The following is a 57138-nucleotide window of genomic DNA, read 5'->3' as shown; positions in this document are numbered from 1 at the left end:
AGGTGCCCGACCCGATCTGGTTGCCCTCGTTCCACGCGGATGCCCCGGCCGTGGCGTGCGTGGCGGTGAGCACCATCGCGCCGGACGCCAGCACACCCACTGGCAGCGCCGCCAGCTTCGACCACCGCTTGGCCCGGCCGGCGCGCATTGCCTTACCCATGAATTACCTCCGATGAAGAAAGGGCCGCGCCGATTTGGCGTGAAATACCCCGTGAAAAGTTCACCGTTCTTACGTAGTCCGGAAGTTGATCGGGCGGCGGCGGAAGGCGACGACCGTGCGGCTGAAAGTCATCGCCTTGCGGTGCGGCTCGGCTCACCCCTCTTCGAGGAGCCCCGCCCGGTGGGCCAGGATCGCGGCCTGGGTGCGGTTGTCGACCTTCAGGGTGGCAAGGAGGCGCGACACGTACGCCTTGACCGTGCCCTCCGTCAGATACATCCGCCGGGCGATCTCCGCGTTGGACATGCCGCTCCCGAGGTGGCACAGGATTTCGCGCTGCTGGTCGTCGAGTGCGTCCACGCGGCGGCGCTGCTCCAGCGGGATCCGTGACTCCGCGGTGTCCCGCGCACGGGACGCCTCCAGGAGGCGGGCGGCCGACGCCGAGGCGAGCACCGTGCCGCCGGAAGCGACCAGCCGCACGGCGCCGACGACCTGCTCGGGCGGGGCGTCCTTGAGCAGATAGCCGGCGGCGCCCGCCTGCAGGGCCTCGACCACGCCCTCCTCGGTGTCGAAGGTGGTCAGCACCAGGACGGCGGGAGGGTTCGGGAGGGCAAGCAGCAGCTTGGTCGCGGTGATGCCGTCCATGCCCGGCATCCGCAGATCCGTCAGGACGAGGTCGGGCGCCAGTTCGCGGGTGAGGGTGAGGGCCGCCGTGCCGTCGCACGCCTCCCCGACGACAACGATGTCATCCGTCGCGTCGAGCAGCATGCGCAGCCCGAATCGTACGAGTGGCTCGTCGTCCGTCACGAGCACACGGATCATGACTTACTCCCTTGATCTGCACCCGGCCGGAGCGTGGGTCCGCTGCCGCTCGGCCTTACCGGAGGATCGCATGAAGCCTGTTGACGAAAGTGAACGGGCGAATTGCCCGAAGTCGGTCGCAGTCCCAGTCGCGGCCGTGCCCGCCGAGTCGGCGTCATGGCTGCGGGCAAGGAACGTTGAGCGGAACCGAGATCGACACCTGCCACCCGCCGTCCCGCGTCTGCCCGGCGTGGAAGTCCCCGCTGAGCAGGGACACCCGCTCGCGCAGCCCCATCATGCCGAAGCCGCCGCCCCCGACCGCGGCGCCACGCACCTTGGAAGGGTGTACGGGTGCGTTGCGTACGCGTACTTCGAGCGCTCCGTCGGTCACCGCGACCCGCACCTCGGCCTCCGCCCCGGGCGCGTGCTTCACGGCGTTCGTGAGGGCCTCCTGGACGGTGCGGTAGGCCGTGAGCGCGATCTCCGGTGGCACGGGTCCGGCCGCCTCGCAGGCGAAGGCGACGTCCAGGCCCGAGGTCCGGGCCTCCGTCACCAGCGCGTCCAGGTCCGCCAGGCAGTGCCCGGCGATCACCGAGTCGCCGCCGTCCCGCAGTGCGCCGAGGACTTGGCGCAGGTCGCGCATGGCAGCGCGTGCGGTGTCGCCGACAGCCCTGGCCAGCTGCCTGCTCTCGGGCTTCACCCCTGGGACGAATTCGATCGCCCCGGCGTGCATGGCGATGATCGCGATGCGGTGGCCCAGGACGTCGTGCATCTCGCGGGCGAGGCGGACCCGTTCCTCCGCCCGGGTCTGGGCGACCCGGCGCTCGCGCTCATCGCGCAGGGCCGTGATGCTCCGCTCGTACGCCGTCGCCACCAGGCCGAAGACCACCGGGAGCAGCACGTAGACGACCGCGATCAGGAAGTCTTCGAGCAAGGAGTCGCCGAGGTGGCCGGGCAGCAGCACCATCAGCGGCACGAAGGCCGCACAGCAGAACGCGATGACGGCCGGGCGGTGGCGGCGCTGGTAGCGGGCCAGGCCGTAGAGCGCGAAGAAGACGGGGAGGCGGGCGCCGGTGAGGGCCAGGCCCGCCATGGTCAGCAGGGCGACCGGCAGCGGCGCCTGCCGCCGCCACAGGAACCCCGCCGTGATCACGGCCGCGATCGCCAGGCTCGGCAGCACGCCGGGCACCAGGCCCGCCGTCGTCTTGAAGGCGCTGTGCACCGCCCCGACGGCGACGAGCCCGACGATCAGCAGGTCGGCGCGCATCCACCGGGTCCGTCCCGCCGGCGCCATGAGCGTGAAGTACCAGCGCTCGAAGGCGTCCGGATGGGAGGAAACGGTCACTGAGATCCTTGATCAAAACTGAATATTCGCCCTAATAGCGACATACCTTATGCGAGTGCCCCATATCTGGCAGTGACCGGAGTCTCAGGCACATAGCACCCCCCCGTCACGAGAACAGCAGCCGCCAGGTGTGCGCGCCCGGGTATCCGTCCGCCTCGGAACCGCTCCACCCCTGGGCCCGCTGGAACGCCTCCACCGCGCTGCGGTCGGCCTCGCTCCAGGTCGGCCCCGGACCCTCGGTGTACGACTGGCCGAAGCCCTTCTTCACCAGCCGCTCCCCGAGCAGCGTCACGTGGCGGTTGCTCGCGCCCGGAGCGAAGTACCGGGCGCCGGGGAAGTCCGCGGCAGCGGCGCCGCCGGTGCCGACGTCCTGGCCGCCGCCCTCGACGAGCAGCCGCCAGGTCCCGGACCCGGGGATGCCGTCGGCGTCCGCCCCCGACCAGCCCTGCGCCTGCTGGAAGGCGCGGGTCGCGGCGGCATCGGCCGCGCCCCAGCGCGAGTCGGGACCCTGCGTGTAGAACCGGCCGGCCCCGCGGCCCACGAGCATGGTGCCAAGCCGGGTGACGTGCGCGTTGTCCGCGCCGGGACCAAAGCGGCCCGCGCCCGGGAAGGCGTCGCCGGTCTGGTCCTGGGATCCGCCGCCCGTCTCGTCCTGGGAACCGCCGCCGCTCTGAAGCCCCTTGTAGCGGTAGGGCACGTACGAGGAGCCGTTCGAGCTGTACGCGTACGGGATCGTCCGCTTGACCGCACCGTAGCTCGGGGTCTCCTCCATCACCTCGTACCGCGTGTGCTCGGCGTTGGCCCAGCCCGCGAAGAGCACCACGTGCGAACCCCGCTCCGGGTTGTCGTCGTTGTGGCGCAGCAGCATGTCGCCGGGCTGCAACTCCTCCTTGGTGATGCGCACCCCGTACTCGTGCAGGTCGCCGGTCCAGTGGCTGTCGCCGAGCGCCCAGGCCATCGAGACGAAGCCGGAGCAGTCGGTGCGGTAGCCCTGGTGGAACGCGTTCATGCTGTACGGGATCCCGGCGTCGACCCACGCCTGGGCCCGAGCGAGGATCTGGGCCCGGGTCACGTCCTGCTGGGCGCGGGCGGGGGCCCAGGATTCCTCGGACCCGGCCGCGCCGCCGCGCGCGTCGGCGGCCACCGGGCGGGCCTCGGCGGCCTGGGCGTGAGCCGCCCCCGCGCCCGCGAACGCGACACCCGCAAGCACGGTCACCGTCGCCAAGCGGGTCGTACGGGAACGGGCGGAACGGCGGCCGGTCGGCCGCGGCAGCGGCTGTCTGCGGGCGGCTGCTGTGCAGCCGGAGCAGTCGCAGTCGGCGGGGGCGGACAGTTCACGGAACGCGGGCAGTGACATGGGTGGTCACCCTCTTCTCAGGATCGACAACCCTGTCGATCCTGAGTCCGGGGACCGGGCCGAACGTCGACTCGGACGCCGCCGAAGGTGAACTCCCTTTGCCTCAGCCCCTTCTGATCAGGGCGGGCTCGGCGGCTCCTTGGCCAGGAGCGGCGCGGAGCCCCGGGCCGCGTAGAACGCCACCGCCAGGTCGCAGACCAACTTGCCGCGCTGGCGGTCGTCGAGGTGCACCATGTTCCGGTCCGCCAAGCGCTCGACGGTGTCGTGGACGGTGTCCACCAGGTTGTCCGCCACGGCCTCCCGCAGGCGCGCATCCAGCGAGAAGATCTGCTGGCGTCGCATGGCGGCGGCCATGTCGGGCGCGTAGTCGATCCGCGACGGCTGTACGGAGTAGACGTCGAGTCCCACCGCGCGGCAGTCGGCGGCCACCGCCGTGGTGAGCCGGGCGGAGAGCCACTCGCTGTCGCGCAGCGACGGCTCGCCGGCGCCGAACGCGTGGCACGGCATGGTCGCCAGGACCTTGACGACGGCCGCCTCCACCACAGCGGTGAGGTACGTCTCGTGGTCCGCCACACCGAAGACCGCACGCGCGGTGTCCCGGACCTGCCAGACGACCAGGATCGCCGCGCTCAGCTCGATGCCGTCGCCGTCCACGGCCCGGATCCCCTCGGTGCGCCAGTGCCGCAGGCGTACGTCGACCCGGCGACGGCGCAGCCACGGCGGCACCCAGACGAGCCCCGTCCCGCGGTACGTACCCCGGTAGCCGCGGCGTCGTCTGAGAACCGTGGCCGTACCGTCCCCACCCCAGGTCAGCCCCAGGGTGGCGAAGCAGGCGAAGGCCAGGCAGAGCGAGGCTCCGGCCCGCAGCGCCGAGGTCGCGGCCGATGAACTCGCCGCGCCCGTACGGCTGTTGAGCCCCGGCACGTACCACTCCGAGGACAGCACGCCCAGCCAGAGGCAGCCGAGCGTCGCCAGCACCGCCGAGGCGACCGCGAGCCACCCGGGGGCCACCCGGGCCGCGCGCTCGCGCAGGTGCGGAGGGCGGGGCGAACGGACCCCCGGCCGGGCATCGTCGCGGGGCGGGGAAGCCACCGCGCCGGGGACTCCCGAACCGGCGGCAGGGCGGCGGCCGATCACGGGTATCTCCTGCGTCCGGTCCGCCCCGAGGTCCGGACCACGCTCACCCCCGACGTTCTGCTCGGGGCGTTCGTGCATCGCGTCCCGTTCCGGAAACCCATGGCTCTGTTGTCTCATCTCTCCTGCAATCTCCGACGGACGGACAACCATTCGGCAATTACCGAGCGGTCGCCGCCGTTTCACGAAAGTTCACTCTTGCCCGGAAAAGGAAGCCAATGTGCACTGATCGCGCAGCAGCGACAGGAATTCGATCTAGCCTTCTCGCAGTTGAATTCCATCCGCATCGCACAGCAGCCGGAGAAACCCGAAGTGCAATCAATCATCGCGAGCAGAGTATTCATGCTACTGGAGAGCGGCCGGGAAAAGGAGCCCGTGATCGCCCTGCTGTATTATCGGCGCAGCCGCCCTTTCGAAATCACCATCACATTCCGCCCGCTCGACGGAACCACCGTCACCTGGACCTTCGCCCGCGATCTACTCATGGAGGGCCGCTACACATTTACCGGTGAGGGCGATGTGCAGATATGGACGCTGAGCCACAGTGACGGCCCCCGTACCTACATCAGCCTCTTCTCGGACTCGGGCCACGCACTGCTCTCGGCGTGCGTCGACGACATCGACAGCTGGTGCCAGGAGATGAGGGCACTCGTTCCGGTCGGCTCCGAGCACGAGCAATTCGACATCGACGCCGAACTCAAACCCCTGTTGTGGTAAACGCAGGGCGCCCGGCCCGTCACGGATACGGCCACGGATTCGGCAGGCAGGTGGCCGTGCCGGTGGTCAGGGTCTTGGTCTGCTGCATCATCACGGGTGCGGGCGCCCCGTCGCGGTCACAGGTTTCGTGCGCATGGCCGATCCGGTGCCCGACCTCGTGGTTCACCAGCATCTGCCGGTAGGCGAGCATGTCGTCCCGGTACGTCGGCGCCCCCTGCGCCCACCGGTAGGCGTTGATCATCACCCGCTCCGTGCCGTACGCGTCGCAGGAAACCATCTGCTCCGCCGTGTCGAGGCCCGCCTTGGCACACCACTCGTTGACCGTCCCGGGACTTGCGAGGGTGACGACGAAATCGGCGTCCCCGCTCGGTATTCGCTCGAAGGACAGGACACCTTCATGGGCCCAGCCGCGCGGGTCGTTGAGGGTCTGCTGGACGAATGACGCGAAGAGGGCCGGGGCAAAGCCCAGCTCCGCGAGTCCGTTCTCGACATCCACGCGGTAGCGCAGCGTCCGCCCCGCCCCGTCCTTCCTCTCCGGCACCTCGTGGCCGTCCACCGTCGTCAACGCGGCCCGCAGGGCCAGCTGCGGATCTGCCGGGAACCGGAGCGCCAGGCCGTCGTCCGGAGGACTGGAAGCGGGCGCGGCGGACTCCTGCGGGGCGGCCGGTGGGCTGGAAGCGGGCGCGGCGGACTCCTGCGGGGCGGGCGGTGGGCTGGAAGCGGGCGCGGCCGACGGCTGCGGGGCGGCCGGTGGCGCCTGGAGGGCGGGCGGACCGTTGCGTACGGACTCCTCGGCCTGGTGCCACGGCCCCCACGCGGCCCACGCAAGCAGCACCGCCGAGACCGCCGCCGCGCCGAGCTGCTGCAACCCGGTCGACCGGCGCCGCATCCGGGACCATCCGGACCTTCGCCCGCCACCACGCGAACTCCGGCCCCAGGACCGGCTATTCCTGTTCATCGCCCCACCCGGAACCCGCAGTCCGCGTCGGCAGGGCGGCCACCGGCCCGGTGACCGCGTCGATGAGGCGCCGATAGCCGAGGTGGCTCTGGCGTACCTGGATCAGTGCCGTGCGGTACGCCTCGGTCACCCGATCGTCCCGCGCAACCAGCTTGCGCACTTCGTCCCCGACCCGGTCGAGGGGACGCAGCGCCACCATCTGTGCGTCGGACAGATGCCGCCGCGGCCGCTGCCCGTACCACGCGCCCCCGCCGATCGACGGGATCCCCAGCAGTGCGTCCACCCCCTGCTGGCCCGGGGTGAAGAGACGGGGTGGAATGCCGTACGGGGCGAGGGGCGCGTCCGCGGCCAGAGTCCGCGCGGCTTGCTGGCTCGCAGCCGAGGCCGGCCGGTAGGGAAAGGCCGCCAGCCGGCCGGCAAGCAGATCCTGCACAGCTGTCTGTATCTGGGTGATGCGGTTGAGGGCACGCACCACCGGCCACGGCTTCAGGACCGACTGGGCCAGCAGGTGGCTCTCCCACAGGATCGGGGCGGTGAGCCCGTCGATCCGGGCCGCCGTCGCAAGCAGCAGGTCGAGGCGGCTGGGCTGCTCCACATCCGACCACCGCAGCACCGGCCGCCAGCCGTCCTCCGGTACGACCTCGGGGCTGTGATTGCCGCCGGCCAGCAGCGAGACCGCGCCGAACTCACCCGTCCCCAGCCGGTTCGCCACCGCCCTCCAGACGAGGGCGAAACGATCCGGTACCGAAGTCGCGGGTCCGCCTCCCCCCGACAGGACCTCGCACCAGCCGCATGTGACGCTGATCGCCGCGAGCCGGAGCCCCACGGCGTCCGCCTGGCGGCCGGTGAGCAGGAAGGCGCTCGGCACCCATCCGGCGAGCGGCACGTTCCAGCCCTTCTCGACGACCGCGCGCGCCTCCTCGACACTCCCCGCCCGCATCGTTTCCCGCGCGATGCAGTCGAGCGGCCGCCATGCGGCACTCAGATGGCGAGGGGGAACCGTCGGAGGCAACAAGGGGCGCAGCGACGAGAGGCTGAGGGAATGAGGCGATGACATGTGTCCTCCGGGAATGGACGGCCCGGCCCGAGTTCCCACTCCCACCCGACGGCCGTCACCTTGCTTGCTGCCCGGCGATGCTATGGACGCGCATCGGCCCGTTCGGCAAGAAATGCCCGTCAATTCGTCGGCAGATCAACAACGTTGGTCTCGCACACAACTGCCGATCGCGAATTGTGCCGTGTACGCGGTTCCCGAAGGCGTCCCGTCGAGCACGCGGTCCGCGGTGCGGCTTCGCCGCGTCCCGACCGGTCAACGTTCGGCGGGGCGGGAATCCCCGAAGGGAAGTGGCATCGCCCCGTACTCTCCGTCGGGCCGCAGGGTGCGACTCCAATCGCCCCGCCAAAGCGCCGGACCACTGCCTCCTCTGCCCCTTCTCTCCGTCTCCCCGATCGAGCCGGAATGCGAGGGCGCCCTTGCTCACACAGGAAAGCGAACTGTCATGACCGTCATCTCCCTCGCCGAAGACGCCCGTACCGATCAGGGCTGCGACTTCGGCACCTATCCGTATGCCCTGGAGTCACTGGTGCTGCCGTACCCCGGCACCAGGACGCGGGGCAGGGCCAAGCGTGCCCGGGCGCCCCACGCCGACGTCCTGCGCGAGACCGCGTTCAGCCGCCCGCTTCCGCCGCCGGTGACCCCGGAGGAGTTGTACTGGTTCCGCTGGATCACCGGCCACCAAGCCGTGTTCGCCCTGTGGCAGTTGATCGACGACGAACTCGAACTCGTCCTCAAAGACGGCGTGGAGAGTGCGGCGGCCCGGGCGACGAGCCTGATCCACGCCTACTCCGTGCTGCTCGTCTACACCGGCTCGCCCACCCGCGAGCTCTACGAGCGGCTCATCCGGCCCGCGATGATGCTCCAGCACCGTTCGTTCAGCGGGCGCTGGGCACGCGACTACGCCGCGATCCCGCCACAGCTGCGCTCACTGCGCGCACGGTATCGGCAGGCCGAAGCGCCCGAGGCCATAGCGGAGTTGAACCGCGCCGGAAAGTTCAACCATCAGGTGCACATGGCCATCGCGGCCAAGCTGATCCCGGACGGCGACTCCCTGCTGCGCGCCGGCGACGGGGCGGCCGCGCTCGGCGCCCCCACGGAGGAGACCTCGCGGCTCTACGACGCGTTCTTCGCCACACACCGCGCGCTCAGGACCCGCCCGGAGGTGATCGCCCAGCTGATACGCAGGCTCCGGGTCATCCTCCTCGACCTGCACAGCAACGGCCTGTACCCCGCGGTGTCCTCCAGCGCCGCCGAGTGCCCCGTGGAACTGCGCGAGGGTGACCTCGCGTGCTTCACGAACGGAGCGGCCCCACTCCTGGTCGAGGCCGGCCGAACCCTCGACTCCCTTTGCCATTGATCCGGTGCCGCCGGATCACCTCCAGCCGTGATCGCGGCCATACCCGCGGTCTGGAACGTGTTCCGGCCGGTGGAGGCGGGCTCGTACTCCGTGCCGCGGCTGTCGAAGAGGCGCGCCAGTCGGCGCCTTCCGGTGACGTCACCACAGGACCGGAAGCCTTTCGGGGACCCGCTTGATGTTGCCCGTGCGCCAGACCAACTGGTCGACGGGCAGGGCGAGACGCAGCCGCTGGAGGCGTTCGAGGAGGACGGTGAGGCTTCCGCGGCATGGACGCGGGAGATGGCGGAGGCAGGGCAGAAGTGGCGGCCCGCCCCGAACGACAGGTGCGCGTTGGGCGAGCGGTCGAGGTCGAACCGCTCGGGATCCGGGAACTGTTCGGGGTCGAAGTTCGCACCCTCGACGCAGACCAGCACCAGCTCTCCGGCCCGCACCAGGACCTCACCGACCCGCACGTCGGCGCGGGCGATCCGGGGCAGTCCGTCGCCGATCGACAGCGTGCACCGCATCAGCTCCTCCACCGCGCGCGGCATCGCCTCGGGCCGCTTCCGCAGGTGGTCCGTGACTCCTCCCCCTCCTGAAGGAGGGGGCTTCTCGCTATGCCTGGGCTTTGCGACGGACCAGCCCGGCCCGTAGAACGTTGAGTGCGCCCACTGTGTCCGCGTGTGCGGTGTGGCCGCACGAGACGCAGTGGAACTTCTCCTGTGTGGGCCGGCTCTCCCCCGAGACGTGCCCGCATTCCGGGCAGGTCCGGGAGGTGTTGCGGGGGTCCACGGCGATCACTTCCCTACCGGCGCTTTCAGCCTTGCTGGTGAGGATCGTGAGGAACACCCCCATCCGGCATCGTTGATCGACTTGTTCAGCCCGGCCTTCGCCGCCGCGCCGTTGGGAAGAAACGCGCCTGGCGTCTCGGGGTCCGGCTTCGCGGCGGGGGCCTTGTTCATGTTGCGGATCTTGAGGTCTTCGTGCGCGATGACGTCGTGCTGGCGCACGAGGTCAAGAGCGGTCTTGTGCGCGTGGTCCAGGCGCTGGCGGCGCACCTTGCGGTGCAGGTCGGCAACCCTGTCAACGGCCCGCCGGTGGTTGGCGGTGCGCTTGTCCCGACGCACGCGGGGGAACCGGGCGAGGTCCTGCTGTGCGGCTGCGAGCTTCGCGGCGGCCCTCCGGCCGTGGCGGGGGTTGGGCACGAAGGCGCCGTTGGAGTCGGCGAGGAAGTTGGCTATGCCCACGTCGACGCCGACCACACTGCCGGTCGGCGGCAGCGGCTCGGGCTGTTCCTGCTCGGCGGTGACGACGACGTACCAGCGCTTGCCCTTCGCGCTTGACGGAGACGGTCTTGACCTTTCCGACCACCGGCTGGTGCTGGTTGACCTTGACGTGCCCGACACCCTGGAAGCGGACACGGGTCACGGGGTCGTGCGGGGTGGCATCCCACCGGCAGCCGTCCCCGTCCTTCGGGAAGTCCACCGTGTCGAACCACATCGCACCCCGAAAACGCGGATAGCCGGGCGTCTCCCCGGACTTGACCCGCCGGAAGAACGCGGCGAACGCCTTGTCCAACCGGCGCAAGGTCGCCTGCTGAGAGGAGAACAACCAGCGGCCCTGCCGCTCCGGATCGAACGCCCGGATCTCCTTGAGCTGCGCCGACTGCACCCCGTACGTGACGCTGGTCTTCGAGACGTGCCGGTAGGCGTCCCGTCGTTCCTGCAACGCCCCGTTGTAGAGCGAGCAGTGATCCCGCAACATCTCGCCCAGCGCGACCTGCTGGCCCACGGTGGGCCGCATGAGGAACGTGTACGCACGGATCACCCGGCCCACCCCCCTTCGGTCAAGGTGCGATCAACATAGCGGAGGCCACTGACAACGCAGCGAACTCCGGCACTTCGCGCCTTAGGGCCAAGGATGCATCTCCCTCCCCGGCTGAAGCCGGGGATACCCACGCAAGATCAAGAATGGCGCCGGCGCCGAAGAGTGAGGTGGAAAAGCCGTCCCATCCAGCCACTCCTCGGCTCCGGCTTCGGCTCGCCCCGGGCGGGCCTCCGCTTCCGGTCGTCCCGGCCGTGGGCCCTGCGCCACTCCCGTAGGAACTCGTCGATGTCGATCTCTTTGCGGCCCAGCGGCGGCCCCGGCGGCGGCATCCGCAGATTGGCCGCGATCTTCTCGTTGACCGGCTCCAGGATCTCCCGCACCACCCGCTCGGACGGCGCCCCGGCCGCCTCCGCCAGCGCGTCCTCGGCCTCTTTCCGCAGCCCCACGGATCCGGACGGAACCACAGAGAGACCCTCGCGGGCCATCTTCTGCTTCATCCACCACATCTCGTCGTACGGCGCCTGCTCATCGGGCAGCGGCTCACCGATGCCAGGAAGGTCGGTGAACTCACCGCGTTCCTGAGCCTCCCGGATCTGCCGGTCGATCCAGGACTCAAAGCTCATCCCCGAAGGCTTCCGCCGAGTCATGAGCCCATTTTCCCATGCCACGTACTTCAGGGCCCGAGGGCAGCACGGCCGCCCGGCCCCGACGGCACCACGGTCGCCCGCCCCGCCACGGGTGCGGCCGTTCAGGGACGCGGCCACGGATTCGGCAGGCAGGTGTCCGTGCCGGTGGTCAGGGACTTGGTCTGCTGCATCATCACGGGTGCGGGCGCGCCGTTCTCCTCACAGTCGACGTGGTCGTGGCCGAGCCGGTGCCCGACCTCGTGGTTCACCAGCATCTGCCGGTAGCCGAGCATGTCGTCCCCGTAGGTGGGCGCCCCCTGAGCCCAGCGGTACGCGTTGATCATCACGCGCTCCGTGCCGTACGCGTCGCAGGACACCGTCTCCCTTGAGGTATCAAGGCCGGACTTCGCACACCACGCGTTCACCGTCCCCGTACTGGCAAGGGTGATGACGAAATCGGCGTCCCCGCCCGGGACCCGCTCGAAGGGCAGGGCACCTTCATGGGGCCAGCCGCGCGGGTCGTTCAGGGTCCGCTGGACGAACGTCGCGAAGAGAAGCGGGTCGAAGCCCAGCTCGGCGAGCCCGTTCTCGACGTCCACCCGGTACCGCAGCGTCCCGCCCGCCCCACTCCCCTCCGGGGGAGCCTCGTGCCCGTCCACCGCCGTGAATTCGCCGCCCAGGAGGAGCTGTTGCTCCGCCGGGAACCTGCGGGCCAGCACCTCCTCAGCAGAGCTGGACGCGGAACCGGACGCGGCGGCCGACTCAGGCGACGACCGGGAGGCCGGTGGGCCATGGAGGGCATGAGGGGCGTTGTGGACGGGCTCATGCGCGGGGCGTCCCACCCCCCACACGACCAGCCCCAGCAGAACCGCGGAGACCGCCACCGTGGCGAGTAGCAGGAGCCCCCTCCAGCGCTGCCGCAGCCACGACCAACGGGAACTCCGCGGGGCGCCACCCGAAGGGCAACTCCCGTACTGACTAGGCCTGTTCATCGCACCACCCAACGCCGGCCGGCCGCTTGGGCAGCGCGGCCGCGGACCCCGTGACCGCGTCGATGAGGCGCCGGCAGGCGAGGGGCCGGTCGCGGCGACGAGAGGCTGAGGGACTGAGCCGATGACATAGATCCTCCGGGACGCGACGGCCCGGCCCGGGTTCCCACTCCCGCCCGCTGGCCGTCTCCTTGCTTGCTGACCGACTCCTTGCTTGCTGCCCGGCGATGCTATGGACGTGAATCGGTACATCCAGCAATAAAACGCCGTCAACTGGGCGGCGGATCCCCAACCTTGGTCACCGGACGGGTATCCGGACGTCGATGGGAGCCCGTGCGGCACTCAGCCGCAGGCCCAGGAGCGGCCTGCCGGGCGGGGCCGCAGGGAGGCCTCGCCGCCCATATCTGTGGTCGCGAAGAGAGAAATCGGCATAAGGCGCCGTGAGGGTTTTTCATGTGACGGGCACGTGACGGGCGGAGTGGAATTATTTACCGGGCCCCGGCGACCATGGCATGCTACTGTCGATATCAGTTGCAGTTGTGGTTCCCAAAACTTCAAGTGCCCTCGCCCGCCATCCGTGCCGGTGAGCGCACTTTTGTATGTCCGGGCATGCTCCGGCGGGGTAATCATCGCAGTGACGCGGAGTTCGCACGGTGCGGGCTCCGGGAAATGCCCCGAAGGAGATTGACATGGCTGCTGGTACCGTGAAGTGGTTCAACGCGGAAAAGGGCTTCGGCTTCATCGAGCAGGACGGTGGCGGTCCTGACGTGTTCGCCCACTACTCGAACATCGCCGCCCAGGGCTTCCGCGAGCTGCAGGAAGGCCAGAAGGTGAACTTCGACATCGCGCAGGGCCAGAAGGGCCCGACGGCCGAGAACATCGTTCCCGCCTGACGCGGACACGCACTTCGCAGCTGACGCGTACGTCATACCTGACGCACGTCACAGCTGACACGCACGTCGCAGCTGGGGCCCGCACCGTGGGGTGCGGGCCCCAGCTCGTTGCGTTTCAGGGCATACGCTTTTCAGCGACTCAGCGACGCGCCCCCCGAACGTTTCAGCGACGCGCCCCGAACATTTCATCGCGGCCCAGTTCGCTTTCGCGGCCCGATCCGCTTTCGCATCCGCTCGGCTCGTTCTCGCGATTCCCTGTGCCATTCGCTTTCCGGGAATTCCTTGATACGTGCCGCATCAAGGAAGGTTCCCCGTGAACCGCACCCGTACGAACGACCGCTTCTCCCGTAGCCGTGCTGGAAGTACCGGAAGTTCCGGCGCCCCCAGGGGCGGCGGCCGCTTCGGCGGACCGGCCTCCTCCGGCCGCTCCGGCTCCGCGGGCCGCTCCGGTGGCTACGGCCGGCGGCCCTCGGCGCCGCAGGGGGAGTTCGCGCTGCCGGTGACGACCACCCCCGCGCTCCCCGCCGTCGAGGCGTTCGCCGATCTCGCCCTGCCCGACCAGCTGCTGGCCGCGCTCGGCCGGGAGGGCGTGACCGTGCCGTTCCCGATCCAGGGCGCGACACTGCCGAACTCCCTCGCGGGCCGGGACGTCCTGGGCCGCGGCCGTACCGGCTCCGGCAAGACCCTCGCCTTCGGCCTCGCGCTGCTCGCCCGCACGGCCGGACAGCGGGCCGAGCCCCGCCAGCCCCTGGCGCTGGTGCTCGTCCCCACCCGCGAGCTCGCCCAGCAGGTCACCGCCGCGCTCATGCCGTACGCCCGCTCCGTGCGGCTGCGCCTGGCCACGGTGGTCGGCGGCATGTCGATCGGCAAGCAGTCCGGTGCGCTGCGCGCCGGCGTGGAGATCGTCGTCGCGACCCCGGGCCGCCTCAAGGACCTCATCGACCGGGGCGACTGCCGCCTTGACGAGGTCGGCATCACCGTCCTGGACGAGGCCGACCAGATGGCCGACATGGGGTTCATGCCGCAGGTGACCGCGCTGCTCGACCAGGTGCGTCCCGAGGGGCAGCGGATGCTGTTCTCGGCGACCCTGGACCGCAATGTCGACCTGCTTGTCCGCCGCTATCTGGCCGATCCGGTGGTGCACTCCGTCGACCCGTCGGCGGGCGCGGTCACCACGATGGAGCACCACGTGCTCCACGTGCACGGCGCCGACAAGAACCGGGCGACCACCGAGATCGCGGCCCGCGACGGCCGGGTGATCATGTTCCTGGACACCAAGCACGCCGTCGACCGGCTGACCGAGCACCTGCTCAACAGCGGCGTCCGGGCCGCCGCGCTGCACGGCGGCAAGTCCCAGCCGCAGCGCACCCGGACCCTGGCCCAGTTCAAGACCGGTCATGTGACGGTCCTCGTCGCCACCAACGTCGCCGCCCGCGGCATCCACGTCGACAACCTCGACCTGGTCGTCAACGTGGACCCGCCCAGCGACCACAAGGACTACCTGCACCGCGGCGGCCGCACCGCCCGCGCCGGCGAGTCCGGCAGCGTCGTCACCCTGGTCCTGCCCAACCAGCGCCGCGAGATGAGCCGCCTGATGGCCACCGCCGGCATCGTCCCGCAGACCACCCAAGTACGGTCCGGTGACGCCGAGTTGAACCGCATCACGGGCGCCCAGGCGCCGTCCGGTATCCCGGTCACCATCAGCGTGCCGGTGGTGGAACGCCCCCGGCGCACCGCCTCCGCCGCGTCCCGCGGGCGCCGCGGCCGTACGGACCGGGACCGGCGCACCGGCCAGTCGCCGCGCGGCACCGCCCAGCGGCCGTCCGGCACCGACAACGCCGCGGCGTAGGGCGGTTCGCGTACGCTCAGCAGTTCGCGTACTCGGTCGGACGCCGACCCGTCGCCCCCCATCAGGCCGTTCTCCCTCCTCTCCTTGTGAGGCAACCATGCGCTGTGTCATCGCCCGCTTCCCGTTCGACCTCACCAAGAACGGGGTGATCGAGTCCATGAAGGGCGTCAAGCCCGAGCCCATCGTGGGTGAGTCCGTACTCATCGGCCGCCGCCGCTACCCCGTCAAGCAGGTGGGCTCGGTCATCACCCGGCAGGACCGGCGCGACTTCAGCGCCCAGGAAGTCGTCCGGGCCATGACGCTGCTCGGCTTCACGTGCGGCACCGTCGAAGAGGCGGCACCCGCCCCCGCCCTGACCGCGGTCGAGACCGCCTCGGCGCTGCTCGGCGCGCCCGCGGTCGCGTAACCAAGAAGGCGGGCCGCAGCCCGCACACACCGCAGTGACGAGGGCCTTTCCGGCGCACACCGGAAGGGCCCTCGTCGTGTGTCGTGGCCGGGTACGGAAGGTCGGCGCAGCGCCGAGGCGGGCCCATGGTGTTGAATTTCCCGCGGGGCCCTGGTGCCGTACGGCGCCGGGGCCCCTCGACGCGCTGCACAACGAGGTGACATGACAGCAGATACTCCGCTCAGTGGCCGTCTGGACGACGACGACTACCCCGCCTACACGATGGGCCGGGCCGCCGAAATGCTCGGCACCACCCCCGGCTTCCTGCGGGCCATCGGTGAGGCCCGGCTGATCACGCCGCTGCGCTCCGAGGGCGGGCACCGCCGCTACTCCCGCTACCAGCTGCGGATCGCCGCCCGCGCCCGTGAGCTCGTCGACCAGGGAACACCCGTCGAGGCCGCGTGCCGCATCGTGATCCTGGAGGACCAGCTCGAAGAGGCCCAGCGCATCAACGCCGAGTACCGCCGCGCCGCCGAAGCCCAGAAGGACGACTCCGCGCGCTGAGCCCATCCCGGCGGAACCACCCCCCGGACCCGTGAACGTCAGGGGTATGAGCGGTGAACCACCTGTTCCGGGGATAGCTGGGCCCGGTCGGCGGACGGAAGGATCAACCGGGCGGGTGCCGCCCTACGGCAGGGCGCCGCGGTTGTCCTACGAGCCCCGCGCCCGGCCAGCCCCTCAAGGAGCAGACCATGTCCGCCTCCCCAGACACGATCCGCCGGACCCGCCCCGGCCCGCTCGCCGGGATCGCCGGGTCCGATACGCGCCCGGCCGGACGGCGGGCGGCGGGCGGCCCCGGATGCGGCGCGGCGGCCGCCGCATGACCCGCGAAGGCGCCATCGCCACAGTCACCGGCCTGGCCTGGCTGGTCTCGATCCTCCTCTCCGCGCTGTCCACCGGCGCCGCACCCCCGCAGAAGGCGGCCCCCGCCCCGGCGGAGCCGGAGCCCGGTCTCTTCGCCGAGGCCTACCTGCACGAACTCGACCACTTACACGCGGCGATCTCCGCCGCCCACCTCGAAACCCGGCCCGGCGCCGCCTCGTCCGACCTGGAGGAGTGCTGGTCCATCTGGAACACCGGCCCGCACGACCGCCGGGACTGAAGGGGATCCGCCCCCGGACGGTTGGATCAGTCCGCGCAGTACGTGTCGTGCCGCGGCCGCTCGCCCGTCGCAAGGAACGCGGTGACCGTACGGTCACCGCAAGCGTTGCCGTTGCCCAGGTAGACGCCGTGGCCGCCGTGGTCGACGGTGACCAGGCGGGCCCGGTCGCCGAGGGCGCGGCGCATCTTGAGGGCACCGAAGTACGGCGTCGCCGGGTCCCGCAGGTTCTGGATCATCAGGATGTCGGAGGGGCCGTCCGAGGTGATCCGGGCGGGCTGCTCGGCGGGCGCGTCCTTCCAGAAGGAGCAGGGCGTGATGTTCGCCGGCATCCCGGCGGTCAGCGGGTGCCGGGCCCGGTCGGCGGCCACCGCGCGCTCGTACGCCGGGACCGAGGCCGGCCAGGCCACGTCGTTGCAGATGACGGCGACCGTGACCGCCGCGTCCTGGTCCGGCAGCGGGGCGGCCAGCGCCCCGGGCAGCACCGGCTTCCCCGCGGGGTCCTGGGCCTGCTTGACGAGCTGCGCCAGCTGCGGGAAGGCGCCGTCGGAGTACAGCGCGCTCTGGAGCGCCTGGCGCAGCAGATTGCCGGTGAGCGGCACGCCCGGCGTGGTCGACTCCTTGGGCGTACGGTCGAGCCGGGACGCCAGATCCAGCATCAACGGCCTTACGTCATTGGCCTGTTGGGCCAGCCGCAGATCGCCCCGCGCCGGGTCGGCGGCCCAGGACGCGAAGTCGGGGAAGCGGTCGTCGGTGGCCTGCGCCATGTTCTCCAGCCAGCCCCGCGCGACGCGCGACGGGTCGGGGTCGCCGTTGCTGTCGAGCACCCAGCGGTCGGTGCGGTCCGGGTACTTCTGCGCGTACTGGGCCCCCACGTACGTCCCGTACGACACTCCCCAGGCGGACAGTTTCCGCTCGCCGAGCGCCTCGCGGAAGCGGTCGATGTCGCGTACCTCGTTGGCGGTGGTGAAGCTGCGCAGCACCGCGCCGCCGTTGTGCGCGCACGCCTCGGCGGTGCGGCGGGCCCGCGCGACGTTGTCGGCGATCGCACCGTCCGCGTCCGGCCAGCCCCGCAGATTCACCAACCGGCGGTCATCGGCGGGGAGTTGACAGCTCGCCGTGGTGCTGCCGCCCACGCCGCGCGGGTCGAGCGAGACGATGTCGTACGCGCCCTTCAGCTGCCCCCGCAGCGCATCGCCCTTCTGCGTCAGACGCTGCACCCCGGAGCCGCCGGGGCCGCCCGGGATCACCAGGAGGGTGCCGCGCCTCGCCTCGGGCCGGTCGCTGCGCAGCCGGGACACCGCGAGGGTGAGCCGCGGACCCCGCGGATCGCGGTAGTCGACCGGTACCGACAGGTCGGCGCACTCCTGCCCGGCGGGGCCGTTGGGCTGTGCGCAGGACCGCCAGTCGAGGGCACCGGCCGCGGGGGCCGCCGCGGCCGGTGTCACGAGGCTCGCGGCGACGGCCGCGGCGGAGAGGGCGAGGAGTACGGCCCGCTGGGAGTAGTGGGGGTAAGTCGTCATGCGGGCAAGCCTGGTCGTCCCGAACGATCAGGCCCATCCGGCTGCCCTGTGGCACCGTGCGGGGGCTAACCCCCGTACGTCCCTCAGGAGTTGAGCAGTTCGCCGAACTCCCGGTACATCTCTGTCACCGCGGCGTCGACCGCCGCCGACTTGGTGTCGAAGTTGAGGAAGCCGTGGATGAGGCCCGGGTAGCGGTGCTTCTTGACCGGGACGCCCGCGGCGCTCAGCGCGTCCGCGTAGGCGAGGCCCTCGTCGCGCAGCGGGTCGCACTCGCCGCAGCCGATGACCGCCGGGGCCAGGCCCGCGAAGTTCCCGGCGAGGAGCGGGGAGGCGGGGGCGCGGCCGCCCGCGGCGGGGTCGTCGCCGAGGTAGAGCAGGGTGTCGTTCTCGACCTCGGCGGTGGTCAGCAGGTACCCGGTGGCGTTCTCGGTGCGGGACGGGTGTGCGCCGTCGCCGCTGAGGTCGGTGCACGGGTAGGCGAGCAACTGGGCGGCCAGCGGCCTGCCTTCGTCGCGGAAGGCGAGTGCCACCCCGGCGGCAAGGCCCGCTCCGGCGCTGTCGCCCGCCACGGCGAGCTGTCCGCCGCCGTAGTCGGCGATGCTGTCGGACACATGGCTCGTGACGGCCACGCAGTCGTCGAACGCGGCGGGGAAGGGGAACTCGGGGGCGAGCCGGTAGGCCACGCTCACCACCACCGCGCCGAGGTCGCGGCAGAGCCTTCGGCACACCCCGTCGTGCGTGTCGAGGTCGCCGACGACGAAGCCCCCGCCGTGGAAGAACACGACGGTCGCCGCCGTGCCCCCGCCCTGCGGCCGGTAGACCCGCACCGGCACCCCGGCCACCCGGTCGTCCCCGACCGAGGCGACCTCGATGGGCGGGTCGGGCGCCACGGCGAGCGAGAGAGCGCGGTTGCCCGCCCGCATCTCGGCGACGGAGGGCGGGGTGTCGGGTCCCGGCCCGTCGACACCGAACTGTTTCAGCAGGGCGGCGATCTCCGGGTCCATGGGCATGGGATCGGGCCTTTCCGACGTAGCGGCCTCCAGCGGCCCACCCAACATAGGCAGCACCTGCCCCGGCGGGCTCGTTCGGGGACCCGATCGGGGCGGGCACAGAATGTCGGGTCGGGCAGGGCAGGCGGCTCCTAGCGTGGAGCGCGTAAGGAAGAAGGAAGGGGGCCGGGAATGCTCAAGCGGCTCAATCAGGCCATGGGCCACATCGAGGAGCGTCTCGACCAGGAGATCGACGTGGGCGAGCTCGCCCGCATCGCGGTGACGTCGGAGTACCACTTGCGACGGCTGTTCTCCGCACTGGCCGGGATGCCGCTGTCGGAGTACGTACGGCGCAGGCGGCTGACCGTCGCGGGCGCCGAGGTGCTGGCCGGGGAGCGCACGCTGCTCGATATCGCGGTGCGCTACGGCTACACGTCGGGGGAGGCGTTCGCGCGGGCTTTCAAGTCCGTGCACGGCGTCGGCCCCGGCGCGGCCCGGCGGACCGGCGCGGCCCTGCGGTCCCAGCCCCGGATGTCCTTCCGACTCGTCATCGAAGGGAGCAGCAGCATGCGGTACCGGGTTGTGGAGAAGGAAGAGTTCCAGCTGGTGGGGAAGAAGGCACGGGTGCCGCTGGTGCACGAGGGGGTGAATCCGGCGATCGCCGCCTTCATCCAGGGCATCGGGCCGGAGACGTCCCAGCGCATCCACCAGTTGTCCGACCAGTTGCCGCAGGGCATCGTCTCGGTCTGCGACGATCTCGACCCGAGCCGGGCCGAGGGCACCGAACTGGACTACTGGCACGCCTCGTTGACGCGGGCGGACGCGGCGGCGCCCGACGGCCTCGACTCGATGGTGGTGCCCGCGGGCACCTGGGCCGTCTTCGAGAGCACCGGGCCGTTCCCGCGGGCGCTCCAGGAAATGTGGCGCGACGTGTACACGGAGTGGTTCCCGTCGAATCCGTACCAGAACCGGCCGGGGCCCGAGATCCTGCGCACCCGCCCGGCGACCGGCGCCGAGGAGACGGACGCCGAGCTGTGGATCCCGATCGAGCGGACCCCGGCGCGGAGCTGATTCTCGGGCTGGGCCCTGGCACGCCGTTACGGAAGCCGAGTCCGAACCGTACGGCTCAGCGGCCCGCGCCCAGCCGCCGCTTCGGCTTCGGGTCGGCGGCCTCGCTCCGCGCCCACAGGGAGCGGACGTGGCCCAGGTGGCGGGTCATGCACTTCTCGGCGGCCTTCGCGTCTCCGGCCAGCATCAGGTCGAGGAGTTCGAGGTGCTCCTCGGCCGAGGGGATCAGCTCGTCGCGCTGGTCCAGGGCGGTCAGACCGTACAGGCGGGAGCGCTTGCGCAGCTCGCCGACGGTCTCGACCAGGCGCTCGTTGCCGGACAGCGCGAGCAGCGAGAGGTGGAAGCGGCGGTCCGCCTCCAGGTAGCCGATGAGGTCGTGCTCGCGGGCGGCGCGCACGATCTCCTCGGCGACCGGCCGCAGCGCCTCCAGGTCGGCGCGGTCGGCGGTGCGGGTGACCCGGCCGATCATGGGGACCTCGATCAGTGCCCGGATCTCGGTGTACTGGTCGAGGTCCCGCTCGTTGACCTCGGTGACCCGGAACCCCTTGTTGCGGACCGGTTCCACCAGGCCCTCCCTGGCGAGGTCGAGCATCGCTTCGCGCACGGGGGTCGCGGAGATGCCGAAGTCCTCGGCGAGGCCGGGCGCCGAGTAGACCTGGCCGGGGCGGAGCTCACCGGAGATCAGCGCGGCGCGCAGGGCGTGCGCGACCTGGTCGCGCAGCCGCTCGGTGGTGGTGATGACCTTGTTCTGCTTCAGGTGAGCCATGCTGTTCCTCCGTACCGAGCGGAGACCCAGAGTACAATGTCACGTTTCTTCGGGCCTCGGGATCCCCTCTCTGTCAGATTTCCGCCGGGCCCCCGCCACCCCTCCTCCGCCAACTCCCCTACGGGCAAGTCCAGATAAAAGGCTCCCCCGATTCCTCCCGATCCCTTGCCAGTACAATTTCACATTACTATGTTACTGGTCACATTCCAGCCAGCCCTGGCTGTCCGAACTGTTCGCGGAGTGACCACTGATGAACAAGCGCACTTCCACCGCCGTCGCCGTCACCCTCGCGGCGACGCTCGCCCTCGGCACGGCCGGCTGCTCCGGGGGACACCACGCGGGCGGCGGCGAGGGCGGCGGCAAGAACCCCGCCGCCGCCAACGTGGGCAACGTCATCGGCGGCACACCGGTCAAGGGCGGCACCCTCACCGTCCTGTCCAACCAGGACTTCACCCACCTCGACCCGGCCCGCAACTGGGTCATGGACGACATGGACTTCGGCACCCGGCTGCTCTACCGCACCCTGGTGACCTACAAGGCGGCCCCCGGGACCGGCGGCGGCGAGCTGGTGCCCGACCTCGCGACCGACCTCGGCACCCCGAGCAACGGGACCAAGACCTGGACGTTCCACCTGAAGCAGGGCGTCAAGTACGAGGACGGGACGCCGGTCACCGCGCAGGACGTCAAGTACAACGTGGAGCGGTCCTTCTCGCCCGACCTGCCCGGCGGCGCCGACTACGCGGCCCGCTACCTCACGGGCGCCGAGGGCTACCGGGGCCCCGCCGACGGCAAGCACCTCGACTCCATCAAGACGCCGGACGACCACACGATCGTCTTCGAACTCCGCAAGCCCTTCGCCGAGTTCCCCAACGCCACCGTCATGCCGACGTTCGCGCCCGTACCCAAGGCGCGGGACAACGGGCCCAAGTACGACAACAGACCGTTCTCGTCCGGCCCGTACAAGGTCGAGTCGTACGAGCGGAACAAGCAGCTGGTCCTGGTGCGCAACACCGACTGGGACCCGTCGACCGACACGGTGCGCAAGGCGTACCCGGACCGGATCGTCGTGACGATGGGGCTCAAGGCCACCCAGATCGACGACCGGATGATCGCCAGCCAGGGCGCGGACGCCTCCGCCGTCTCCTGGGAGGCGCTGCGCCCTGAGAGCGGGGCCAAGGTGCTGCCGAGCGCCGAGGTGCGCTCGCGGCTGCTCGCGGAGTCCACCAACTGCACGGACATGGTGCAGATGGACACCGGACGGGCCCCGTTCAACGATGTGAAGCTGCGCCAGGCGCTGGAGTACGCGCTCGACAAGGACGCGGTGCTCACCTCCTCCGGCGGGCCCGCCTTCAACGACCCGTCCACCGCGTACATGCCGGCCACGCTCTTCGACGGCAAGCAGCCCGACACCCTCAAGATCCCCGTCACCGGTGATGTCGCCAAGGCGAAGGAACTGCTCAAGGAGGCGGGCAAGCCCGACGGGTTCACGACGAAGATGACCGTCTCCACCGGCGACAAGGGGCGCGCCGAGGCGGTCCAGCAGGCGCTCGGCAAGGCCGGCATCAAGCTCACCATCGAGACCGTCGACCCGTCGGCGTTCTACGCCACCATCGGCGACACCAAGAACCGCACCGACATCGTGTACTCGGGCTGGTGCCCGGACTATCCGTCCGGCTCCACGTTCCTGCCGTTCGTCTTCGACGGGCGCTTCATCAAGGACCAGGGCAACACCGGCAACCACTCGCTCTTCCGCGACGAGGCGACCATGAAGCGGATGGACGAGATAGCGGCGATGACCGACGCCAAGGCGGCCGCCGCGGCCTGGCAGCAGCTCGACGGCGAGATCCTCGCCAAGGCCCCGGCCGTGCCGGTCCTGGTCCGGCGCTGGCCGCTGGTGCTCGGCACCAACATCGCGGGCGCCTACGGCCAGACGTCCTTCGGCGGACAGCTCGACTACGCCACCGTCGGGCTCAAGAACCCGTCCACGAGCGGGAATTGAGGGTTCGTCAGCCATGACCACTCTGGTGAAGACACCGGTGGATGCACCGGTGGCGGCGGCCGGGCGCGGCCCGTGGGGGCTGGCCCGCGCGGAACTGCGCCGCCGCACCTCCGTCAAGATCTCCCTCGCCGTCGTCGCGCTGTTCCTCCTCATGGCGGCGGGCGCCCCGCTGCTCGGCGCGCTCGGCGGCTGGTCCCCCGACACCTTCGACAAGAGCGCCGTCGACCCCTACCTGGGCGGCCAGCCGCTCGGCCCGCTCGGCGGGATCTCCGCCGACCACTGGCTCGGCGTCGAACCCGTCACCGGGCGCGACCTGTTCGCCCGCGTCGTGTACGGCGCCCAGGTCTCCCTGCTCATCGCCCTCACCGCCACCGCGATCGTCGTGGTCGCGGGCACCGCGGCCGGGATCGCGGCAGGCTACTTCGGCGGCCGCACCGACACCGTGCTCTCCCGGCTCATGGACCTCACCATGTCCTTCCCCTCCCTCATCTTCATGATCGCGATGATGTCGGTGGCCAAGGACGTCAACCGGATCCTCCTTATGACCGCCGTCATCGGCCTGTTCGGCTGGCCCGGCATCGCCCGCGTGGTGCGCGGCCAGACCCTCTCGCTCAAACACCGCGAGTACGTCGACGCCGCCCGCGTCGGCGGCTCGGGCCCCTGGCGCATCCTGAGCCGGGACATCCTGCCCGGGGTCGCCGGGCCCGTCATCGCCTACACCACGCTCATCGTCCCCGGCATGATCGCCACCGAGGCGGCGCTCAGCTACCTCGGCGTCGGCGTGCGCCCGCCCACCCCGTCCTGGGGCCAGATGATCGCCGAGAGCGTGTCCTTCTACGACACCGACCCGATGTACTTCATCATCCCGAGCAGCTGCCTGTTCCTCACCGTGCTCGCGTTCACGCTGCTCGGCGACGCGCTGCGCGACGTCCTCGACCCGAGGGGGAGCCGCACGTGATCCGCTACCTCGGCCGCAGGATCCTCGGGGTGATCGGGGTGCTCATCGCGATCGCCGCCGTCACCTTCACCATCTTCTACGTCCTGCCCTCCGACCCGGCCGCCGCAGCCTGCGGCAAGTCGTGCAGCGCCGACCGGCTCGAAGCGATCCGCGCCCACATGGGCCTGGACCAGCCGATCTGGCGGCAGTTCTGGGACTTCGCCTCCGGCATCTTCACCGGCCGCACCATGGGCACCGGCCAGTACGCGCTGCACTGCGCCTTCCCGTGCCTGGGCTACTCCTACGAGAACAGCGAGTCCGTCTGGTCGCTGCTCATGAACCGCCTGCCGGTCTCGGCCTCGCTGGCCTTCGGCTCGGCCGTGCTCTGGCTGCTGCTCGGCCTGTCCGCCGGGGTCGTCGCGGCCCTGCGCAAGGACACCTTCACCGACCGGGCCCTGATGGTCGGCGCGGTCGCCGCCGCCTCGCTGCCGGTCTACTTCACCTCGATCATGCTGATCTACGGACTGATCCGGGTGGCCGGGCTGCTCCCCTACCCGCAGTACGTCTCCCTCGCCTCCGACCCCGTGCACTGGGCGTCGAACCTGCTGCTCCCCTGGATCGCCCTCGCCATCCTGTACGCAGCCATGTACGCACGCCAGAGCCGCAGTTCGATGATCGAGACGATGGCGGAGCCGTACATCCGCACCGCCCGCGCCAAGGGCCTGCCGCGCCGCACGGTCGTCGTCAAACACGGGCTGCGCTCCGCGATGACACCGATCCTCACCCTGTTCGGCATGGACCTGGGCGGGCTGCTCGCGGGCGCCGTCATCACCGAGTCCATCTTCGGGCTGCCCGGCATCGGCCGGCTCTTCTACAACGCCCTGTCCACCGGCGACCAGCCCGTCATCCTCGGCGTGACCCTGCTCGCCGCCGCCTTCATCGTCGTCGCCAACCTGGCCGTCGACCTCCTTTACGCCGTCGTCGACCCGCGAGTGAGGTTCTGATGGCCGAGCCCCAACCCCTTTTGTCCGTACGGGACTTGAGCGTCACCTTCCCGACCGGACGCGGTCCGGTACGGGCCGTCGACGCGCTCAGTTTCGACGTCCACCGGGGCCGCACCCTCGGCATCGTCGGCGAGTCCGGCTCCGGCAAGTCCGTCACCTCGATGGCCGTCCTCGGCCTGCACACCGGCGCCGAGGTCACCGGCTCCATCGCCCTGGACGGGCAGGAACTGGTGGGCCTGCCCGAACGCGAGCTGAACCGGCTGCGCGGCCGCCGCATGGCGATGATCTTCCAGGACCCGCTGTCCAGCCTCCACCCGTACTACACGGTCGGCGAGCAGATCGCCGAACACCACCGCGTCCACTTCAACTCCCGCCGCGCCGAGGCCCGCAGGCGCGCCGTGGAGATGCTCGCCGAAGTCGGCATTCCCGAGCCGGGACGGCGGGCGGGCGAGTACCCGCACCAGTTCTCCGGCGGCATGCGCCAGCGCGTGATGATCGCCATGGCGCTCGCCTGCGAGCCCGAACTGCTCATCGCCGACGAGCCCACCACCGCGCTCGACGTCACCGTGCAGGCCCAGATCCTGGAACTGCTCGCCCGGCTCCAGGAGGAGCGCGGACTCGCCGTCGTCATGATCACCCACGATCTGGGGGTGGTCGCCCGGGTCGCCCACGAGGTCCTGGTGATGTACGGCGGCCGGGCGGCCGAACAGGCCCCGGTGGACGAGCTGTTCGCCGTACCCGCCCATCCCTACACCAGCGGCCTGCTCGACTCGCTTCCCCGCCTCGACGACAGCGACGAGGAACCGCTGCGGGCGATCCCCGGCAGCCCGCCGTCGCTGCTCACCCCCGCCCCCGGCTGCGCGTTCGCACCACGCTGCCCCCGGGCGGCCACCGCGTCCGAGGCCGTACGAGAACGCTGCACGAGCGAACGGCCGCTGCTCGGCGGCCCGTCCGGCCACCCGGTCGCCTGCCACCTCCCCGCATACGAAGGCGTCCCCTCATGACCACGAACCTCTCCACGAGGCCCGCAGCAAGGAGGGTCCATCAGTGACCACCGCTGCCCAACCCCTGCTCTCGGTACGGGACTTGACGATGTCCTTCCCCGGCCGCCGCAGCCGCTCCGCACCCGTGCGGGCCGTCGGCGGCGTCAGCTTCGACGTGGCGGCGGGCGAGACCCTCGGCCTGGTCGGCGAGTCCGGCTGCGGCAAGTCCACCACCGGCCGCATGATCGTGCGGCTCCTGGAGCCGACCTCGGGGACCATCGCCTACGACGGCCGCGACATCAGCCGCCTCAACCGGCGCGAGCTCAAGCCGGTCCGCAAGGACCTCCAGATGGTCTTCCAGGACCCGCACTCCTCCCTCAACCCGCGCCAGACGGTGGCCAGGATCATCTCCGATCCCCTGCTGGCACACGGGAGTTCGGCCACCGACGCGCGCGCTCGCGCGGTCGAGCTGATGGACCTCGTGGGGCTCATCCCCGAGCACATCGACCGCTATCCGCACGAGTTCTCCGGCGGCCAGGCCCAGCGCATCGGCATCGCCCGCGCCCTCGCGCTCAACCCGAGGCTCGTCGTCGCGGACGAGCCGGTGTCCGCCCTCGACGTCTCCGTACAGGCCCAGATCGTCAACCTGATGGAACGCCTCCAGAAAGAACTCGGCCTTGCCTACCTCTTCATCGCGCACGACCTGTCCGTGGTGAAACGGGTCTGCGACCGGGTCGCCGTGATGTACCTGGGCCGCATCGTGGAGATCGGCACCAAGGAGCGCGTCTACGCGGCCCCGGCCCACCCCTACACCCGGGCGCTGCTCTCCGCCGTACCGCTGCCGGACCCGGCGGCGGAGCGGAGCCGGGAGCGGATCACCCTGCTCGGCGACCCCCCGAGCCCGGCCGCACCCCCGCCCGGCTGCGCCTTCCACCCGCGCTGCCCCAAGGCCGAGGCGATCTGCCGCACCGAGGCCCCGCTGCTGCGGACCGCGGTGCCGGGCGAGCCGAGGGAGGTGGCTTGCCACTTCCCGGGGGAAGGGTCGATGGCCTAGGGGCGCGGGGAACTGCGCGACCAGCCTCCCCCAAGCTCTCAACTTCGTTCGAGCAGGGGGGACCCCCATCGGCCCGCAGCCTACGAACGCCACTCCCCGCGGAGCGCTACAGCACGGTGCTGCCGAGCGGGAACCCCGGGCGGGCGCCCGGCAGCACGTAGAACAGAGCCGAACCGTAGTGCTCCGCAAAGGGGTTGAGGGCATCGCCCGCCGATAGGCGCTCCTGTACGCGAACGAAGAGCGCGGGATCCTTCAGGTACGCCAGGAAGAGCAGCCCCCGGTCGAGGGGGCTGTTCGCGTAGGAGTAGCCGCGCCGCAGCATCCGTGCACCGTCGTCGAGCCGGGGGTGCGCGAGCCGTACGTGCGCGTCGGCGGGCAGCACGTCAGCGCCGTCCGGCGACTTGGCGTGCAGGTCGGCCTCGTCGTACTCCGTGCCGCCGCCGAGCGGCTCGCCGCCGTTCTTGCGCCGCCCGATGATCTGCTCCTGCCGGAACACCGGCAGCCGCCCGAACTCCTCGGTACGCAGCCGCACCCGGCGTACGACGAGGAACGTGCCGTCCGCGTACGGGTTCTGGCCGCCCAGCCACACCCAGCGCTCGCTCTCCACCGGGGTGGGGTTGGACGTGCCGTTCTTGAAGCCGAGGAGGTCGCGCGGGGTCTCGCCGTCCCGTACGGAGGTGAAGAGGCTCGACTGCGGGCCGGGGCGCTGCGGCGGCAGGAAGCCCGGCTGGCGCCAGCGGGGCCGCAGCACTCCCGCGCCCGCGCCCGCGAGCAGCGCGGCCATCCGCTCGCACTCCCCCGGGTCCTGCGCGCAGATCTGTACCGCGATTTCACCGCCGCCCGCCCCCGCGTCCAGGTACTCGCCCGGAAAGGCGGGCAGTTCACGCAGCCCCTCGGGAGCCCCAGCGCCGAGCCGCGGAGGCAGGGCGGGACCGATGCCGACGGTCACAGTGAGGCCGGGCCCGGCTCCAGGCCCGGCTCCGGCTCCGGCTCCGGCTCCAGTACCGGCTCCGGCTCCGGCTCCAGGCCCGGGTCCAGTACCGGCTCCGGGTCCGGCACCAGGCCCGGGTCCGGGTCCGGGTCCGGGACCAGGTCCGGCTCCGGCTCCGGCTCCGGCTCCGGCTCCAAGTCCGGCTCCGGCACCGGCGAGGAGCTCGGTCCAGCGGGCGAGGAGCCGGCGCACCGCGTCCCGGCCCGCGGCGCCGCGGGTGCCCGGCGTCAGATCGTAGGAAACCAGCAGGGCATGCGGCTGCTGGGGTTCGGTGATGCCCGGCTGACGGGCGGGGGCGGGGGGCACACCCTTGGCGGGGCGCCGTTCGCGCCGGGGGGCGGCATCGCATCCGCCCAGCGCGACGGCCACGGGAAGCGTGGTCAGGATGGTGCGGCGGCCGACCCGGGGGGCGCCGGTCCTGGGGGCACTCGACTCTTCGTACAAAACGGTGCATTTCGTGAGGAAGGTGGTGCGCACGATACACCTGCGGCGCTGGGTGGGCGGGATACCTCGGCCCAGCGATCCGTCGCGTGCCGCGGTGGTCGACGCCGCCGTCCGGGCTGTTACCGCTCCCGGAGCAGGTTGCAGGAGGCGACAGGCCGGCCGAATCTCAGTGGCTCAGCCGAGATGGGGCCGGTCCCGCTGCTCCAGCTAGTCGCCGCGCGCCTCGAACCACTCCCGCGCGCCCGGGTTGAGCCGTGCGCGCGGCTCGGGCTTCGGGTCGTGGTAAGCCGCGTACGCCTCCGCGAACCACTCCTCCGGCGTGGAGAACTGGTAGTTGGACACGGCGTGCCGTTCCCGCTCGGCCCGCAGGTAGCTGACCCACTGCCCGTAGTGGTCGACGTGGTACGTCCGGTCCCCGATCGCGAGGGTGTTTCCGCCGCCGTCCGTCAGCGTCCATGGCTGTGCGAGGGCCAGCCGTCCGAACTGCACGACGCGGGCGAGCCGGTCCTTGAACTGCTGGTCCTGGTCGGGGAAGTTGTCGGCGAGGTCCGTCAGCCGCTTCGGGTTGCCCCGCGCCATCGCCGGATTCAGTGCCAGCGCCACCGAAGCGCCGAGGGTCATGTGGAAGCGGTCCTCGGCATCCAGTTGGTCTCCGAGCCCCGCCTCGGTCAGGATCGCCACCGCTACCGGATGAGTGTCGTCGTAGGCCTCCCAACCTCCGAAGCGGGGCTCGTGCTTCAGGCCCACCGCCCAGCCCGCCTGCCGGTCGACGGAGTGGCCGATCTCGTGCCGCAGCGTCCACTTCACCAGGTTGCCGTTGGCCAGCACATCCGAAGTGCCGCCCATGACCTGGCGTTTCTCTCCGGCAATGCCCAGGGCCTTGTCCTCGGCCTCGCTGATCCCGTCGTAGTCGGCCATCGCCCCCTTGTCCATCAGGGAACGCTGCCAGGGCACGCCCCGGTTCAGTTCCGTGTAGAGCCAGGAGGGCATGCCGAAGGGGCTGACCATGGTGATGCTCCGGTCCTCCCCGTCGTACAGGCTGGCCGCGCTCGTCGTGTCGGCTCCGGCGGGCTGGATGGCCCGCAACTCCGGGTTGTCCCTGACGTCTTGGGACGGAAGGCTGCCCAGGATCCCGTCGATCCTGTTGAGCATGGAGTGGCTGAAGTGATCGTTCGGCCGGTCTGCCGGCGGCCCGATGCGGATCCCGTACTTGGTGCTGAGCGCCGCCTCGCGCTGTGCGGCGCCGGTGTTCGCCACCAGCCCGCCGATGCCGTGCCCGCCGGTGCTCCCGCCCAGCATCTGGACCACCACAGCGTTCCCTGCGGTCCGCTGCAACGCCAGTACCTGCGCGGCCCGCCCCTCGGGCCGCTCCGCCCGCGCCCGCGCAACGGCACTCGCCCCGTCCGTCTCCGCTTCCCGCCGTGCGTGCATGGTTCTCCTGCCTCGGAGTGGTCCACCGTTCCCCTCCGAGCTTCACCGTGTGCGGGGCGCGCCGGAAGAGACAGGAGGGCAGACCTCGGGGCAGACGAGGGCAGGGCTCTGTCCGGCGGACCATGGCGGCCTTGGAGCTCGGCTCACGAGTCGGTGCGCCTGACGTCCAGTGCCGACGGCGTACTGAAGCTGGATCCGCACCCAGGAGATCCTGCGGCGGCACCTGCCGCCCCCTGAGCGGGTTCACAGCCGCTCGGGCGCGATCCGGCGGGCCGGGTGGTCCAGCCATACGGACTCGACCTCGGGCGTGACGGTCAGCCCGAACCGGTTTCGGCCCGGCCGCCCGTGCTGGTCGAACTCCCTTACCGCTGCGGCGACTTCGTCCCACAGACGGCGCGGGCCGTACTGTTCCGTCTCGAACTCCTCGCGGCCCTCGACGTACTCGACGGTCGCCCACGACTTCTCGTCGTCGGCGAGGAGCCAGTACGTGGCCTCGGCCGGGGCTTCCTCACCTCCGTGGACGAGCTGGGGCCAGACGCCGGGGACCCTTCGGGACACGTAGAACTCGGCATCGGTGTCGCGGGCGAGGTCGTACGGGTTGATGCGGGTGGTGCCGGTGTCGCCCTGCTCCCTGTGGTACGCGTCCGCGACCGCCGCCATGCGTCCGCGCTGCTGCCGGGCCCACTTGAATCCTCCCCTCCCTAAAGGGAGGGGATTCCTGGCTCACGTTGCCTGTGGACCGGCGGCCCGTCAGGTCTTACACGATCAGCACCAGCCGGGTTGAGACCAGCCCGGACGAGCATCACGCGGGCGGAGTTCTTATCCCGGGGGGATACGGCTCCGCACGCGGTACACGCGTAGGTACGTTCGGAAAGGGGGAGTGCGTGCTTGGTTCTCGCTCCGCACTGTGCGCAGTCCATGGTGGTGTGCGCGGGGTGTACGAGGTGCACGGCCCTGCCGTGCTTGCGGCCCATCTCGACCAGGGCGGCCTTGGTCGCGCTGATGGCGGCGTCGGCGGCCTTGCGGGCCATGGTGGACTTAGCGAGGAACTTCGGACGGAAGTCCTCGACGGCAAGAGCGTCGTGGTCACGGACAACCTTCTTCGCCCACTTGCGGGCGGTGTCCTGACGCTGCCGGGCGATCTTCTTGTGCAGCTTCGCCGCCTGCCGCTGCGCCTTCCGGTAGCCCTTCGAGGCGCCCTTGCCTCGCGGGGTCCGGCGGCGGGACATCTGCCGCTGGTAGTGCGCGAGTCGCTTGGCGGCTTTCTTCCCGTGCTCCGAGTGGGGGAGGTCGTGGTCGTCGCTGGTGGTGGTCGCTGTCTCCTTCACACCCCAGTCGATTCCGATCACCCGGCCGGTTTCCGGCAGCGTCTCGGTCACGGTGGGGACAACGAAGGAGGCGTACCAGTGGCCAAGGCTGTCTCGGTACACACGCGCGCTGGACGGGGGCTTGGGCAGCTCCCGCGACCACACCGGCCGCACCACGATGCCTCCGGCGAGGTGCAGGCGACCGTCCTTGAGCCGGAACCCACGCCGGGTGTATTCGAGGGTCGGCGCCGCTTCGCGCTTCTTCTTGTACCGGGGCATCCCGGCGCGCTGCCGCATCGGCAACCCGGCCTTGACGTCCTTGAGCGCCTTCGCGCGGGACTTGCCGAAGTCGCGTATCAACTGCTGTTGGGGAACACATGCGCCCTCCCGCAGCCATGGCGTGCGGGCACGGGCATCGGTCAGCATCGCGGCGAGCTGCACCGGCCCGCACGTCCGCTTCCCGGAATCGTCGGGACGGCTCTTGTTCCAGGTGCTGCCGTTCTTGGACTTGGCCACGCACTCGTTCCACACCCACCGGCACCGGTCCCACTCGGCTTCGAGTGCGGTACGGGCGGTGGACGACAGGCGAAGACGGTAGGTGTACCGGGCATGCCTGGTCTCCCCGCTCGTCTTCGCTGGCGTCGTCACGATGCTCAACCTACCTGGGACGTCTGACAGTTGAGGGTTCCAGTCCTGTGTAGCCTGCCTCACCACCGCCAGGGGTGGACGCCGATCCGCCCTGACGGCGAAGCGGCTTTCCCTGCCCCGCTCACGCGGGAGCTTCGTTTCCTCCCCCGGCTGAAGCCGGGGGTATCCACGAAGGAGATCCGATGACATCAGACCCCGTAGTCGCCCCGGAAGTCCTGGCCTTCTACACGGAGACCATCGACGAGTCGGTGCGCCTGACGTCCAGTGCCGACGGCGTACTGGAGCTGATCCGCACCCAGGAGATCCTGCGGCGGCACCTGCCGCCCGCGCCGGTCCGCGTTCTCGATGTCGGCGGCGGGCCCGGGATCCACGCCCAGTGGCTGACCGAGGCCGGGTACACGGTTCACATCGTGGATCCGGTCCCCCGCCATGTGGACCAGGCACCCGCCGGCGTCACGGCCGAGGTCGGCGATGCCCGCATGCTGTCCGCCCCCGACGACTCGCAGGACGTCGTCCTCCTGCTGGGCCCGCTCTACCACCTCCTGGAGCGCGAGGAACGGGACCGGGCCCTCGCCGAGGCCCTGCGCGTCGTGAAGCCGGGCGGTCTCGTCGCCGCCGCCGCGATCGGCCGCTAAGCCTCCCTGTTCGAGCACGTCGCCACCACCCTGCTCGATGTCGAGCGCGTCCACGACGCCGTCTTCGACATCCTGCGGACCGGCCGCCACGACCCCGGTCGCAAGGGCTTCACCGCCGCGTACTTCCACACCGCCGAGTCCCTGGCCGAGGAACTCACCCAGGCCGGGCTGACCGGCGTAACCGTGACCGGGATCGAAGGCCCGTCCTGGGGCGCGCTGAAGGCGACCGAGGTGCACACCCAGGAGTCGCTGCGGGACTCGGCGATGTTCCGCGCCGCGCTCGCGGCCGCCCGGCTCGCCGAGCCGTACCCCGAGCTCCTGTCGGCCAGCTCGCACATGCTGGCTGTCGGCCACGCCCCCGGCCAAGGGTGACAAGCGGCGGCGGGGTGGGGCGGCCGCGGCGCCACCCGGGCACCCGTCCTCGTACCACCGCCGCGTGACCCGACCGGCCGCCGTCCGGTTTCCGTTGTCCGGCTCCTGTGATCCGATTTCCGTAGTCCGTTTTCTGTTACCCGTTTTCTGTTATCCGATGGCGGCCGGGGTGTTCTCCCCTGCGTCGGGTCAGTTAGGTTCGGTCGGTGCTGGGGAGAGTGGACGAGGCGTGATAGGTGAACAGGCAACCGCGATAGTGGCCGCGGCCCGGGCCGGGGACCAGCGGGCCCGGGACGAGCTCATCGCCGGGTATCTGCCGCTCGTCTACAACATCGTCGGCAGGGCGCTGAACGGGCACGCCGACGTGGACGACGTCGTGCAGGAGAGCCTGCTGCGGATGCTCGACGGCCTCGGCTCCCTGCGCGACCCCGAGCGCTTCCGGTCCTGGCTGGTCGCCGTCACCATGAACGAGATCCGCAGGTACTGGCAGGGCCACCGCCGCACCCCGGTCGACGGCGGGCTCCAGGACGCGTACGACGTCGCCGACCCCGGCGCCGACTTCGTGGACCTCACCATCGTGCGGCTCGGGCTCTCCGGCCAGCGCAAGGAGGTCACCGAGGCCACCCGCTGGCTGGAGCCCGAGGACCGCGCGCTGCTCTCGCTGTGGTGGCTGGAGGCGGCCGGTGTCCTCACCCGTTCGGAGGTCGCCTCGGCGCTCGACCTGTCGCCGGAGCACACAGCGGTACGCGTCCAGCGGATGAAGGGCCAGTTGGAGACGGCCCGGGTCGTGGTGCGCGCCCTGGCCGGCGCCCAGCGCTGCGGCGAGCTCTCCGGGCTCGCCCTCTCCTGGGACGGCGTGCCCTCCGCGCTGTGGCGCAAGCGAATAGCCCGGCACGCGCGCACCTGCGCGGTCTGCTCCGGGCACTGGAGCGGGCTCATACCCGCCGAAGGCCTCCTCGTCGGCCTCGCCCTCGTCCCGGCCACCGCGGCCACCGCGGGCCTCCTCGCCGCACTGCACGGCACCGGCATCCAGAGTGCCGCCCACACGCAGGCGGCCATGCAGAACGCGGCTCACACACAGGCGATGCAGAGCGCCGCACACCCGCAGGCCATGCAGAGCGCCGCACACCCGCAGGCCATGCAGAGCGCCACGCATACCCAGGCCATGCAGGCGGCGGCCCAGACCCAGCCCATGCAGGCCGCGCAGGCCGCACCGGCCGCCGCGCACGGCGCCGCCGCCCCGGACGCCGGCTCCGGGCGCGCCGGGGCTCGGGGAGGCCGGGCCGCGCATGCCGCCGGCAAGGGGCGCGGCCCCGCCTCGCGGGCCGGTGTGCGCAAGGAGCAGCGGGCGCGGCGGCGGCGCCGGGCCGCCGCGGTGATAGCCGGGGTGGCCGCCCTCGGCGCCCTCGGCGGGGTGTTCCACTTCGTGACCGGCAGCGGGCAGGAACCAGCCCGTACGGTCGCGGACGCCGCCGGGACCACTACCGAGACGGCCCCCGACGGCCTCGGCACCAAGCCCGTACCGCCGACACCTTCGGCGTCCAACTCCCGCCCCGCGCCCAGCAGTTCGCCCAGTAAGGCGGCGGAGCAGCACGCCTCGCCCTCGGCCAAGCCGTCCACCCACCCCGCCCCGCCGAAGCCCAGCGCCCCCGCGCCGCCCCGTACGCTGGCGGGCTCGGACAGCGGCGCGGCGCCCGCCGCGCAGGACGTGCTCGCGATGGTCAACTCCGAGCGGGCCAAGGCCGGTTGCTCGGCACTGACCAGCAACCCCAAGCTGTACGACGCGGCCCTCAAGCACTCCGACAACATGTCCGCGCAGAACTTCTTCGACCACACCGACCCCAGCGGCGCCGGCCCCGGCGAGCGCATCACCGCCGCCGGGTACCAGTGGAGCACGTACGGCGAGAACATCGCGCGCGGCCAGCAGGACGCGGCCGCGGTGATGGACTCCTGGATGCACAGCCCCGGTCACCGCGCCAACATCCTGAACTGCGCGTTCAAGGAGATCGGCATCGGGGTGCACTACGGTTCCGGCGGCCCGTGGTGGACCCAGGACTTCGGCACGCGGGGCTGAGACGTACCGCGGGCCCGGATCGATTCGCCGATCCGGGCCCACTTGGTGCGAGCGGGTCAGCCCTGGCCGTCCTCCAGGTCGCCCTCGGTCTCCAGGTACACCTGCCGCAGCGCTTCGAGGACCGCCGGGTCGGGCTTGGCCCACATGCCGCGCGACTCGGCTTCGAGCAGCCGCTCCGCGATGCCGTGCAGCGCCCAGGGGTTGGCGTCCTGGAGGAACTCGCGGTTGGCCGGATCCAGGACGTACGTCTCGGTCAACTTGTCGTACATCCAGTCGGCGACCACGCCCGTCGTGGCGTCGTAGCCGAACAAGTAGTCCACGGTGGCGGCGAGTTCGAAGGCGCCCTTGTAGCCGTGGCGGCGCATCGCCTCGATCCACTTGGGGTTGACCACGCGGGCCCGGAAGACCCGCGAGGTCTCCTCGATCAGGGTGCGGGTCTTGACCGTTTCGGGGCGCGTGGAGTCGCCGATGTACGCCTCGGGGGCGGTTCCGCGCAGCGCGCGGACGGTCGCCACCATGCCGCCGTGGTACTGGAAGTAGTCGTCCGAGTCGGCGATGTCGTGCTCGCGGGTGTCGGTGTTCTTGGCGGCGACCGCGATCCGCTTGTACGCCGTCTCCATCTCGTCCCGGGCGGGCCGGCCGTCCAGTTCGCGGCCGTAGGCGTAGCCGCCCCACACCGTGTAGACCTCGGCGAGGTCGGCGTCGGTGCGCCAGTCGCGGGAGTCGATGAGCTGGAGCAGGCCCGCGCCGTACGTGCCGGGGCGGGATCCGAAGATGCGGGTGGTGGCCCGGCGTTCGTCGCCGTGCTCGGCCAGGTCGGCCTGCGTGTGGGCGCGTACGAAGTTCTCCTCGGCGCTCTCGTCCAGGGAGGCCGCCAGGCGCACCGCGTCGTCCAGCAGGCCGATGGTGTGCGGGAAGGCGTCGCGGAAGAAGCCCGAGATGCGCAGCGTCACGTCGATGCGGGGGCGGCCGAGCTCCGCGAGCGGGATCGGCTCCAGGCCGGTGACCCGGCGCGAGGCGTCGTCCCAGACGGGGCGGACGCCGAGCAGCGCCATCGCCTCGGCCACGTCGTCGCCCGCGGTGCGCATCGCGCTCGTACCCCACAGGGAGAGCCCGACCGAGGTCGGCCAGTCGCCGTTGTCGGTGCGGTAGCGGTTCGCCAGGGACTCGGCGAGGGCCTGTCCGGTCTCCCAGGCGAGCCGGGAGGGGACGGCCTTGGGGTCGACGGAGTAGAAGTTGCGGCCGGTCGGCAGGACGTTGACCAGGCCGCGCAGCGGGGAGCCGGAGGGGCCCGCCGGGACGAAGCCGCCGTTCAGGGCGTGCACGGTGTGGTCGAGTTCGGCGGTGGTCGCGGCCAGGCGCGGGACGACCTCGCGGGCCGCGAACTCCAGGATGGCCGCGACCTGTTCGCCCTGGTCGGCGGGGATCGCCGCCAGATCCCAGTTGGCGTCGTCCATCGCCTGGACCAGGGCGCGGGCCTTGTCCTCGGCCTCGTCGGCGGTGGTGCGGGTGGCCGCGGACTCGTCCAGGCCGAGCGCCTCGCGCAGACCGGGCAGGGCGGTGGTGCCGCCCCAGATCTGACGGGCCCTCAGAATCGCGAGGACGAGGTTGACCCGGTCGGCGCCGGCCGGGGCGTTGCCCAGGACGTGCAGGCCGTCGCGGATCTGGACGTCCTTGATCTCGCAGAGCCAGCCGTCGAGATGCATGATGAACTCGTCGAAGCCCTCGTCCTCGGGGCGGTTTTCGAGCCCGAGGTCGTGGTCGAGCTTCGCGGCCTGGATCAGCGTCCAGATCTGCGCGCGGATCGCGGGGAGCTTGGCCGGGTCCATGGAGGCGATCTGGGCGTGCTCGTCCAGGAGTTGCTCCAGGCGCGCGATGTCGCCGTAGGAGTCGGCGCGGGCCATCGGCGGCACGAGGTGGTCGATGAGCGTGGCGTGCACACGGCGCTTGGCCTGGGTGCCCTCGCCCGGGTCGTTGACCAGGAACGGGTAGACCAGCGGAATGTCGCCGAGGGCCGCGTCCGGGCCACAGGCGGCGGACAGGCCCGCGTTCTTGCCGGGCAGCCACTCCAGGTTGCCGTGCTTGCCGAGGTGGATCATCGCGTCCGCGCCGAAACCGCCGTCGGCGGCCAAGGCCGCGATCCAGCGGTACGCCGCCAAGTAGTGGTGCGAGGGCGGCAGATCGGGGTCGTGGTAGATCGCGATCGGGTTCTCGCCGAAGCCGCGCGGCGGCTGGATGAGGATCAGCAGATTGCCGCGCCGCAGCGCCGCGAGGACGATGTCGCCCTCCGGGTTGCGGGAGCGGTCCAGGAACATCTCGCCGGGCGGCGGGCCCCAGTGCTGCTCGACGCCCGAACGCAGCTCCTCGGGAAGCGTCGCGTACCAGCGCTTGTAGTCGGCGGCCGGGATGCGGACCGGGTTGGCGGCCAGCTGCTCCTCGGTGAGCCAGTCCTGGTCGTGGCCGCCCGCGTCGATCAGCGCGCGGATCAGCTCGTCGCCGTCGCCGGAGACCAGGCCCGGGATGTCCGCCTCGGGCCCGAAGTCGTAGCCCTCGGCGCGCAGTCGGCGAAGCAGCGCGACCGCGCTCGCCGGGGTGTCCAGACCGACCGCGTTGCCGATCCGGGAGTGCTTGGTCGGGTACGCGGAGAGCACCAGGGCGATGCGCTTGTCGGCGGCCGGGATGTGCCCCAGCTTCGCGTGGCGTACGGCGATCCCGGCGACCCGCGCGGACCGCTCGGCGTCGGCGACGTACGAGGGCAGGCCGTCCGCGTCGATCTCCTTGAAGGAGAACGGCACGGTGATCAGGCGCCCGTCGAACTCGGGGACCGCGATCTGGCTGGCCGCGTCCAGCGGCGAGACGCCCTCGTCGTTCTCCTCCCAGGCGCTGCGCGAGCCGGTGAGGCAGAGCGCCTGGAGGATCGGCACGTCCAGACCGCTGAGCGCGCCCGCGTCCCAGGACTCGTCGTCGCCGCCCGCCGATGCGGTCGCGGGCTTGGTGCCGCCGGCCGCGAGGACGGTGGTCACGATGGCGTCGGCGGCGCGCAGCTCCTCGATGAGCGCGGGCTCGGGGGCCCGCAGCGAGGACACGTACAGCGGGAGCGCGCGGGCGCCCGCGTCCTCGATCGCGCCGCACAGGGTGTCCACGAAGGCGGTGTTGCCGCTCATGTGGTGGGCGCGGTAGTAGAGCACCGCGACGGTGGGGCCGGCGGTTGCCCTGGCCGTACGCTCCAGCGGGCCCCAGGACGGGGCGGGCGCGGGCGGCTCGAAGCCGTGGCCGGTGAGCAGCACGGTGTCGGACAGGAAGCGGGCGAGCTGGTCGAGGTTGGCCGGGCCGCCGTGCGCGAGGTAGGCGTGCGCCTCGGCGGCGATGCCGACCGGGACGGTGGAGGCCGCCATCAGCTGGGCGTCCGGGGCCTGTTCGCCGCTCAGCACGACGACGGGCAGCCCGCTCGCGGTGAGCGCGTCGAGCCCGTCCTGCCAGGCGCGCACGCCGCCGAGGAGGCGTACGACCACGAGGCCCGCGCCGTCGAGAAGCGCGGGGAGTCCGTCGAGGGCGAGCCGGGACGGGTTGGCGAACCGGTAGGCCACCGGGCCGTCCGCGGCGCGGGCGCTCAGCAGGTCGGTGTCGGACGTCGACAGGAGCAGGATGTGGCGGGGATCCGCTGCGGGCTCCCCGGACGAATGCAGCATGCGGCGTCAGGCCTTCCTCGGGGTGTCCGCGCCCCGGGTGGTGTCGGAGTGGATCTCCCCCGCCCGGCCGGAGCCGGGAGCGTGGGGAAGGGAGTTCCTGACTCACCCGGCGAGACCCTTACGGGCCCGGGACCGGGCTCACAGTGGCGGGACCGCGCCGGAATCGCACCGGGCTTCCTCCCCTGTCGCCGTCGCCGGCGATGACGGGCCGAGAGACCCGTCGCTTGCATAGTAGCGACCTCGTCCAGCGCGGGTCGGGGCGCTCGGGCGGGGTGACCCGCTCCGCTCGGGCGGGGTGGCCCCCGGCGCGGGCGTGGGTATGCTCGCCGCCATGCCGCCCCCCTCCTCAACACCCTTCAATCAGGGCGAAAGTAGAATACCGGGCACCCCGGGAGCTCTCGTACACGAGGCGTCTTCGCCGGGCCGCCCGGAACCCGTCGTGCGGGACCGCGGCGACGCCTGCCCCGGCGCCCTGCGGCTGCACTCCGCCGACGACGGGCGCCTTGCCCGACTCCGGCTGCCCGGCGGCATCTTGACGAACCATCAGATCAAGGCGCTGGCGACTGCGGCCGAGCAATACGGGGACGGCCACCTCGGCATCACCTCGCGCGGCAACGCCGAGTTGCGCGGACTCGGCGACGGCTGCGGGGCCCGGCTCGCCGAACTCCTGCGCGGGGCGGGCCTGTTGCCCTCCGAGCGGCATGAGCGGATCCGCAACATCGTCGCCTCCCCGCTGGCCGGACTCGACGGCCTCGGCCACGGCGACCTCCGCCCCTGGCTGCGCGAACTGGACGCCCTGCTGTGCGGCCAGGACTGGACGACCGCGCTCTCGGGCCGCTTCCTGTTCGTCCTGGACGACGGCCGCGGCGATGTCGCGGGCCTCGGCGGCGATGTGACCTTGCTCGCACAACCGGCCGGGGACACGGCGGTGGTACGCGTCGGCACGCAGGCGCTGCGGGTGGCGGCGGCCGACGCCTGCCGCGCGGCACTGGCCGCCGCGCACGCCTTCCTCGACACCGCGTCCGCCGCGGGCAACGGCGCCTGGCGGGTCCGCGAACTCCCCCCGGGGTGCACGGTGGACCTCGCGGAAGCCCTGGAACGGGCGGGCATCCCGGCGGAGGCGGTGCGGGTGTCGGAGCCGGTGCCGTACGGGGAGGTCGGCGCCGCCGCCCCGGCGAACCCCACTTCCGTACCGGACATGAACCCCGCACCCCCCGCCCCCGGCATCGTGGCAGGCCCCGACGGGACATACGCCCTGCTCGTCGCCCCCGTCCTCGGCCGGGTCGCCGCCCGACAGCTGCGGGCGCTCGCCGGGCCCGCGGGCGAGGTCAGGGTCACCCCCTGGCGCGGATTCGTCGTGCCCGGGTTCGGCGAGCGCGCGGCACGGGAGCGGCTGCGGGAGCTCGGTGACGCCGGGTTCATCACCGCGCCCGACTCGCCGTGGACCGGGGTCGGGGCGTGCACCGGGCGGCCCGGCTGCGCCAAGGCGCTGGCGGACGTGCGCGGGGACGCCCTGCCGGGGCCGGGCGGGCTGCCGGTCTACTGGTCCGGGTGCGAACGCCGCTGCGGGCATCCGCAGGGCGACTGGGTGGACGTGACCGCGACCGCCGACGGCCGGTACACGGTTGCCGTACGCGGCACGCAGGCGCGCCAAGTGCCGGTGGCAGAAGGCAAGTTGGCGGCAGCCGTCACCACCGCACGGAGCGGGCACGCGGGACGGCGACAACAGGACCGGGCAGTACAACAGGACCGAACAGGACCGGGCAGTACCCGACCGGACGCAGGCGACGGGACCACCACGAGATGAGCGAGAGCACAGTGTTCGACTACGAGAAGGACGGCGCGGAGATCTACCGCCAGTCCTTTGCCACGATCCGCGCCGAGGCGGACCTCGCCGGGCTGCCCGCCGACGTGAGCCAGGTCGCGGTCCGCATGATCCACGCCTGCGGCATGACGGACCTGACCCGCGACCTCGGCTGGACGCCGGGCGTCGTGGCGCGCGCCCGCGAGGCGCTGCGCGCGGGCGCGCCCATCCTGTGCGACGCGCGGATGGTCGCCAGCGGCGTGACCCGCAAGCGGCTGCCCGCCGACAACGAGGTCATCTGCACGCTGGCCGACCCGTCGGTGCCCGGGCTCGCCGCGAAGATGGGCACGACGCGCAGCGCCGCCGCCCTGGAGCTGTGGCGCGACCGCCTCGACGGCGCGGTCGTCGCCGTCGGCAACGCGCCCACCGCGCTGTTCCGGCTGCTCGAAATGATCGAGGAGGGCGCGCCGCGCCCGGCCGCCGTCATCGGCGTACCGGTCGGATTCATCGGCGCCGCCGAGTCCAAGGACGCGCTCGCCGCGCACCCTTCGGGCCTGGAACACCTGGTGGTACGGGGCCGGCGCGGCGGCAGCGCGATCGCCGCCGCGGCGCTCAACGCGATCGCGAGTGAGACGGAATGAACGAGAACAGCAACACCATGGGCCGTCTCTACGGGGTCGGTCTGGGGCCCGGCGACCCGTCCCTGATGACGTTGCGGGCCGTGGAGGCCATCGCCGAAGCCGATGTGGTGGCGTACCACTCGGCGCGGCACGGCCGGTCGATAGCTCGCTCGATCGCGGCGAAGCACATCCGTGCCGACCACATCGAGGAGAAGCTGGTCTACCCGCTCACCGTGGAGACCACCGACCACCCCGGCGGCTACCGGGGCGCGCTCAACGACTTCTACGAGGAGGCCTCGGCCCGGCTCGCCGAGCACCTCGACGCGGGCCGCACGGTCGCCGTGCTCGCCGAGGGCGACCCGCTGTTCTACGGCTCGTACCAGCACATGCACAAGCGGCTCGCACACCGCTACCCGACCGAGGTGATCCCCGGGGTGACCTCGGTCAGCGCGGCCGCCGCCCGGCTCGGGGAGCCTTTGGTGGAGGCCGAGGAGGTCCTGACGATCCTGCCCGGCACGCTGCCCGAGGAGGAGCTGACGGCCCGGCTCGCCGCGACCGACTCGGCGGTGGTGATGAAGCTGGGCCGCACGTTCACCAAGGTGCGCCGCGCGCTGGAGCGTTCGGGCCGCCTGGAGGAGGCGCGCTATGTGGAGCGCGCCACGATGGCGGGCGAGCGCACGGGTCAACTGACCGACATCGACCCGGAGTCGGTGCCGTACTTCTCCGTCGCGGTGCTCCCCAGCCGCATCGACGCCACACCGCCGGTGCGCGAGCGCGGCGAGGTCGTGGTCGTCGGCACCGGTCCCGCAGGTCCCCTGTGGCTGACCCCCGAGACGCGGGGCGCGCTGGCCGCCGCCGACGACGTCGTGGGCTACACCACGTACGTGGACCGGGTGCCGGAGCGCCCCGGGCAGCGGCGGCACGGCTCGGACAACAAGGTGGAGTCCGAGCGCGCCGAGTTCGCCCTCCAACTGGCCATGCGGGGCAGGCGGGTTGCGGTGGTGTCCGGCGGCGACCCGGGCATCTTCGCGATGGCGACAGCCGTGCTTGAGGTCGCCTCGCAGCCCGAGTACGCGGACGTCCCCGTGCGCGTACTGCCGGGGGTGACCGCCGCCAACGCGGCCGCCGCCCGCGCGGGCGCCCCGCTCGGCCACGACTACGCCACCATCTCGCTGTCCGACCGGCTCAAGCCCTGGGAGGTCATCGCGGAGCGCCTGCACGCGGCGGCCTCCGCCGATCTCGTACTCGCGCTCTACAACCCCGGCTCGGCGAGCCGCACTTGGCAGGTCGCCAAGGCCCGGGAGCTGCTTCTGGAACACCGGGCGCCGGACACCCCGGTCGTCGTCGCCCGGGATGTGGGCGGGCCCACCGAGCGGGTCCGCGTCGTGCGGCTGGCCGAGCTCGACCCGGCCGAGGTCGACATGCGCACCATCCTGCTCATCGGCTCCTCGCAGACCCGGGCGGTACGCCGAGGGGACGGCGAGGAGATCGTCTGGACCCCACGGCGCTACCCGGAAAACCCGGGTAGCTCAGAGAGCCCGGAGAACTGACGCACCCAGGCGGCCGCCTCCTCGGGGGTGGCCGCCACCGCCACACCGTCGGGCACGGGCGGCCGGCGCACCACGACCACCGGGATCCCCGCCTCACGGGCGGCGGCCAGCTTGGGCGCGGTGGCGGCGCCCCCGCTGTCCTTGGTGACCACCACGTCGATCCGGTGCGTACGCAGCACCTCGCGCTCCCCTTCGAGGGTGAAGGGCCCCCGGTCGAGCAGCACCTCCATGCGGGCCGGGCAGGGCGGCTCGGGCGCGTCCACCGACCGCATCAGGAACCACAGCTCGTCGAGGTGGGCGAAGGCGGCGAGGCCCATGCGTCCGGTGGTCAGGAAGACGCGGCGGCCCAGCGTCGGCAGCAGCCCGGCCGCCTCGTGGAGCGAGCCCACCGAACTCCAGTCGTCCCCTTCGCCCGGGGCCCAGCCGGGCCTGCGCAGCGCCAACAGGGGAACATGGGCCTCGGCGGCGGCCGCCGCCGCGTTGAAACTGATCGTCCCGGCGAAAGGATGGGTGGCGTCGATGAGCACGTCCACCCGGTGCGCACGCAGCCACTGGGCAAGCCCCTCGGCGCCCCCGAAGCCGCCGACGCGGACCTCGCCGGCCGGCAGGCGGGGCGCGGCGACCCGCCCCGCGAGCGAACTCGTCACCCGCGGCGCACCGGGCTGTTCGCCGTGCAGCAGGTCAGCCAGCCGCCGGGCCTCACCTGTACCCCCCAGTATCAAGACGTGCACAGGAATCGATTCCGTTCATGAGTGAGGCCAAGGGCGGGCGCAGCGCCCAACTCAAGCACACCGGGCTGCGCCCCGGCTGGACCACCGGCGCCTGTGCGACGGCGGCCACCACGGCCGCGTACACCGCACTGCTGACCGGCGACTTCCCCGACCCGGTGACGATCACCCTGCCGAGGGGGCAGACGCCCGCGTTCGCCCTGGCCGCCGAGGAACTGGCCGCCGGGCACGCCATGGCGGCCGTGGTGAAGGACGCGGGCGACGACCCGGACGTGACGCACGGCGCGCTGATCCGCTCGACGGTACGGCTGCTTCCGCCCGGCTCGGGCGTGGTGTTCCGCGCGGGCGAGGGCGTAGGGACCATCACCCTCCCCGGACTCCCCCTCGCCGTGGGCGAACCTGCGATCAACCCGGTCCCGCGCAAGATGATGACCGACCACGTCTCCCTGGTCGCCGAACGGCACGGCGCCCCCGCCGCCGACGTCGAGATCACCATCTCCGTCGACCACGGCGAGGAGATCGCCCGCTCCACCTGGAACCCCCGCCTGGGCATCCTGGGCGGCCTGTCGATCCTGGGCACGACGGGCATCGTCGTCCCGTACTCGTGCTCGGCGTGGATCGACTCGATCCGGCGCGGGGTGGATGTGGCGAGGGCGGCGGGCCGCAGACACGTGGCGGGCTGCACGGGCTCGACATCGGAGAAGACGGTGGTAACGGAGTACGGCCTCCCCGAGGACGCGCTCCTGGACATGGGCGACTTCGCGGGCGCGGTCCTGAAGTACGTACGCCGCCACCCGGTGGACCGCCTGACCATCTGCGGCGGCTTCGCCAAACTGTCGAAGCTCGCCGCGGGCCACCTGGACCTCCACTCGGCCCGCTCCCAGGTGAACAAGCCCTTCCTGGCAGCCCTGGCTCGCGAGGCAGGCGCGAACGAGTCCCTCGCGGAACAGGTGAGAGAGGCCAACACAGGCCTGGCAGCACTCCAGTTGTGCACGGCAGCGCGCGTCCCGCTGGGCGACCTGGTGGCAGCGAGGGCGAGGGACGAAGCGCTGGGTGTTCTGCGGGGGGCGCCGGTGGTGGTGGATGTGATCTGCATCGACAGGGCGGGGAATGTGGTGGGGCGGAGCACGCCGAGGGGCCCCGCCGGCCCTGACCGTCCAACCCCGCCCAGCGCCAAATCAAGCCCGTCCGACGCTGGCCGACCAAAATCGAGCCCCTCTGACGCTGGCTGACGAGAACCCAGCCTCTCCGGCGCTGATCAGCGAAAAGATCCAGCCTCTCCGGCGATTGAGGAGCGGGGGCCTGGGGGCAGAGCCCCCAGCGCGACCCGGGTCACTCGCAGCGGTGCCGCTCAGCAGAGTAGAGATGCGAGTCCCGGAACTCCGATGCGGCCAGCGTCCGCCCGACCAGAATGACCGCGGTCCGGACCACCCCCGCCTCCTTGACCTGCCCCGCGATGGACGACAGCGTCCCGCGCAGAATCAGCTCATCCGGCCGCGAGGCAAAGGCCACGACCGCCGCAGGGCACTCCGCACCGTAATGCGGAAGCAGTTCCTCAACCACCCGGTCCACATACCCCGCGGCGAGGTGCAGCACCAGCAGTGCCCCACTGCGCCCCAGCGTCGCGAGGTCCTCCCCCTCCGGCATGGCCGTGGCGCGCTGCGCGACGCGGGTCAGGATGACGGTCTGCCCGACCGTCGGCACGGTGAGCTCCCGCTTGAGCGCGGCCGCCGCCGCCGCGAAGGCGGGCACCCCCGGCACGACGTCGTAGGGCACCCCCGCCGCGTCGAGCCGCCGCATCTGCTCGGCGACCGCGCTGAACACGGAGGGGTCGCCGGAGTGCAGCCGGGCCACGTCCTGCCCGGCCTCGTGGGCGCGTACCAACTCACCCGTGATCTCATCGAGGTTGAGCTGGGCGGTGTCCACGAGCCGTGCGCCCTCGGGGCATTCGGCGAGGAGTTCGCGCGGTACGAGACTGCCCGCGTACAGGCAGACCTGGCAGGAGGCGAGCGTACGGGCGCCGCGCACCGTGATCAGGTCGGCGGCGCCGGGCCCTGCGCCGATGAAGTACACGGTCATCTGTCTGCTCCTGAAGGGGTGTTGACGGGGCCGGGTTCACGTGGCCCGGGGTCGTTCTTGACGACGGCCCACTGGGTGACCGGCATCGCCTGCCGCCACCCGGTGAACCCGCCGACCGGCACGGCGTGCGCGACCGCGAGCCGTACGAGTTCGCCGCCACGGCGCCGGTACCAGTCGGCGAGCAGCGCCTCGGACTCCAGGGTGACGGTGTTGGCGACGAGCCGCCCGCCGCAGGGCAGCGCGTCCCAGCAGGCCGCGAGCAGCCCGGGTGCGGTGAGGCCGCCGCCGATGAACACGGCGTCGGGGGTGGGGAGTTGAGCGAGGGCGGCGGGGGCGGCGCCGGTGACGACGCGCAGCGCGGGCACGCCGAGCCGGTCGGCGTTGCGGGCGATGCGTTCGGCCCGTACCGGGTCGCGCTCGACGGTGAAGGCCCGGCAGGACGGGTGCGTACGCATCCATTCGACCGCGATGGAGCCGGAGCCGCCGCCGATGTCCCAGAGCAGTTCGCCGGGCGCGGGCGCGAGCGCGCCGAGGGTGGCGGCGCGGATGTGCCGCTTGGTGAGCTGGCCGTCGTGTTCGTACGCCGCGTCGGGCAGCCCCGGTACGGCGCCGAGCCGGAGAGCGTCAGGCGCGCGCCGACAGTCAATGGCGATGACGTTGAGCGGGTCACCGGGAGACGCCTCCCACCCATCGGCGGTCCCGTCCACGCAGTGTTCGCCCTCTCCCCCGAGCTGTTCGAGCACCCGTACGCGACTGGGTCCGAAGCCTCGGACGCGCAGCAGGGCGGCGACTTCGGCGGGGGTGGCGGCGCCGGAGCTGAGCACGAGGAGGCGCCGCCCGGCGTGCAGGGCGGCGGCGATCCTGGCCGCGGGCCGCCCGACGAGCGTGACGACCTCGGTCTCCTCGACGGGCCAGCCGAGCCGGGCGCAGGCGTACGAGACGGACGAGGGGTGCGGCAGGACGTGCGGCGGGGTGCCGAGGACTTCGGTGAGGGTGCGGCCGATGCCGTAGAACATGGGGTCACCGCTGGCCAGTACGGCGATACGGCGCCCGGCGTGGGCGGCGAGCAGCCCGGGCACGGCGGCCCGCAGCGGCGAGGGCCAGGCAACCCGCTGCCCGGCGCAGTCCTCCGGCAGCAGGTCGAGCTGCCGAGCCCCGCCGATGATCACGTCGGCGCCGGTGAGCGCGTCCCGGGCCCCGGGGGCGAGCCCGGCCCACCCGTCGGCCCCGATCCCGACGACGGTGACGTCCGGGAGGGGGGTGGGGAGGTGGGGGGTCACGGATACCTCGGTGTGCGTGCGGGGGGCTGGAGCCGCACTCTACTGTCCGGCCGGCCGCCCCTCCCGTCCCGGGTCAGTCCCCACCCCGCCCCTTCCCGAGACCCTCCGGGGAAAGTGCTTCGACTGCGGGCCATGCGTAGCTGATCGCGCAGTTCCCCGCGCCCCTGGCAGGGTGCGGTGCGGGGCATCCCCAGCCTGGGGCTGAGCCGCACAGAAATCCCCTCGCACCCCCAACCCCTCCCGCCCTACCCTGACCAAGCCGAACCCACCCCAACGCGGGAGCAACAAGTGCGCCGATTCTTCGAGACAGCCCAGAGCCCACACCTCACGGCGACCTCCGAGGAATCCCGCACCCATGCACCCCGCACACACGCACACACGCACCCTGAACATCGGCATCCTGGCGCACGTCGACGCCGGTAAGACCAGCCTGACCGAGCGGTTGCTCTACGACACCGGCGCGATCGACCGGCTCGGCAGCGTGGACGCCGGTTCCACGCAGACCGACACCGACGCCATCGAGCGGCAGCGCGGCATCACCGTGCGCTCCGCGGTCGCGTCGTTCCGCGTCGGCGACACCCAGGTCAACCTCATCGACACCCCGGGTCACAGCGACTTCATCGCCGAGGTGGAGCGCGCGCTCGGCGTGCTCGACGGCGCGGTGCTCGTGCTGTCCGCCGTGGAGGGCGTACAGGCGCAGACCCGCGTCCTGATGCGCACCCTGCGCGAGATCCGGCTCCCGACGCTGGTCTTCGTCAACAAGATCGACCGGGCGGGCGCCCGCGCGGACGACCTCCTCGCCGACATCCGCCGCAAGCTGGCCCCGCACATCGCCCCCATGACGGCGGTACGCGACCTGGGCACCCGGTCTGCCAAGACCTCGCCACACACATACGAGAACGCCCAATTCCGAGCCACCATCGGCGAGTTGCTCGCCGACCACGATGACGCGATCCTCGCCCGCGTCGTGGACGGCCCCCCGCCCACGCCCGCCGAACTCGCCAAAGCCCTGGCCGACCAGACCGCGCGCGGACTCGTGCACCCCGTGTACTTCGGCTCGGCGATCAGCGGCCAGGGCATCGACGCGCTCGTCGGCGCGATCACGACCCTCCTCCCGAGTCCTGCACCGGACCTCGCCGCCCCGCCCCGCGGCACCGTCTTCGCGGTGAAGCGCGACGAGTCCGGCCACAAAACGGCCTATCTCCGCCTGACCGAAGGCGCAGTGATGAACCGTCAGAAACTGACCTTTGCCTCCCCCGACGGCACCCACACCGGCCGCCTCACCTCCCTCGACGTCGTAGGCGCCGACGCCACAAGCGCCGCAGCGCGCCTCACCGCCGGGAACATCGGCAGACTGCGGGGTCTGCCGCGGATCCGGGTAGGCGACCACCTGGGCCCCCCGCAGAGCCCGGCGGCACAGCGCTTCGCCGCCCCCACGCTCCAGAGCGTCGTACGCCCCCGCGAACCCGGCACCGCGGCGGACGCCCGGCTGCACGCGGCGCTGCTGGAACTCGCCGAACAGGACCCGCTGATCCGTACCCGCACCGAACCCGGCGGCGCCACCTCAGTGTTGCTGTACGGGGAGGTGCAGAAGGAGGTCATCGCCGCCACGCTCCTCGACGGGTACGGCATCGAGGCCGTCTTCGAGCCGAGCCGCACGGTGTACACCGAACGCCCCACCGGGGTGGGCGAGTCGGCCGAGGAGATCCATCGCGGCCCGGCGCCGTCCGGGTACTGGGCGACCGTCGGTCTGCGCGTCGAACCGGCCCCGCACGGGACCGGCAACACCTTCCGGTACGAGACCGAACTGGGCGCGCTGCCCCGCGCGTTCCACCAGGCCGTCGAGGAGACTGTGCTCGACGCGCTGCGCTCGGGCGGCCCGCACGGCTGGGCGGTCACCGACTGCACGGTCACGCTCGTACGCTCCGGATTCAACAGCGTGATGAGCACGGCGGGCGACTTCCGCGCCCTGACCCGGATCGTCGTGGACCGCGCGCTGAGGAATGCGGGCTCGCAGGTCTACGAGCCGTACCACGCCTTCGAGTTGGAGATTCCGCTCAGCACGCTCGCCGCCGTCGGCGGCCGGCTCACCGCGCTGGGCGCGCTCATCGAGGAGACCACGGGCGGCGACTCAGTGTGGCTCCTGCGCGGCACGGTCGCGGCCCGCCGGGTGGCCGAGCTGGAACGGTGGCTGCCCGGACTCACGCACGGCGAGGGCGTCTGGTGGTCCCGCCCGGCGGCCGACCGGCCGCTCGACCACTCCGACCGGCCGTACAAAGCTCAGCGGTTGGCGTAGACCTCTTGCGGCTTGGTCCAGACCAATGCCAGTCTCTCAAGTACCGCCGTACCAGGCCGACTTGGCGCATCCCCAAGCACCCCCAAGCACCCCCAAGCTCCCCCAGCAGCACAACGCGCCACAGCCGGTCACAGCCAGCCGTTCGTTCTCCCCCACGATCAAGGAGCACTCGCATGTCCGCTCGGCGTACCGCCGCGTCCCTGGGTGTCCTCGGGGCGGCCTCCCTGACGTTCCTCGCCCTCGCCCCCGCGCCGGCCTCCGCGCACGGGTCCCTGTTCAACCCGGTCAGCCGGGTCGCCGCCTGCTACGCCGAGGGGCCGGAGCACCCGGTGTCGCAGGTGTGCAAGGACCTGGTCGCCGACTCCGGGACCCAGCCGCTGTACGACTGGAACGAGGTGAACATCGCCAACGCCAACGGTCAGTCCCAACAGCTCATCCCGGACGGCAAGTTGTGTTCGGCGAACCGGGACAAGTACCGGGCGCTCGACTGGGCCCGCACCGACTGGCCGGCCACCAACGTGTCGGCGGGCTCGTTCGACTTCAAGTTCCGGGTGACCGCGCCCCATTCGGGCACGATGACGCTGTACATCACCAAGGACGGCTTCGACCCGGCCAAGCCGCTGAAGTGGTCCGACCTGGACCCCACGCCCGTCGCGACGTACCAGACGTCCCGGACGGCGCCCGACGGCTACTACAACTTCAGCGGTACGCTGCCCGCCCGCACCGGACGCCACATCATCTACAAGCTCTGGCAGCGCGACGACAGCCCGGAGGCGTTCTACGGCTGCTCGGACGTGGTGTACGGGGCCTCGGCGGCCAAGGCAGCCGCGCAGCCGGCCGCGCCCACGGAGCAGAAGATCGCGGCGGGCGCGCCCCGTTCGACGGTGAGCCACCACGGCCACGGCGGCGACCCGGCCCCGGCGCCCGCCCCGGCCACCGCGGCGCCGTCGTCCGGCAACTCGGTGGCGCCACAGGCGATCGCCGCCGTCTCGACGGCCGGAGTGGCAGCAGGCGGCTTCCTCCTCCTGCGCCGCCGCCGCGGCTGACCCACCCACCGGGGGCGTCCACCGTCGACAGCTGACGCACTGGGGGGTGTCCACCGCCGATATAGGGGGTCTAGCACCACCCCCGATCGGCGGGGGCGCCCCATCCCGCCGGGCCCCCGAAGACGGCAGGGTTGAGTCATGACCTCGACAACCGCCCCGTACGCCGCCGCCCCGTACGCCCCGGCCACCTCCGCTCCCGCCGCGACCGGCTTCTGGCGCGCACCGTTCGCCGCCGCCACGTACCGGGAGGTCGCCTACACGCTGACCTCGCTGCCGCTCGCCGTCGCCGGGTTCGGCTTCGCGGTGTCGACGTTCGCACTCGGCGCGAGCCTGGCCGTGACGGTGCTCGGCCTGCCGGTGCTCGCCGCGATGCTGGCGGGGGCGCGCGGGCTCGGCGCGGTGGAGCGCGGGCGGGCGCTGTCCCGCCTCGGCCTCGACACCCCGGCGCCGCAGGGTGTTCCGGCCCCGCGCCGGGAGGGCCGCTGGGCCGCGATGGAGGCGCGGCTGAAGGACAGGGCGGGCTGGCAGGCCCTGCTCTTCCAGGTGGTGATGTTCCCCTGGCGCGTGACGTCCTTCGTACTCACCCTGACCTTCCTGGTCACGGGCTGGGTGATCGCCCTGCTCCCGGCGTACTCCTGGGTCTTCCCGCACTACGTCGGCTGGCCCGGCTACCGCATCGTCGACTTCACGTCCGGCGGGGTGCGCCACGCGTACTACATCGAGTCCCCGCTCCAGATCGCCGCGGTCTCCCTCATCGGCTTCACGATCGTCTTCCTGACCCCGAAGCTCGTCCGGGCCCTGACCAACGTCGACCGCGCGGCGGTGCGGGGGATGCTGAGCCGTTGAGCCGCACTGCCAACCACCCTGCCCGGTAGGCGAGTTGGACGCCTACCGGGCAGCCGACCGCAACCGCGGCAGATGCAGATCGCGAAGCGGGCCGCCCTCACCCTACTTTCGCATCCACGCAAGTATGTTACTTTCGTATCGACGCAAATAGATGCACGGCTGTCACTGCCGCCGTGCCCGCAGCGAGGAGGTGTTCGGGATGAGCCCCGACCGAAGTCCTCGCCGCGCCGTGCCCGTCGGCTGACCGACCGGCCCTTTTCCCTTCCTTCGTGGCGTGCGCCCTCGCGCACGCCTTTTCCATGCCCGCACACCGGCATACCCGCACAGCGGGAGGTTTCGCCATGACCATGCTCACCCCTACCCCCACGCCCGAGAAGCTCGCACCGCCGGGCGGTCGCGGCCGCCGTGAGCGCAGGGCCGCCGAGCTGGCGGCCCGTACCCGGACCGTCGGCGAGCGCCTCACCGAGATCGGCGCGCAGCCCACCGCGCAGGTGCTCAAGGAGTACGGCGTCGACCGCGCCGGGCTCTGCCAGGCCGAGGTGCTCGACCGCCAGGAGCGGCACGGCCTCAATACGGTCGCCCACGAGCGGGCCCCGCGCTGGTACGCGCAGCTCGCCAGGGCGTACGCGAACCCCTTCATCGCCGTACTCGTCCTCCTCGCCGCCGTCATGTACTGGCAGGACCCGGCGGACCCCGGCGTCGTCATCCTGTCCACGATGGTCGCCATCAGCGGACTGCTGCGCTTCTGGCAGGAGTTCCGCTCGGGGCGGGCCGCCGACGCGCTGAAGAAGCTCGTCACCACGACCACCGCCGTGCAGCGCCGGGCCGGGCGCGGCGCGCTGCCGACCACCGTCGAGGTACCGATGGACCAGGTGGTCCCGGGTGACGTGGTCAAGCTGGGTGCCGGCGACCTGATCCCGGCGGACCTCCGGCTGATCGGCGCCAAGGACCTGATGGTGTCTCAGGCAGCCCTGTCCGGCGAGTCGCTGCCGGTCGCCAAGGCCGACGTACGCGACGGCGAGGACAACCGGAGCGCATCCGGCGACCCCGTCGAGGCGGACAACCTGTGCCTGATGGGTACGTCGGTAACCTCCGGTACCGCGACGGGAGTTGTGGTCGCCACCGGCGCGGACACCTACTTCGGATCCATGGCGGGCTCGCTCGTCGGCGAGCGTCCGCAGACCAACTTCGACAACGGGGTCAGGAAGGTCAGCTGACACTTACACCGTCGCGGACGAGTCCGGCCTGACCCTCGTCGGCTTCCTCGCCTTCCTCGACCCGCCGAAGGCGGACGCGGCCGCCGCGCTGCGCGGCCTCGCCGACAAGGGCATCGCGGTCAAGGTCGTCACCGGCGACAACGAACTGGTCGCCGCTCGCGTCTGCGCGGACGTCGGCATCGACGTCGGTACGGTCGTGACGGGCCCGGACGTGGACGCGCTGGACGATGCGGCGCTGCGCCAACTGGCCACCGCAACAACGGTGTTCGCCAAGGTGAACCCCGTACAGAAGGCCCGCATCGTACGGGCGCTCCAGGCCGAGGGCCACACGGTGGGCTTCCTCGGCGACGGCATCAACGACGCGGCGGCGCTGCGGGACGCGGACGTCGGCATCTCGGTGGACACGGCGGTGGACATCGCGAAGGAGTCGGCGGACATCATCCTGCTTGAGAAGGACCTCACCGTCCTGGAGCAGGGCGTGGTCCAGGGCCGTACGACCTTCGGCAACACGATCAAGTACATCAAGATGACGGCCTCGTCGAACTTCGGCAACGTCTTCTCGGTCCTGGTCGCCTCGGCGTTCATCCCGTTCCAGCCGATGCTGGCGATCATGCTGCTCGTGCAGAACCTGGTGTACGACATCGCCCAGCTGGCCACGCCGTGGGACCGGATGGACGAGGAGTACCTGCGCAAGCCGCGCAACTGGGACGCGAAGGGGATCGGGCGCTTCATGGTGACCATCGGGCCCATCAGCTCGATCTTCGACATCGCGATGTTCGTCATCATGTGGAACGTGTTCGGCGCGAACAGCGAGTCGAACCAGGCGCTGTTCCAGTCGGGTTGGTTCATCGAGGGCCTGCTGTCGCAGACCCTGATCGTCCACATGATCCGCACCCGCAGGATCCCGTTCATCCAGTCCCGGGCGACGTGGCCGGTGATGGTGATGACGATCCTGGCGGTGGCGACGGGCTTGTTCCTCCCCTTCTCCCCGCTGGCCGCGACGCTCGGCTTCGTCCCGGTCCCGCTGGGCTACTTCCCGTGGCTGATCGGCGTCCTGCTGGCGTACTGCACGCTGACGCAGGTGGTCAAGACGTGGTACATCCGGCGCCACGGGGCGTGGCTGTAGGGACCTCTGCCCACCCCGGCGGGCCGTGCGGAATGCAGGCTACGGCCTTGCTTTCTTGGCCCCGTTCCACACGTCGGAGGCGTGCCGGGGGCCGGGCCGGGGCGAGAACTGGCCGACGAGTTCACGGAAACAGACCAGGGCGGTAATCGGCGGGATTCCGACGACTACCATCGCAAAAAGTGAATGCGGTGCTTGGCCGATACACAGGGCCACCGCCGTGCCGGAGGAGATCAGCATCACGGCCCAGGACCGCCGGGCAGTTCGGTGCTGAACGGATGCCCGCAGGATGGACAGACCTGCCAGCAGCCACGGCCCGTACACCGTCAGCGGCCACCATTGCGCCAAATGCGGCGACGCCACAAGCAGCGCAATGGTGCGCAGCTGATTGTACGAATAAGAGATGGACCAGGTCAGTATCGTCACTGCGCAGATGGTGATTATTCCGATCAGGATCGCGACAGCGATGATCCTCCGTTTTCCGGCAAGGACGTGAAACCCTGGCCGAGGCCGCCGTCGGTTGACCGGGCGGCGCGAGCGCCTGTCGCTGTCCGATGGCGGAGGCGCAGGATCCACGTTGTGCGTCGGAAGCAGGATCCGGGCCAGCTCTTCGTCCGGATCCCATCCCTCCGACGGGGCCTCCGGATCGGTGGCGCGCCACATGTGCTGCACGTCAATCGGCTGAGTGTAATCAGGGTATTGGTTTACCGCATCATAGTCGGTCCGCATCCTGAATCCTTTCCGTCCTTGGCTTCTCCGCGCGCGGTTCGGGATGTTTCATTCAGAGTACGAGCCTTGGGCCGACCACCCCTCCGTCGCTGCCTGCAGATATTCATTCTGCATCCGGCTGATGGTTGCGAGGAACTCCGCAAGCAGGTCCGAGCAGTGCATGAGGTCCATCATGCCGTCGGCCGGCTCAAGCCCGACGGTCGAGAGGAGCGGACGATCCTTTTCTACATTCTTTTCCTTCAAAGTCACGATCGCCTAACGAGCATCACACGGTGCGCGGCGTCGTACATTCGGGGGAACAATGGCCGGTGGGGACCCTCCCGTATATCGGATTACAGTCCATGATTGATGAAATTCCGAAGACGTATTACATGGTGTTACCGAGGGCTCATCCGGCGGACCGTTTCGGCTCGTTGGGCGTGACGGGCACGGTGACCAGGGCTGCGGCCGGTCGTTGAACCTCGCGGTGGGAAGTGCACGAAGGGTCCCGGGACACTCATCGTCCCGGGACCTCGTGCCCTCAAGCGCCCTGGCCGGTCCGCCGGGTTCACGCGTCACTCGCCTGCGGTGAGGAGATGGCGGCCGGGTCGCAAGTGCGGGGAGATCCGGCTGAAGGAGCCCAGGGACGCCGCGCCCGTGCCGCGCTTGTTCTGCACGCGGATGTCGAGGACGTTGCCGTCCTGGTCGACCGCCCGTCACCGGTAGCGCATCCGGCCGTCGACCTTGATGAACACCTCATCGAGATGCCACGTGTCGCCCGGGCGGGGCTGCCGACGGCAGCCCCGCGGCGCTGGGTTCAACGGGCCGGCGATGCGGCGGGGGCCCCTTCGCCGAGGCCCGGGCGAAGCCGGTGCGGGAAGGCGGGATGGGCGCCTACTGGGGCCGCGCCGGTGCCGTCGCCGAGGGGCAGGGGCAGGACGCCGGTGGGAGCGCCGGGGGCGGAACGGGGCCGTGCTGCGCGGTCTTGCCGACGCCCGGACCCAGGAAGACGCCCACCTCTCATCACGATCCCCACGGCACCTCCCGGGCCCGGTGACACCGCCCAGGTCGTCCGATCGCCGGGGGGTGTCAGGCCGGGCCCGGAGGCCGCCGGCCCTCGTACAGGACCGCGAAGAACATGACGAGGGCGGGGTCTTGCGGGGAAAGCGGGTAGCGGGCTGCTCAGCCCACCTTGCTGTTGCAGCCCAGGTCCGAACCCATGTGGTTGGGCTGCGCGCCCGGGGACCCTTCGCCGTTGAGCCCGTTGCCCAGCAGGGCGTTGAGGGCGCCGACGCTGCCGAGGACGTCGATGTTCATGTCGTGCGAGCGGCACTCGGAGCGCTGCGTGATGTCGGTGTCGTGCGCGCCCTGCTCGCCGTGCGCGAAGGCGGTGCCGCCGAAGGCGCCGACGCTGCCGAGGACGGCGCCGACGAGGGCTACCTTCTGGATCTTGCGCATTTCTTCTCTCCGTTGGTCGAGCCGATGTGAGGTGCAGCAGATCGAGTTGGGACGGTGGACGGTCGCGGCGAGGTCATCAGCCGACGCGGGGCAGACCCAGCTGGCCCACGGGAGGCGCCGCGAGTTGTCCGAGGCCGAGCCCGGGTACCTGCGGGGTGCTGAGCGGCGCGACCAGCGGGTTGATGAGCGGGTTCACCGTCGGGTTCACCTGGGGGTTCACCTGCGGGGCGACACGCGGCGCGGGCTCCGGGTTGAAGACCTGGGGTACGGCGACCTGCGGGGCGACCTGCGGAGTGACCTGTGGCGCCGCCTGCGGGACGACCTGCGGCATGATCTGCGCCGGCTGACCGGCCTGCGCGGCACCCGTCGACGAGGCGAAGGCGGAGGCCTGCTGCGGGGCAGGCGCCGGGGGAGCGGCCTGCATCATCGGCTGGGCGTACGGCTGCTGACCGCCGGACTGTACGGTGCCCGCCGCGCTGGACATCGCCGTGGCCTGCGCAGCCCGGTACTGCGGAGCAGGCGCGTACTGCGGCGGAGGAGCGTACTGCGGGGCAGGCGCGTACTGCGGAGCAGGGGCGTACTGCGGCGGCGGAGCGTATTGCGGCGGCGGAGCGTACTGCGGAGCCGGCGCGTACTGCGGCGGAGGAGCGTACTGCGGGACAGGCGCGTACTGCGGCGGAGCCTGGTACTGCGGACCGGCCTCGGGTGCCGAGTACTGGGGACCAGCGGCACCTCCGTACCCGCCGTACCCGCCGGGAGAGTCGGCGTGGCTGACGCCCACGCCGATGGCGGACAGACCGCCGGCCGCTGCCACTACGAGCGCGGCCTTGTGAAGCTTTCGCATGGAACCCTGGGCCCTTCAATACCTGTACACGGGAAATCCGTTGCATTCAGTGCTGTCTTGCGTGCGCTCAGTCTGATGTTCACACTGCGCCCTGACGGGGGAAATGGGGGGCTTCCATGTGGACTTCACGCCGGAGCCGACAGCGGATCCCGTTGCCCTTCTCTCTCCGATTCGTGGTCGCCGATTCGTGGTCGCCGCCTTCTCCCAGCTGGCAACGACATTTCCTCCGGACCGGTCACGGGATCCAAAATTCCGTCACCCATTTGCCATGGCCCGTCGCGCCACGGATGAGTGAGGACTTGTCGCCCCGTCAAGAACAAGTGCGGCACCCGCACTCCTCCGTTGACGATTAACATGATGATTCGCACCCTTCGGCAAATGGGTGACGACGCCCCAACTCCCGTGACGGGAGCTGCACTCAGCTCGTTCCGCACTGGCCAGGACGATGGCCCATCGCAGCCGCACAGGACAGCGAAAACAGCAACGGCTGCACCGGCTCATCTGCATTCCCATACGTTCCACGCACAGGTCAATGAAGGGCCGAGGGTTCCATGCGAAAGCTTCATAAGGCCGCGCTCGTCTTCGCAGCAGCCGGCGGCCTGTCCGCCATCGGCGTGGGCCCCAGCCTCGCCGCCGCGACCGGTGGGTACGGAAGTGCCGCTCCGCCCCCCGTTCCGCAGCCGGACACCCAGGCCGCCTCGTGGACCGCCTCACAGGCCACCGCGCACAGTTACGGCTCGCCCGCACCGGAGCAGCGGATGTCCCTGCCGCAGCCCTCTGAGGTCAGCCCGCAGGTCAACCCGCAGCTGAACCCGCTGATCTCCCCGCAGATCTCCCCTCAGACGGCCCCGGCCGCCCCGGCGGAGGCTGCCCCGACGAAGCAGAACAACCTCTTCCGTCCGTACCAGGAATGCAGCCCGCAGAACCTGCTCAACGCGAATCTCCCCGTCGCCGTACTCGCCGGCGCCGAGACCAAGGGCGTCAGCTGCGGCCAGGGCAACAACCAGGCGAACGCCCTCGCCAACGCCCAAAGCT

The 57138-nt window shown here is 71.5% G+C and carries 49 protein-coding genes, 4 pseudogenes and 1 riboswitch (2 of these 54 running past the window's edge); of the genes and pseudogenes, 26 read left to right on the top strand and 27 right to left on the bottom strand.

The features are described from left to right. The 5 genes from ACIBK6_RS06115 to ACIBK6_RS06095 form a co-directional block, all read right to left on the bottom strand. Positions 1-160 carry the beginning of a hypothetical protein gene (locus ACIBK6_RS06115; RefSeq protein WP_399049159.1) on the bottom strand. 494 nt of this gene lie to the left of the window's left edge, so only the first 160 of its 654 coding nucleotides appear in the window; it begins with the start codon at positions 158-160; the stop codon falls past the left edge of the window. 153 nt (positions 161-313) lie between these two features. Continuing rightward, entirely contained in the window at positions 314-979 is a 666-nt protein-coding gene (locus tag ACIBK6_RS06110; RefSeq protein ID WP_399049157.1) for a response regulator, read from the bottom strand. 154 nt (positions 980-1133) lie between these two features. Further along, the gene (locus ACIBK6_RS06105; protein WP_399049155.1) at positions 1134-2303 is read right to left on the bottom strand and encodes a sensor histidine kinase; all 1170 of its coding nucleotides are present in this window, start codon (positions 2301-2303) and stop codon (positions 1134-1136) included. Between the two features lie 106 nt (positions 2304-2409). After that, the gene (locus tag ACIBK6_RS06100; protein WP_399049153.1) at positions 2410-3660 is read right to left on the bottom strand and encodes a peptidoglycan-binding protein; all 1251 of its coding nucleotides are present in this window, start codon (positions 3658-3660) and stop codon (positions 2410-2412) included. Between the two features lie 117 nt (positions 3661-3777). Then, positions 3778-4914, bottom strand: coding sequence for an SPFH domain-containing protein (locus ACIBK6_RS06095; protein WP_399049151.1), 1137 nt, complete (start codon positions 4912-4914; stop codon positions 3778-3780). On the opposite strand from ACIBK6_RS06095, the gene ACIBK6_RS06090 reads away from it, so the two are divergent. Beyond that, on the top strand, positions 4897-5511 hold the full coding sequence (locus tag ACIBK6_RS06090) for an SsgA family sporulation/cell division regulator (RefSeq protein ID WP_399049150.1): 615 nt from the start codon (positions 4897-4899) through the stop codon (positions 5509-5511). The two genes, ACIBK6_RS06095 and ACIBK6_RS06090, sit on opposite strands and share 18 nt — an antisense overlap. A 19-nt stretch (positions 5512-5530) precedes the next feature. On the opposite strand, the gene ACIBK6_RS06085 is transcribed toward ACIBK6_RS06090, so the two are convergent. Both ACIBK6_RS06085 and ACIBK6_RS06080 read right to left on the bottom strand, forming a co-directional pair. Further along, complete coding sequence (locus ACIBK6_RS06085; protein WP_399049148.1) at positions 5531-6400, bottom strand: DUF3152 domain-containing protein; 870 nt, start codon at positions 6398-6400, stop codon at positions 5531-5533. Between the two features lie 55 nt (positions 6401-6455). Further along, positions 6456-7409, bottom strand: coding sequence for a hypothetical protein (locus ACIBK6_RS06080; protein ID WP_399049147.1), 954 nt, complete (start codon positions 7407-7409; stop codon positions 6456-6458). Between the two features lie 559 nt (positions 7410-7968). Here ACIBK6_RS06080 and ACIBK6_RS06075 point away from each other — a divergent pair. Then, positions 7969-8883, top strand: a complete 915-nt coding sequence (locus tag ACIBK6_RS06075; protein WP_399049145.1) for an L-tyrosine 3-hydroxylase — start codon at positions 7969-7971, stop codon at positions 8881-8883. A 329-nt stretch (positions 8884-9212) separates the two neighbouring features. On the opposite strand, the pseudogene ACIBK6_RS06070 reads toward ACIBK6_RS06075, so the two are convergent. The 4 genes and pseudogenes from ACIBK6_RS06070 to ACIBK6_RS06055 form a co-directional block, all read right to left on the bottom strand. After that, a pseudogene (locus tag ACIBK6_RS06070) lies at positions 9213-9389 on the bottom strand (cytochrome P450); the annotation flags it as partial. 88 nt (positions 9390-9477) lie between these two features. Next, positions 9478-10689, bottom strand: a pseudogene (locus ACIBK6_RS06065) (RNA-guided endonuclease InsQ/TnpB family protein). 137 nt (positions 10690-10826) lie between these two features. Further along, entirely contained in the window at positions 10827-11312 is a 486-nt protein-coding gene (locus ACIBK6_RS06060) for a DUF1992 domain-containing protein (protein ID WP_399049144.1), read from the bottom strand. A 125-nt stretch (positions 11313-11437) separates the two neighbouring features. Then, positions 11438-12034: a DUF3152 domain-containing protein gene (locus ACIBK6_RS06055; protein ID WP_399049142.1), complete on the bottom strand. Its 597-nt coding sequence runs from the start codon at positions 12032-12034 to the stop codon at positions 11438-11440. 959 nt (positions 12035-12993) lie between these two features. On the opposite strand from ACIBK6_RS06055, the gene ACIBK6_RS06050 reads away from it, so the two are divergent. From ACIBK6_RS06050 to ACIBK6_RS06025, 6 genes are all read left to right on the top strand, one after another. Further along, a complete protein-coding gene (locus ACIBK6_RS06050; protein ID WP_031141049.1) occupies positions 12994-13197 on the top strand; it encodes a cold-shock protein in 204 nt (67 codons plus the stop codon). A 313-nt stretch (positions 13198-13510) separates the two neighbouring features. Further along, a complete protein-coding gene (locus ACIBK6_RS06045; RefSeq protein ID WP_399049141.1) occupies positions 13511-15046 on the top strand; it encodes a DEAD/DEAH box helicase in 1536 nt (511 codons plus the stop codon). 97 nt (positions 15047-15143) lie between these two features. Further along, positions 15144-15452, top strand: a complete 309-nt coding sequence (locus tag ACIBK6_RS06040) for an SCO5918 family protein (protein WP_399049139.1) — start codon at positions 15144-15146, stop codon at positions 15450-15452. Positions 15453-15653: 201 nt separating this feature from the next. After that, positions 15654-15995 carry a MerR family transcriptional regulator gene (locus tag ACIBK6_RS06035; RefSeq protein WP_399049137.1) on the top strand — a complete coding sequence of 114 codons (342 nt, stop codon included), beginning with the start codon at positions 15654-15656 and terminating at the stop codon, positions 15993-15995. Positions 15996-16183: 188 nt separating this feature from the next. Further along, on the top strand, positions 16184-16315 hold the full coding sequence (locus tag ACIBK6_RS06030; RefSeq protein WP_399049135.1) for a hypothetical protein: 132 nt from the start codon (positions 16184-16186) through the stop codon (positions 16313-16315). After that, positions 16312-16593, top strand: coding sequence for a hypothetical protein (locus ACIBK6_RS06025; protein ID WP_399049133.1), 282 nt, complete (start codon positions 16312-16314; stop codon positions 16591-16593). Before ACIBK6_RS06030 ends, ACIBK6_RS06025 begins: the two co-directional genes overlap by 4 nt. Before the next feature lie 26 nt (positions 16594-16619). Here ACIBK6_RS06025 and ACIBK6_RS06020 read toward each other — a convergent pair whose 3' ends face one another. Both ACIBK6_RS06020 and ACIBK6_RS06015 read right to left on the bottom strand, forming a co-directional pair. Next, a complete protein-coding gene (locus ACIBK6_RS06020) occupies positions 16620-18113 on the bottom strand; it encodes an alpha/beta hydrolase (protein WP_399049131.1) in 1494 nt (497 codons plus the stop codon). Positions 18114-18196: 83 nt separating this feature from the next. Then, positions 18197-19123 carry an alpha/beta hydrolase gene (locus ACIBK6_RS06015; RefSeq protein ID WP_399049129.1) on the bottom strand — a complete coding sequence of 309 codons (927 nt, stop codon included), beginning with the start codon at positions 19121-19123 and terminating at the stop codon, positions 18197-18199. Positions 19124-19294: 171 nt separating this feature from the next. On the opposite strand from ACIBK6_RS06015, the gene ACIBK6_RS06010 reads away from it, so the two are divergent. Beyond that, on the top strand, positions 19295-20173 hold the full coding sequence (locus ACIBK6_RS06010; protein ID WP_399049127.1) for a GyrI-like domain-containing protein: 879 nt from the start codon (positions 19295-19297) through the stop codon (positions 20171-20173). 55 nt (positions 20174-20228) lie between these two features. Here ACIBK6_RS06010 and ACIBK6_RS06005 read toward each other — a convergent pair whose 3' ends face one another. Further along, positions 20229-20936 carry a GntR family transcriptional regulator gene (locus tag ACIBK6_RS06005; RefSeq protein ID WP_399049125.1) on the bottom strand — a complete coding sequence of 236 codons (708 nt, stop codon included), beginning with the start codon at positions 20934-20936 and terminating at the stop codon, positions 20229-20231. A gap of 250 nt (positions 20937-21186) precedes the next feature. Here ACIBK6_RS06005 and ACIBK6_RS06000 point away from each other — a divergent pair, with 250 nt between their 5' ends. The 5 genes from ACIBK6_RS06000 (at position 21187) to ACIBK6_RS05980 (ending at position 26913) form a co-directional block, all read left to right on the top strand. Further along, positions 21187-22935, top strand: a complete 1749-nt coding sequence (locus ACIBK6_RS06000; protein WP_399049123.1) for an ABC transporter substrate-binding protein — start codon at positions 21187-21189, stop codon at positions 22933-22935. Between the two features lie 13 nt (positions 22936-22948). Further along, positions 22949-23893 (top strand): ABC transporter permease, encoded by a 945-nt coding sequence (locus ACIBK6_RS05995; protein WP_399049121.1) that lies wholly within the window; start codon positions 22949-22951, stop codon positions 23891-23893. Continuing rightward, complete coding sequence (locus ACIBK6_RS05990) at positions 23890-24876, top strand: ABC transporter permease (protein WP_399049119.1); 987 nt, start codon at positions 23890-23892, stop codon at positions 24874-24876. Before ACIBK6_RS05995 ends, ACIBK6_RS05990 begins: the two co-directional genes overlap by 4 nt. Further along, the gene (locus tag ACIBK6_RS05985) at positions 24876-25880 is read left to right on the top strand and encodes an ABC transporter ATP-binding protein (protein WP_399049117.1); all 1005 of its coding nucleotides are present in this window, start codon (positions 24876-24878) and stop codon (positions 25878-25880) included. The genes ACIBK6_RS05990 and ACIBK6_RS05985 overlap by 1 nt, the downstream gene beginning before the upstream one ends. A gap of 88 nt (positions 25881-25968) precedes the next feature. Next, positions 25969-26913 carry an ABC transporter ATP-binding protein gene (locus ACIBK6_RS05980; protein WP_399049320.1) on the top strand — a complete coding sequence of 315 codons (945 nt, stop codon included), beginning with the start codon at positions 25969-25971 and terminating at the stop codon, positions 26911-26913. 106 nt (positions 26914-27019) lie between these two features. On the opposite strand, the gene ACIBK6_RS05975 is transcribed toward ACIBK6_RS05980, so the two are convergent. The 4 genes from ACIBK6_RS05975 to ACIBK6_RS05960 all read right to left on the bottom strand — a co-directional run bounded on the left by ACIBK6_RS05975 (position 27020) and on the right by ACIBK6_RS05960 (position 31734). Continuing rightward, positions 27020-28210 (bottom strand): Dyp-type peroxidase, encoded by a 1191-nt coding sequence (locus tag ACIBK6_RS05975; protein WP_399049319.1) that lies wholly within the window; start codon positions 28208-28210, stop codon positions 27020-27022. Positions 28211-28555: 345 nt separating this feature from the next. After that, the gene (locus ACIBK6_RS05970; RefSeq protein ID WP_399049115.1) at positions 28556-29779 is read right to left on the bottom strand and encodes a hypothetical protein; all 1224 of its coding nucleotides are present in this window, start codon (positions 29777-29779) and stop codon (positions 28556-28558) included. A gap of 243 nt (positions 29780-30022) precedes the next feature. Continuing rightward, entirely contained in the window at positions 30023-30439 is a 417-nt protein-coding gene (locus ACIBK6_RS05965; protein ID WP_399049113.1) for a hypothetical protein, read from the bottom strand. A gap of 41 nt (positions 30440-30480) precedes the next feature. Then, positions 30481-31734, bottom strand: a complete 1254-nt coding sequence (locus tag ACIBK6_RS05960; RefSeq protein ID WP_399049111.1) for an RNA-guided endonuclease InsQ/TnpB family protein — start codon at positions 31732-31734, stop codon at positions 30481-30483. Between the two features lie 182 nt (positions 31735-31916). On the opposite strand from ACIBK6_RS05960, the pseudogene ACIBK6_RS05955 reads away from it, so the two are divergent. After that, positions 31917-32741: pseudogene (locus tag ACIBK6_RS05955) on the top strand (methyltransferase domain-containing protein). A 229-nt stretch (positions 32742-32970) separates the two neighbouring features. Next, entirely contained in the window at positions 32971-34815 is a 1845-nt protein-coding gene (locus ACIBK6_RS05950; protein WP_399049110.1) for a sigma-70 family RNA polymerase sigma factor, read from the top strand. Between the two features lie 56 nt (positions 34816-34871). Here the strand turns inward: ACIBK6_RS05950 and cobN are convergent, their stop codons facing one another. Beyond that, the gene (gene cobN, locus ACIBK6_RS05945; protein WP_399049109.1) at positions 34872-38504 is read right to left on the bottom strand and encodes a cobaltochelatase subunit CobN; all 3633 of its coding nucleotides are present in this window, start codon (positions 38502-38504) and stop codon (positions 34872-34874) included. Between the two features lie 91 nt (positions 38505-38595). Continuing rightward, a riboswitch (cobalamin riboswitch) is annotated at positions 38596-38684 on the bottom strand. Positions 38685-38823: 139 nt separating this feature from the next. Between cobN and ACIBK6_RS05940 the strand changes: the two genes are divergently transcribed. Genes ACIBK6_RS05940 through ACIBK6_RS05930 form a run of 3 tightly spaced genes read left to right on the top strand, consistent with a single transcriptional unit; the run spans position 38824 to position 42478 of the window. After that, on the top strand, positions 38824-40311 hold the full coding sequence (locus ACIBK6_RS05940; RefSeq protein WP_399049108.1) for a cobalamin biosynthesis protein CobG: 1488 nt from the start codon (positions 38824-38826) through the stop codon (positions 40309-40311). Between the two features lie 11 nt (positions 40312-40322). Beyond that, positions 40323-40949 carry a precorrin-8X methylmutase gene (locus tag ACIBK6_RS05935; RefSeq protein WP_399049318.1) on the top strand — a complete coding sequence of 209 codons (627 nt, stop codon included), beginning with the start codon at positions 40323-40325 and terminating at the stop codon, positions 40947-40949. Beyond that, positions 40946-42478, top strand: a complete 1533-nt coding sequence (locus ACIBK6_RS05930) for a precorrin-2 C(20)-methyltransferase (protein ID WP_399049106.1) — start codon at positions 40946-40948, stop codon at positions 42476-42478. Before ACIBK6_RS05935 ends, ACIBK6_RS05930 begins: the two co-directional genes overlap by 4 nt. Here ACIBK6_RS05930 and ACIBK6_RS05925 read toward each other — a convergent pair. Continuing rightward, positions 42436-43209: a cobalt-precorrin-6A reductase gene (locus ACIBK6_RS05925; RefSeq protein WP_399049105.1), complete on the bottom strand. Its 774-nt coding sequence runs from the start codon at positions 43207-43209 to the stop codon at positions 42436-42438. The genes ACIBK6_RS05930 and ACIBK6_RS05925 overlap by 43 nt on opposite strands. Positions 43210-43226: 17 nt before the next feature. On the opposite strand from ACIBK6_RS05925, the gene ACIBK6_RS05920 reads away from it, so the two are divergent. Beyond that, positions 43227-44438 carry a cobalt-precorrin-5B (C(1))-methyltransferase gene (locus ACIBK6_RS05920; RefSeq protein ID WP_399049104.1) on the top strand — a complete coding sequence of 404 codons (1212 nt, stop codon included), beginning with the start codon at positions 43227-43229 and terminating at the stop codon, positions 44436-44438. Between the two features lie 100 nt (positions 44439-44538). Here ACIBK6_RS05920 and cobM read toward each other — a convergent pair whose 3' ends face one another. Both cobM and cbiE read right to left on the bottom strand, forming a co-directional pair. After that, a complete protein-coding gene (gene cobM / locus ACIBK6_RS05915; RefSeq protein ID WP_399049102.1) occupies positions 44539-45285 on the bottom strand; it encodes a precorrin-4 C(11)-methyltransferase in 747 nt (248 codons plus the stop codon). After that, positions 45282-46565 (bottom strand): precorrin-6y C5,15-methyltransferase (decarboxylating) subunit CbiE, encoded by a 1284-nt coding sequence (gene cbiE, locus ACIBK6_RS05910; RefSeq protein ID WP_399049100.1) that lies wholly within the window; start codon positions 46563-46565, stop codon positions 45282-45284. Before cbiE ends, cobM begins: the two co-directional genes overlap by 4 nt. A gap of 355 nt (positions 46566-46920) precedes the next feature. Here cbiE and otr(A) point away from each other — a divergent pair, with 355 nt between their 5' ends. From otr(A) to mgtA, 5 genes are all read left to right on the top strand, one after another. Then, positions 46921-48861, top strand: coding sequence for a tetracycline resistance ribosomal protection protein Otr(A) (gene otr(A) / locus ACIBK6_RS05905; RefSeq protein WP_399049099.1), 1941 nt, complete (start codon positions 46921-46923; stop codon positions 48859-48861). A 173-nt stretch (positions 48862-49034) separates the two neighbouring features. After that, entirely contained in the window at positions 49035-49907 is an 873-nt protein-coding gene (locus ACIBK6_RS05900) for a lytic polysaccharide monooxygenase (protein ID WP_399049097.1), read from the top strand. 138 nt (positions 49908-50045) lie between these two features. Then, on the top strand, positions 50046-50753 hold the full coding sequence (locus tag ACIBK6_RS05895; RefSeq protein WP_399049095.1) for a sensor domain-containing protein: 708 nt from the start codon (positions 50046-50048) through the stop codon (positions 50751-50753). Positions 50754-51094: 341 nt separating this feature from the next. Next, complete coding sequence (locus tag ACIBK6_RS05890; protein WP_399049094.1) at positions 51095-51970, top strand: cation-transporting P-type ATPase; 876 nt, start codon at positions 51095-51097, stop codon at positions 51968-51970. Continuing rightward, entirely contained in the window at positions 51864-53096 is a 1233-nt protein-coding gene (mgtA, locus tag ACIBK6_RS05885) for a magnesium-translocating P-type ATPase (protein ID WP_399049093.1), read from the top strand. Before ACIBK6_RS05890 ends, mgtA begins: the two co-directional genes overlap by 107 nt. Positions 53097-53135: 39 nt before the next feature. Here the strand turns inward: mgtA and ACIBK6_RS05880 are convergent, their stop codons facing one another. The 5 genes and pseudogenes from ACIBK6_RS05880 to ACIBK6_RS05860 all read right to left on the bottom strand — a co-directional run bounded on the left by ACIBK6_RS05880 (position 53136) and on the right by ACIBK6_RS05860 (position 56103). Next, complete coding sequence (locus ACIBK6_RS05880) at positions 53136-53822, bottom strand: DUF2637 domain-containing protein (protein ID WP_399049092.1); 687 nt, start codon at positions 53820-53822, stop codon at positions 53136-53138. 48 nt (positions 53823-53870) lie between these two features. Continuing rightward, complete coding sequence (locus tag ACIBK6_RS05875) at positions 53871-54071, bottom strand: hypothetical protein (protein WP_399049091.1); 201 nt, start codon at positions 54069-54071, stop codon at positions 53871-53873. 377 nt (positions 54072-54448) lie between these two features. After that, positions 54449-54598, bottom strand: a pseudogene (locus tag ACIBK6_RS05870) (DDE-type integrase/transposase/recombinase); the annotation flags it as partial. A 385-nt stretch (positions 54599-54983) separates the two neighbouring features. Further along, the gene (locus ACIBK6_RS05865) at positions 54984-55259 is read right to left on the bottom strand and encodes a hypothetical protein (protein ID WP_399049090.1); all 276 of its coding nucleotides are present in this window, start codon (positions 55257-55259) and stop codon (positions 54984-54986) included. 76 nt (positions 55260-55335) lie between these two features. Beyond that, complete coding sequence (locus ACIBK6_RS05860) at positions 55336-56103, bottom strand: hypothetical protein (RefSeq protein WP_399049089.1); 768 nt, start codon at positions 56101-56103, stop codon at positions 55336-55338. Positions 56104-56654: 551 nt separating this feature from the next. Between ACIBK6_RS05860 and ACIBK6_RS05855 the strand changes: the two genes are divergently transcribed. Then, a protein-coding gene (locus tag ACIBK6_RS05855; RefSeq protein ID WP_399049087.1) for a hypothetical protein crosses the window boundary here: on the top strand, positions 56655-57138 show its 5' portion. The gene runs 2 nt beyond the window's last position; 484 of the gene's 486 nt are visible here — the first part of the coding sequence; the start codon lies at positions 56655-56657; the stop codon is cut by the window's right edge — 1 of its three bases falls inside, at position 57138.

Origin of the sequence: Streptomyces sp. NPDC050485 (assembly GCF_044458185.1) — a bacterium.
Taxonomy (GTDB): Bacteria; Actinomycetota; Actinomycetes; order Streptomycetales; family Streptomycetaceae; genus Streptomyces.
Note: the sequence above shows the minus strand (reverse complement) of the source record. Positions and strands in the feature narration are given on the sequence as shown.

Bases quoted from the DNA above. Each gene is read 5' to 3' on its own strand.
- ACIBK6_RS05980 (WP_399049320.1), top strand. From the start codon at position 25,969: ATGTCCTTCCCCGGCCGCCGCAGCCGCTCCGCACCCGTGCGGGCCGTC.
- ACIBK6_RS06015 (WP_399049129.1), bottom strand. From the start codon at position 19,123: ATGCCCATGGACCCGGAGATCGCCGCCCTGCTGAAACAGTTCGGTGTC.
- ACIBK6_RS06030 (WP_399049135.1), top strand. From the start codon at position 16,184: ATGTCCGCCTCCCCAGACACGATCCGCCGGACCCGCCCCGGCCCGCTC.
- ACIBK6_RS06020 (WP_399049131.1), bottom strand. From the start codon at position 18,113: ATGACGACTTACCCCCACTACTCCCAGCGGGCCGTACTCCTCGCCCTC.
- ACIBK6_RS06025 (WP_399049133.1), top strand. From the start codon at position 16,312: ATGACCCGCGAAGGCGCCATCGCCACAGTCACCGGCCTGGCCTGGCTG.
- ACIBK6_RS06000 (WP_399049123.1), top strand. From the start codon at position 21,187: ATGAACAAGCGCACTTCCACCGCCGTCGCCGTCACCCTCGCGGCGACG.
- ACIBK6_RS06010 (WP_399049127.1), top strand. From the start codon at position 19,295: ATGCTCAAGCGGCTCAATCAGGCCATGGGCCACATCGAGGAGCGTCTC.
- ACIBK6_RS05985 (WP_399049117.1), top strand. From the start codon at position 24,876: ATGGCCGAGCCCCAACCCCTTTTGTCCGTACGGGACTTGAGCGTCACC.
- cobN (WP_399049109.1), bottom strand. From the start codon at position 38,504: ATGCTGCATTCGTCCGGGGAGCCCGCAGCGGATCCCCGCCACATCCTG.
- ACIBK6_RS05965 (WP_399049113.1), bottom strand. From the start codon at position 30,439: ATGGCGGCGGTCGCGGACGCGTACCACAGGGAGCAGGGCGACACCGGC.
- ACIBK6_RS06095 (WP_399049151.1), bottom strand. From the start codon at position 4,914: ATGAGACAACAGAGCCATGGGTTTCCGGAACGGGACGCGATGCACGAA.
- ACIBK6_RS06005 (WP_399049125.1), bottom strand. From the start codon at position 20,936: ATGGCTCACCTGAAGCAGAACAAGGTCATCACCACCACCGAGCGGCTG.
- ACIBK6_RS05890 (WP_399049094.1), top strand. From the start codon at position 51,095: ATGACCATGCTCACCCCTACCCCCACGCCCGAGAAGCTCGCACCGCCG.
- ACIBK6_RS06110 (WP_399049157.1), bottom strand. From the start codon at position 979: ATGATCCGTGTGCTCGTGACGGACGACGAGCCACTCGTACGATTCGGG.
- ACIBK6_RS06085 (WP_399049148.1), bottom strand. From the start codon at position 6,400: ATGCGGCGCCGGTCGACCGGGTTGCAGCAGCTCGGCGCGGCGGCGGTC.
- ACIBK6_RS05930 (WP_399049106.1), top strand. From the start codon at position 40,946: ATGAACGAGAACAGCAACACCATGGGCCGTCTCTACGGGGTCGGTCTG.
- ACIBK6_RS06090 (WP_399049150.1), top strand. From the start codon at position 4,897: ATGGCTCTGTTGTCTCATCTCTCCTGCAATCTCCGACGGACGGACAAC.
- ACIBK6_RS06075 (WP_399049145.1), top strand. From the start codon at position 7,969: ATGACCGTCATCTCCCTCGCCGAAGACGCCCGTACCGATCAGGGCTGC.
- ACIBK6_RS06035 (WP_399049137.1), top strand. From the start codon at position 15,654: ATGACAGCAGATACTCCGCTCAGTGGCCGTCTGGACGACGACGACTAC.
- ACIBK6_RS05920 (WP_399049104.1), top strand. From the start codon at position 43,227: ATGAGTGAGGCCAAGGGCGGGCGCAGCGCCCAACTCAAGCACACCGGG.
- ACIBK6_RS05995 (WP_399049121.1), top strand. From the start codon at position 22,949: ATGACCACTCTGGTGAAGACACCGGTGGATGCACCGGTGGCGGCGGCC.
- ACIBK6_RS06040 (WP_399049139.1), top strand. From the start codon at position 15,144: ATGCGCTGTGTCATCGCCCGCTTCCCGTTCGACCTCACCAAGAACGGG.
- ACIBK6_RS05860 (WP_399049089.1), bottom strand. From the start codon at position 56,103: ATGCGAAAGCTTCACAAGGCCGCGCTCGTAGTGGCAGCGGCCGGCGGT.
- ACIBK6_RS05900 (WP_399049097.1), top strand. From the start codon at position 49,035: ATGTCCGCTCGGCGTACCGCCGCGTCCCTGGGTGTCCTCGGGGCGGCC.
- ACIBK6_RS05940 (WP_399049108.1), top strand. From the start codon at position 38,824: ATGCTCGCCGCCATGCCGCCCCCCTCCTCAACACCCTTCAATCAGGGC.
- ACIBK6_RS05970 (WP_399049115.1), bottom strand. From the start codon at position 29,779: ATGCACGCACGGCGGGAAGCGGAGACGGACGGGGCGAGTGCCGTTGCG.
- ACIBK6_RS05880 (WP_399049092.1), bottom strand. From the start codon at position 53,822: ATGCGGACCGACTATGATGCGGTAAACCAATACCCTGATTACACTCAG.
- ACIBK6_RS05895 (WP_399049095.1), top strand. From the start codon at position 50,046: ATGACCTCGACAACCGCCCCGTACGCCGCCGCCCCGTACGCCCCGGCC.
- ACIBK6_RS06060 (WP_399049144.1), bottom strand. From the start codon at position 11,312: ATGAGCTTTGAGTCCTGGATCGACCGGCAGATCCGGGAGGCTCAGGAA.
- cobM (WP_399049102.1), bottom strand. From the start codon at position 45,285: ATGACCGTGTACTTCATCGGCGCAGGGCCCGGCGCCGCCGACCTGATC.
- ACIBK6_RS06050 (WP_031141049.1), top strand. From the start codon at position 12,994: ATGGCTGCTGGTACCGTGAAGTGGTTCAACGCGGAAAAGGGCTTCGGC.
- ACIBK6_RS06100 (WP_399049153.1), bottom strand. From the start codon at position 3,660: ATGTCACTGCCCGCGTTCCGTGAACTGTCCGCCCCCGCCGACTGCGAC.
- ACIBK6_RS06080 (WP_399049147.1), bottom strand. From the start codon at position 7,409: ATGCGGGCGGGGAGTGTCGAGGAGGCGCGCGCGGTCGTCGAGAAGGGC.
- ACIBK6_RS05865 (WP_399049090.1), bottom strand. From the start codon at position 55,259: ATGCGCAAGATCCAGAAGGTAGCCCTCGTCGGCGCCGTCCTCGGCAGC.